The sequence below is a fragment of the Melioribacter sp. genome (assembly GCF_049325435.1).
Taxonomy (GTDB): domain Bacteria; phylum Bacteroidota; class Ignavibacteria; order Ignavibacteriales; family Melioribacteraceae; genus Melioribacter; species Melioribacter roseus.
Window position 1 is genome coordinate 1 of the sequence record NZ_JBMOLD010000013.1, and the last position, 57,671, is coordinate 57,671.

General features: G+C 41.0%; 54 protein-coding genes (1 of these 54 running past the window's edge). 46 read left to right on the forward strand and 8 right to left on the reverse strand.

The window, feature by feature from the left end; all coding sequences use genetic code 11:
- Nucleotides 1–386 precede the first annotated feature (386 nt).
- From ACOYVE_RS08905 to ACOYVE_RS08915, 3 genes are read left to right on the forward strand one after another with little or no spacing between them, the layout of a single operon-like run.
- Complete coding sequence (locus ACOYVE_RS08905) at nucleotides 387–1,571, forward strand: hypothetical protein (protein WP_422881590.1); 1,185 nt, start codon at nucleotides 387–389, stop codon at nucleotides 1,569–1,571.
- A 23-nt stretch (nucleotides 1,572–1,594) separates the two neighbouring features.
- Nucleotides 1,595–2,218, forward strand: coding sequence for a T9SS type A sorting domain-containing protein (locus ACOYVE_RS08910; RefSeq protein WP_422881592.1), 624 nt, complete (start codon nucleotides 1,595–1,597; stop codon nucleotides 2,216–2,218).
- A gap of 25 nt (nucleotides 2,219–2,243) precedes the next feature.
- On the forward strand, nucleotides 2,244–2,630 hold the full coding sequence (locus tag ACOYVE_RS08915; protein ID WP_422881593.1) for a hypothetical protein: 387 nt from the start codon (nucleotides 2,244–2,246) through the stop codon (nucleotides 2,628–2,630).
- A 91-nt stretch (nucleotides 2,631–2,721) separates the two neighbouring features.
- Here the strand turns inward: ACOYVE_RS08915 and ACOYVE_RS08920 are convergent, their stop codons facing one another.
- The 4 genes from ACOYVE_RS08920 to crcB are packed head-to-tail and all read right to left on the reverse strand — an operon-like array spanning nucleotide 2,722 to nucleotide 6,170.
- Nucleotides 2,722–4,647, reverse strand: coding sequence for a sialate O-acetylesterase (locus ACOYVE_RS08920; RefSeq protein ID WP_422881595.1), 1,926 nt, complete (start codon nucleotides 4,645–4,647; stop codon nucleotides 2,722–2,724).
- 15 nt (nucleotides 4,648–4,662) lie between these two features.
- Complete coding sequence (locus ACOYVE_RS08925) at nucleotides 4,663–5,454, reverse strand: phosphatase PAP2 family protein (protein WP_422881596.1); 792 nt, start codon at nucleotides 5,452–5,454, stop codon at nucleotides 4,663–4,665.
- On the reverse strand, nucleotides 5,451–5,798 hold the full coding sequence (locus ACOYVE_RS08930; protein ID WP_422881597.1) for a DUF190 domain-containing protein: 348 nt from the start codon (nucleotides 5,796–5,798) through the stop codon (nucleotides 5,451–5,453). The genes ACOYVE_RS08925 and ACOYVE_RS08930 overlap by 4 nt, the downstream gene beginning before the upstream one ends.
- A gap of 3 nt (nucleotides 5,799–5,801) precedes the next feature.
- Nucleotides 5,802–6,170: a fluoride efflux transporter CrcB gene (crcB, locus tag ACOYVE_RS08935; protein WP_422881599.1), complete on the reverse strand. Its 369-nt coding sequence runs from the start codon at nucleotides 6,168–6,170 to the stop codon at nucleotides 5,802–5,804.
- Nucleotides 6,171–6,258: 88 nt separating this feature from the next.
- Here crcB and ACOYVE_RS08940 point away from each other — a divergent pair, with 88 nt between their 5' ends.
- From ACOYVE_RS08940 to ACOYVE_RS08990, 11 genes are all read left to right on the forward strand, one after another.
- Entirely contained in the window at nucleotides 6,259–7,158 is a 900-nt protein-coding gene (locus tag ACOYVE_RS08940; RefSeq protein ID WP_422881601.1) for a DUF4097 family beta strand repeat-containing protein, read from the forward strand.
- 174 nt (nucleotides 7,159–7,332) lie between these two features.
- A complete protein-coding gene (locus tag ACOYVE_RS08945) occupies nucleotides 7,333–7,572 on the forward strand; it encodes a hypothetical protein (RefSeq protein ID WP_422881602.1) in 240 nt (79 codons plus the stop codon).
- Nucleotides 7,554–8,774, forward strand: coding sequence for a type IX secretion system plug protein domain-containing protein (locus ACOYVE_RS08950; RefSeq protein WP_422881603.1), 1,221 nt, complete (start codon nucleotides 7,554–7,556; stop codon nucleotides 8,772–8,774). The genes ACOYVE_RS08945 and ACOYVE_RS08950 overlap by 19 nt, the downstream gene beginning before the upstream one ends.
- Complete coding sequence (locus tag ACOYVE_RS08955) at nucleotides 8,767–9,774, forward strand: Gfo/Idh/MocA family protein (RefSeq protein ID WP_014857055.1); 1,008 nt, start codon at nucleotides 8,767–8,769, stop codon at nucleotides 9,772–9,774. Before ACOYVE_RS08950 ends, ACOYVE_RS08955 begins: the two co-directional genes overlap by 8 nt.
- An 18-nt stretch (nucleotides 9,775–9,792) precedes the next feature.
- Nucleotides 9,793–12,300 carry a putative LPS assembly protein LptD gene (locus ACOYVE_RS08960; RefSeq protein ID WP_422881605.1) on the forward strand — a complete coding sequence of 836 codons (2,508 nt, stop codon included), beginning with the start codon at nucleotides 9,793–9,795 and terminating at the stop codon, nucleotides 12,298–12,300.
- 157 nt (nucleotides 12,301–12,457) lie between these two features.
- Nucleotides 12,458–13,708 carry an ammonium transporter gene (locus tag ACOYVE_RS08965; protein WP_422881607.1) on the forward strand — a complete coding sequence of 417 codons (1,251 nt, stop codon included), beginning with the start codon at nucleotides 12,458–12,460 and terminating at the stop codon, nucleotides 13,706–13,708.
- A 13-nt stretch (nucleotides 13,709–13,721) separates the two neighbouring features.
- Nucleotides 13,722–14,060, forward strand: a complete 339-nt coding sequence (locus tag ACOYVE_RS08970) for a P-II family nitrogen regulator (protein ID WP_014857058.1) — start codon at nucleotides 13,722–13,724, stop codon at nucleotides 14,058–14,060.
- A gap of 23 nt (nucleotides 14,061–14,083) precedes the next feature.
- Nucleotides 14,084–14,800, forward strand: a complete 717-nt coding sequence (locus ACOYVE_RS08975) for a glutamine amidotransferase-related protein (protein ID WP_422881608.1) — start codon at nucleotides 14,084–14,086, stop codon at nucleotides 14,798–14,800.
- 188 nt (nucleotides 14,801–14,988) lie between these two features.
- Nucleotides 14,989–16,314: an ammonium transporter gene (locus ACOYVE_RS08980; RefSeq protein WP_014857060.1), complete on the forward strand. Its 1,326-nt coding sequence runs from the start codon at nucleotides 14,989–14,991 to the stop codon at nucleotides 16,312–16,314.
- A gap of 39 nt (nucleotides 16,315–16,353) precedes the next feature.
- Nucleotides 16,354–17,061 carry a TorF family putative porin gene (locus tag ACOYVE_RS08985; protein ID WP_422881610.1) on the forward strand — a complete coding sequence of 236 codons (708 nt, stop codon included), beginning with the start codon at nucleotides 16,354–16,356 and terminating at the stop codon, nucleotides 17,059–17,061.
- An 18-nt stretch (nucleotides 17,062–17,079) separates the two neighbouring features.
- Nucleotides 17,080–17,418, forward strand: a complete 339-nt coding sequence (locus tag ACOYVE_RS08990; RefSeq protein WP_422881611.1) for a P-II family nitrogen regulator — start codon at nucleotides 17,080–17,082, stop codon at nucleotides 17,416–17,418.
- Nucleotides 17,419–17,455: 37 nt separating this feature from the next.
- Here the strand turns inward: ACOYVE_RS08990 and ACOYVE_RS08995 are convergent, their stop codons facing one another.
- Nucleotides 17,456–18,214, reverse strand: a complete 759-nt coding sequence (locus ACOYVE_RS08995) for a nitrilase-related carbon-nitrogen hydrolase (protein ID WP_422881613.1) — start codon at nucleotides 18,212–18,214, stop codon at nucleotides 17,456–17,458.
- Nucleotides 18,215–18,304: 90 nt separating this feature from the next.
- Here ACOYVE_RS08995 and ACOYVE_RS09000 point away from each other — a divergent pair, with 90 nt between their 5' ends.
- The 11 genes from ACOYVE_RS09000 (at nucleotide 18,305) to accD (ending at nucleotide 35,289) form a co-directional block, all read left to right on the forward strand.
- Nucleotides 18,305–19,873, forward strand: a complete 1,569-nt coding sequence (locus ACOYVE_RS09000) for a nucleoside recognition domain-containing protein (protein ID WP_422881615.1) — start codon at nucleotides 18,305–18,307, stop codon at nucleotides 19,871–19,873.
- Nucleotides 19,874–19,876: 3 nt separating this feature from the next.
- Nucleotides 19,877–20,836 (forward strand): 2-hydroxyacid dehydrogenase, encoded by a 960-nt coding sequence (locus tag ACOYVE_RS09005; RefSeq protein WP_422881617.1) that lies wholly within the window; start codon nucleotides 19,877–19,879, stop codon nucleotides 20,834–20,836.
- A gap of 56 nt (nucleotides 20,837–20,892) precedes the next feature.
- Nucleotides 20,893–22,014 (forward strand): alanine dehydrogenase, encoded by a 1,122-nt coding sequence (gene ald / locus ACOYVE_RS09010; protein ID WP_014857066.1) that lies wholly within the window; start codon nucleotides 20,893–20,895, stop codon nucleotides 22,012–22,014.
- A gap of 12 nt (nucleotides 22,015–22,026) precedes the next feature.
- Nucleotides 22,027–23,379, forward strand: a complete 1,353-nt coding sequence (locus ACOYVE_RS09015; protein WP_014857067.1) for an acetyl-CoA hydrolase/transferase family protein — start codon at nucleotides 22,027–22,029, stop codon at nucleotides 23,377–23,379.
- A complete protein-coding gene (locus tag ACOYVE_RS09020) occupies nucleotides 23,376–24,065 on the forward strand; it encodes a metallophosphoesterase (RefSeq protein ID WP_014857068.1) in 690 nt (229 codons plus the stop codon). The genes ACOYVE_RS09015 and ACOYVE_RS09020 overlap by 4 nt, the downstream gene beginning before the upstream one ends.
- Nucleotides 24,066–24,238: 173 nt before the next feature.
- A complete protein-coding gene (gene sprA, locus ACOYVE_RS09025) occupies nucleotides 24,239–31,066 on the forward strand; it encodes a cell surface protein SprA (RefSeq protein WP_422881619.1) in 6,828 nt (2,275 codons plus the stop codon).
- A 15-nt stretch (nucleotides 31,067–31,081) separates the two neighbouring features.
- Nucleotides 31,082–32,644: a bifunctional response regulator/alkaline phosphatase family protein gene (locus ACOYVE_RS09030; protein ID WP_014857070.1), complete on the forward strand. Its 1,563-nt coding sequence runs from the start codon at nucleotides 31,082–31,084 to the stop codon at nucleotides 32,642–32,644.
- Between the two features lies 1 nt (nucleotide 32,645).
- Nucleotides 32,646–33,086: a tRNA (adenosine(37)-N6)-threonylcarbamoyltransferase complex ATPase subunit type 1 TsaE gene (tsaE, locus tag ACOYVE_RS09035; protein ID WP_014857071.1), complete on the forward strand. Its 441-nt coding sequence runs from the start codon at nucleotides 32,646–32,648 to the stop codon at nucleotides 33,084–33,086.
- Complete coding sequence (tsaB, locus tag ACOYVE_RS09040) at nucleotides 33,076–33,738, forward strand: tRNA (adenosine(37)-N6)-threonylcarbamoyltransferase complex dimerization subunit type 1 TsaB (RefSeq protein WP_422881621.1); 663 nt, start codon at nucleotides 33,076–33,078, stop codon at nucleotides 33,736–33,738. Before tsaE ends, tsaB begins: the two co-directional genes overlap by 11 nt.
- Nucleotides 33,722–34,450: a DUF1573 domain-containing protein gene (locus ACOYVE_RS09045; RefSeq protein ID WP_422881623.1), complete on the forward strand. Its 729-nt coding sequence runs from the start codon at nucleotides 33,722–33,724 to the stop codon at nucleotides 34,448–34,450. The genes tsaB and ACOYVE_RS09045 overlap by 17 nt, the downstream gene beginning before the upstream one ends.
- Nucleotides 34,450–35,289 (forward strand): acetyl-CoA carboxylase, carboxyltransferase subunit beta, encoded by an 840-nt coding sequence (gene accD / locus ACOYVE_RS09050; protein ID WP_014857074.1) that lies wholly within the window; start codon nucleotides 34,450–34,452, stop codon nucleotides 35,287–35,289. Before ACOYVE_RS09045 ends, accD begins: the two co-directional genes overlap by 1 nt.
- Here accD and ACOYVE_RS09055 read toward each other — a convergent pair whose 3' ends face one another.
- Together ACOYVE_RS09055 and ACOYVE_RS09060 are read right to left on the reverse strand one after the other, a co-directional pair.
- Nucleotides 35,290–36,444: a cysteine desulfurase family protein gene (locus ACOYVE_RS09055; protein ID WP_014857075.1), complete on the reverse strand. Its 1,155-nt coding sequence runs from the start codon at nucleotides 36,442–36,444 to the stop codon at nucleotides 35,290–35,292.
- 14 nt (nucleotides 36,445–36,458) lie between these two features.
- Nucleotides 36,459–37,226, reverse strand: a complete 768-nt coding sequence (locus ACOYVE_RS09060) for a biotin--[acetyl-CoA-carboxylase] ligase (RefSeq protein WP_014857076.1) — start codon at nucleotides 37,224–37,226, stop codon at nucleotides 36,459–36,461.
- Nucleotides 37,227–37,457: 231 nt separating this feature from the next.
- Between ACOYVE_RS09060 and ACOYVE_RS09065 the strand changes: the two genes are divergently transcribed.
- The 11 genes from ACOYVE_RS09065 (at nucleotide 37,458) to ACOYVE_RS09115 (ending at nucleotide 49,097) form a co-directional block, all read left to right on the forward strand.
- Entirely contained in the window at nucleotides 37,458–37,892 is a 435-nt protein-coding gene (locus ACOYVE_RS09065) for an Hsp20/alpha crystallin family protein (protein ID WP_014857077.1), read from the forward strand.
- A gap of 64 nt (nucleotides 37,893–37,956) precedes the next feature.
- Nucleotides 37,957–39,873: a molecular chaperone DnaK gene (gene dnaK / locus ACOYVE_RS09070; protein WP_014857078.1), complete on the forward strand. Its 1,917-nt coding sequence runs from the start codon at nucleotides 37,957–37,959 to the stop codon at nucleotides 39,871–39,873.
- A 42-nt stretch (nucleotides 39,874–39,915) separates the two neighbouring features.
- Nucleotides 39,916–40,314: an Hsp20/alpha crystallin family protein gene (locus tag ACOYVE_RS09075; protein WP_014857079.1), complete on the forward strand. Its 399-nt coding sequence runs from the start codon at nucleotides 39,916–39,918 to the stop codon at nucleotides 40,312–40,314.
- A 71-nt stretch (nucleotides 40,315–40,385) separates the two neighbouring features.
- A complete protein-coding gene (locus ACOYVE_RS09080; RefSeq protein ID WP_422881626.1) occupies nucleotides 40,386–42,362 on the forward strand; it encodes a M1 family metallopeptidase in 1,977 nt (658 codons plus the stop codon).
- Entirely contained in the window at nucleotides 42,359–43,246 is an 888-nt protein-coding gene (locus ACOYVE_RS09085) for a hypothetical protein (RefSeq protein ID WP_422881627.1), read from the forward strand. The genes ACOYVE_RS09080 and ACOYVE_RS09085 overlap by 4 nt, the downstream gene beginning before the upstream one ends.
- A 15-nt stretch (nucleotides 43,247–43,261) precedes the next feature.
- Nucleotides 43,262–43,804: a peptide deformylase gene (gene def / locus ACOYVE_RS09090; protein ID WP_422881629.1), complete on the forward strand. Its 543-nt coding sequence runs from the start codon at nucleotides 43,262–43,264 to the stop codon at nucleotides 43,802–43,804.
- A 17-nt stretch (nucleotides 43,805–43,821) separates the two neighbouring features.
- Nucleotides 43,822–44,724: a methionyl-tRNA formyltransferase gene (fmt, locus tag ACOYVE_RS09095; RefSeq protein ID WP_014857083.1), complete on the forward strand. Its 903-nt coding sequence runs from the start codon at nucleotides 43,822–43,824 to the stop codon at nucleotides 44,722–44,724.
- 10 nt (nucleotides 44,725–44,734) lie between these two features.
- Entirely contained in the window at nucleotides 44,735–45,712 is a 978-nt protein-coding gene (locus tag ACOYVE_RS09100; protein WP_422881631.1) for a PLP-dependent cysteine synthase family protein, read from the forward strand.
- A 5-nt stretch (nucleotides 45,713–45,717) separates the two neighbouring features.
- On the forward strand, nucleotides 45,718–46,554 hold the full coding sequence (locus ACOYVE_RS09105) for a hypothetical protein (protein WP_014857085.1): 837 nt from the start codon (nucleotides 45,718–45,720) through the stop codon (nucleotides 46,552–46,554).
- Nucleotides 46,555–46,640: 86 nt separating this feature from the next.
- Nucleotides 46,641–47,957, forward strand: coding sequence for a trans-sulfuration enzyme family protein (locus ACOYVE_RS09110; RefSeq protein ID WP_014857086.1), 1,317 nt, complete (start codon nucleotides 46,641–46,643; stop codon nucleotides 47,955–47,957).
- 6 nt (nucleotides 47,958–47,963) lie between these two features.
- Nucleotides 47,964–49,097, forward strand: coding sequence for a TonB family protein (locus tag ACOYVE_RS09115; protein ID WP_014857087.1), 1,134 nt, complete (start codon nucleotides 47,964–47,966; stop codon nucleotides 49,095–49,097).
- On the opposite strand, the gene ACOYVE_RS09120 is transcribed toward ACOYVE_RS09115, so the two are convergent.
- Nucleotides 49,085–49,696, reverse strand: a complete 612-nt coding sequence (locus ACOYVE_RS09120) for a thioredoxin family protein (protein ID WP_014857088.1) — start codon at nucleotides 49,694–49,696, stop codon at nucleotides 49,085–49,087. The two genes, ACOYVE_RS09115 and ACOYVE_RS09120, sit on opposite strands and share 13 nt — an antisense overlap.
- A 149-nt stretch (nucleotides 49,697–49,845) precedes the next feature.
- Between ACOYVE_RS09120 and ACOYVE_RS09125 the strand changes: the two genes are divergently transcribed.
- The 10 genes from ACOYVE_RS09125 to ACOYVE_RS09170 form a co-directional block, all read left to right on the forward strand.
- On the forward strand, nucleotides 49,846–50,601 hold the full coding sequence (locus tag ACOYVE_RS09125) for a DUF6600 domain-containing protein (protein ID WP_014857089.1): 756 nt from the start codon (nucleotides 49,846–49,848) through the stop codon (nucleotides 50,599–50,601).
- Between the two features lie 122 nt (nucleotides 50,602–50,723).
- Nucleotides 50,724–51,623 (forward strand): phosphoribosylaminoimidazolesuccinocarboxamide synthase, encoded by a 900-nt coding sequence (locus ACOYVE_RS09130; RefSeq protein WP_422881633.1) that lies wholly within the window; start codon nucleotides 50,724–50,726, stop codon nucleotides 51,621–51,623.
- The gene (locus ACOYVE_RS09135) at nucleotides 51,613–51,909 is read left to right on the forward strand and encodes a DUF971 domain-containing protein (RefSeq protein WP_014857091.1); all 297 of its coding nucleotides are present in this window, start codon (nucleotides 51,613–51,615) and stop codon (nucleotides 51,907–51,909) included. The genes ACOYVE_RS09130 and ACOYVE_RS09135 overlap by 11 nt, the downstream gene beginning before the upstream one ends.
- A gap of 1 nt (nucleotide 51,910) precedes the next feature.
- Nucleotides 51,911–52,507 (forward strand): CDP-diacylglycerol--glycerol-3-phosphate 3-phosphatidyltransferase, encoded by a 597-nt coding sequence (gene pgsA / locus ACOYVE_RS09140; RefSeq protein WP_014857092.1) that lies wholly within the window; start codon nucleotides 51,911–51,913, stop codon nucleotides 52,505–52,507.
- Entirely contained in the window at nucleotides 52,491–52,949 is a 459-nt protein-coding gene (locus ACOYVE_RS09145) for a phosphatidylglycerophosphatase A family protein (protein ID WP_014857093.1), read from the forward strand. The genes pgsA and ACOYVE_RS09145 overlap by 17 nt, the downstream gene beginning before the upstream one ends.
- Before the next feature lie 15 nt (nucleotides 52,950–52,964).
- Complete coding sequence (locus tag ACOYVE_RS09150) at nucleotides 52,965–54,221, forward strand: competence/damage-inducible protein A (RefSeq protein WP_014857094.1); 1,257 nt, start codon at nucleotides 52,965–52,967, stop codon at nucleotides 54,219–54,221.
- On the forward strand, nucleotides 54,211–54,786 hold the full coding sequence (gene thpR, locus ACOYVE_RS09155) for an RNA 2',3'-cyclic phosphodiesterase (RefSeq protein WP_014857095.1): 576 nt from the start codon (nucleotides 54,211–54,213) through the stop codon (nucleotides 54,784–54,786). Before ACOYVE_RS09150 ends, thpR begins: the two co-directional genes overlap by 11 nt.
- Nucleotides 54,776–55,825 carry a recombinase RecA gene (gene recA / locus ACOYVE_RS09160; protein ID WP_014857096.1) on the forward strand — a complete coding sequence of 350 codons (1,050 nt, stop codon included), beginning with the start codon at nucleotides 54,776–54,778 and terminating at the stop codon, nucleotides 55,823–55,825. Before thpR ends, recA begins: the two co-directional genes overlap by 11 nt.
- Nucleotides 55,822–56,451 (forward strand): regulatory protein RecX, encoded by a 630-nt coding sequence (locus tag ACOYVE_RS09165; protein ID WP_422881635.1) that lies wholly within the window; start codon nucleotides 55,822–55,824, stop codon nucleotides 56,449–56,451. Before recA ends, ACOYVE_RS09165 begins: the two co-directional genes overlap by 4 nt.
- Nucleotides 56,452–56,507: 56 nt before the next feature.
- Nucleotides 56,508–57,671 carry the 5' portion of an acyl-CoA dehydrogenase family protein gene (locus ACOYVE_RS09170; protein ID WP_014857098.1) on the forward strand. It continues 6 nt past the right edge of the window, so 1,164 of the gene's 1,170 nt are visible here — the first part of the coding sequence; its start codon is at nucleotides 56,508–56,510; its stop codon lies off the right edge, out of view.

Genomic DNA, 57,671 nt, shown 5'->3' on the forward strand with positions numbered 1-57,671 from the left:
TTTGTTCCTATTATTTGTATTTTGCATAAGAGACTCCTTTTAGTTTTTTTAGTTGCCTAAACCAAAAATTACTAATTTTTCAGGAGTCTCTCTTTTTTATTTTCAACTAAAAATGAATTTACACCTTGAGTTGTAAGGATATAAACGATATAAATGATGCCAAAATGAAAGGTAAAGGCTATTATAATAATTTAATCAAGGACTTAAGAAAAAATATAATTAATGCTTGGTATGAAAAGGCAGGTAAAAAAAATTCCCTTAAAAGAATCGATTATGAAAATGAAGTACATGATAAAATTAAAGAATTAGTTGTCTCGAAATATGTTGGGAACCTAAATCGAATACACACAGATGTTACTTGCAATTAATATTTCCGGGGTATTAATATGAAACAGAAATTAATATATGTATTATTCATTGTATCATTAATACAATTAAAAGCTCAGGGTTTAAGCGAGCAAGAGAAACAAGAAATAATAAATTCATTATCTATTGTTACAGACGATTCCATAGGGACAGATCATTACGCACCTTATGCAATAGAACGAATAATCGAAGATGAAATAAAGGAAGCAGAACAGGCAATAATAGAGAACATATGGAAACAAGACCCTTATACACAAACAAGATTTCTAGATGCATTACGTTTATTAGGTTCAGATAAAGCTGAAGAATTAACACTGGCATTTATAGATTCTGTAGACCACTATCCTGAGGATGAATATTTTACAAAACTTGAATTAAAAACATTGGTATTATATATATTATTTCAGAAAAGTAATTTTAGTCATTATCAGATAGTATATGATAGATTGGAGGAAGATTGGGAAGAAGCGTGCGGTGAAACAGTAGATTTGTTATATTATATAGCAAAGGGAATGCCATCGGAAAGAGAAAGAGCAAAACGAGAATTAATGAAAATAGCAGAAAAAGCAGGCGATTATGCTTTTAGAATTTATGCATTAAGTTTTCTGGATGAAATTTACGGAGAAGAAATGATCCCTTTTTTTATAGAGAGATTTAAAAATGATGAAAGTTCAGATGTAAGATTTGTGATAGCAAAATTTAGATTCAGTAATTACAAAAATACCGAAATTAAAAATGCATTAAGGGAACAAATATATAAAGAACAAGAAGGTATAGTACGAAGAAGAATAGCAGATGAATTAATTACGAGATATAATTCACCGGAAGTTAGTAAATTTTTAAAAGATTATTTACCATTAGAGCTTGATAGTAATTATCAATTTTTGATAAATGATTTATTAATTTCCAAGCCGCCAAAGCCCGACAGCTCCGAAACCCCTCAATCAATGATAGACAGTTTAATCAGTTACAACAATCAGTGTTACGAACTGGGGTGGTTGAGTTATGAATGGGTATGGAATATAAACAAGACACAATTGGAGAATGCCCGGCTGATGCTAAATACGGGCTATCCGTCGAGTACGGCAATAATATTGCAGGCGTATGAGAACTGGGTAAATACGGCAAAAGGGTACGGCTGGATAAACGAAGACGCATACCGGTTCCTCTATTATTATTCGGTTTATTTGAGGGAAAGACTTTGATATTAATATCAGGAGGCGACAAAATGTTACGGTATTTAATTATATTAATTCTCTTTTGCAGTACAGACTATTACTTTCAGACAATTCACGAAATACCTTTCGGAAGCCGTAACAATTTAATAGAACTGGAAATTGTAAACGGCACGGAAGTGAATTTGAGCGGCATATATCTTGAAATCAAAAGCAAACCCGACTGGCTGGAAATAGTGTCCGTTGATGACAAAATCGACGAAATCAAACGGGATGGACAAAAAACGGCGGTAATTATTTTTTCCGTTGACAAAAATGCCGAATTAGACAAAGAAGAATCGATGACTATCGAAATTCGTAATCAATACGGAGTGATTGAAGAAAAAGAGATAAAGATTAAAGCGGCGCCTCCGAAGGAATATCTGCTCGAGCAAAACTATCCCAACCCGTTTAATCCCGTAACTAAAATCGGATATCAGATTCCTTCGGAAGGAAAAATAACACTGATAATTTACGATATTCTCGGCAGAGCAGTAAAAGTCTTGTTCGAAGGCGTGCGTAAACCCGGCTATTACGTAGCCGAATTTAACGGCGCTAATTTATCCAGCGGCGTTTATATTTGCAGTTTGAAAGGAAACGGCGTCAGAATCGACAGAAAAATGCTCCTTCTGAAATAAGTTTTAATAATAAAAGGCGTTCAAAATGAAAAAGAACTTAGTTTTCATACTTATTTGCTTTTTAACGATTAATAATATTTACGGTAATCTTCAGGACAAAAATAAAATCCTGACCGATATTAATAGCCCGGTCGATTCCGTAAGAATTAAAGCGGTCGGTATTGTTATTGAACATAATATTAAAGAAGCGCTGCCCGTTCTGGAAAATGATTTCGAGAAACAGGACATTTCAATCATGCCGTTATATCTGGAAGCGCTGAAACGTCTCGGCTCCGCGCGCCTGGAAGAAAAACTCAATATATACATCGATAAAATCGGATCGCAATCGTCCGCCAAAGGGGAAATATTGGACGCTTCCGTAAGATCAAAAATTCAGTCCGGTTTTATTAATAAAATAGGGATTAGTAAATAGGGATTGGGGATTGGTGATTAGGGACCGGAAGCCGTAATGAATACTGAATATTACATTGAAAACATTTATTAATCGAAGCGCATGTTGCAGCTTACCAGTCGTCGGTTCTGAAAGGCGAGGCGGGAAGACCCTCTTTGTTGTAAAGATTAGCGCCTTCGGGATTATCCGCCCACGCATATCGAACGGCGACCGGATTCTTAATCTCATCGCTCCAAACAATTACTTTATTGTCTTTGATTTCCGCATTAGCCCATACGAATTTTTTGTCGGCGCCTGCAATGGCAAAATGTTTTAATTGATTTCCTTTGCAAACTAGACCTCCGCCCGTATGCGAAAAATCGATAATTATTTTGTTCCCTTCGATTCGCATCGATTTATATACCGGTCCGGAAAAAACCGGATCTTCGCCATAAGCAATTTTCATTGCCGCCAAAGCAAGTCTTTTGCCCGCGTCTTTTTTGTTTAGCGGATGTATATCGTTCCATTCGCCGATATCGATTGTTACAGCCATTCCTGTATTCGGCAAATCGAGAGCTTTTGTTTGAGCTTCCCTCAAAAGAGCCCAATTGCTGTTCGAAGGCGCCGAATCGGGTTCCATAAAATTTGCAAGTTGAACGAATAGGAACGGGAAATCACCCTGATGCCAATTGTTTCGCCAGTCCTTTATTAAAGCAGGGAAAAGACGCCTGTATTCAACCGGTCTGTCCGCATTCGATTCGCCCTGGTACCAAACGACGCCTTTGATTTTATAATTGAAAAGCGGGGCTAACATTGCGTTAAAAAGTCCGCCGGGCTTCCATCGGATAAAAGTTTGACTTTCGAGCGGAGGCATTACGGCTCCGGTTTTATATTTCCAGTATCCCTTCAGGTCGATTGTCGTGTCTTTTAAAACGAGTTCGTACTGTTTGTCGGGCACGAACCCTCCATCGCCGATATTGCTTATCACTCTAACAGTAATCAGGTTTCTGCCGGGCTTAAGAACGCCTTCGGGTAATCGGTATCTCCTCGGCGGATATTGGTAACTGACAGAGCCTGCGAATTTACCGTTTACGAAAACCGAATCGGCGTCCACAATTCTGCCGAGTATCAGAAGTCCCCAACTTTTATCGGCGGATTCAGGTATCTGTATTTCTTTTCGGAACCATACCGCACCGTTGGTACCCTCGAGCGGGGTATTTTTCCAATATCCCGGAATTGCAATCGTATCCCAGCCGCTAGTATTCAAAGCGGTCGAATACCATGGCGTATCGGGATTTTTATATCCCTCGTCTTTGCGCCTGAGCGTAGTATACCAATTATTAATTCTTACGCTGTCGCTTTTTCTGATTTTTTCGATTAAGCTATAATCCTTGAACTTTTGGAGTTCTTCGTAATAACGTGGAAATTCTTTTAAAGCTTCTTCGCTCATCCAGGCTTCGGCAGGCGAGCCGCCCAAACTCGTATTTATCAGTCCGATCGGAATTTTATATTTATCGTATAACTCTCTTGCAAAAAAGTAACCGACGGCGGTAAAGTCGAGAACGGTTTGAGGATTCGCTTCTGTCCATTTACCGTCCGAAAAATCTTCCTTCCTTTCGGTAAAACAATATTCGCGCGGTACGTAAAACTGTCGTATGAATTTATTGCTCGAGTTTGCAATTATATCCTTATAAACGGGTTCGACCCTGCGCATCGGCAGTTCCATGTTCGACTGACCCGAGCAGACCCAAACGTCGCCGATTAAAATATCGTTTATTGTAATTTTATTGGAAGCCGAGATTTCCATTTTATAGGGTCCGCCGGCATTTTGAGGAGGAATCATTATCTGCCATTTGCCTTTATCGGAAGCCGCGACGCTATAAGCGGAATCGATAAATTTGATTTCGACTTTTTCGCCTGGCGAAGCCCATCCCCATATTTTAAGCGGAACTTCCCGTTGCAATACCATTCCGTCGCTTATCAATTTGGGAAGACGAACCTGCGCATAGAGAATACTTGCAAGCAAAAGGAGAATTATTATCGATTGAAACTTTTTCATAATTTTCCCCCCGACTTAAAAATTAATTTTTACATATATCCAGTTGAACTCTCCGCCCTGCATAAAACCGATTTGTTCGCTTGAATCGTTTCGAGCGTGTTTACCGTAGACCCACCTGGCAGTTAAATAACCGATTGCCGCCCCGAGCAGTACATCGGAAGTCCAGTGATTGTCGTGATAGACTCGCGAAACTGCCGTCAAAACAGCCGGAAGATAGAAAAGAGCTTTCAGATAATCGGAATCCGTATTGTTTGCAAGAACGGTCGATAAACCGAAAGCAAGCGTGGCATGACCGGACGGCAAAGAATGATAGTCGTCGTCAAAAAATGTAAAAGGTTTATAGAAAGAAGAACCTTTGTCCGTAAAAGGGCGAGCGCGTCCGGCGGCTGCTTTAATAAAACCCGTAACCATGCCCGAATAGAGCATCGTTTGCATAATTTCGAACCCGATTTTAGAATAAGTTTTATTGCCGGACAGATTTCCGTACAAACCCGTCAAAAGGGCAATAGCCGGAGCGGTATAAAGGTCGCCCCAGGCTTTCCCGAATTTCATCGGAAAAGAAGAATAGTACCGCCGGTCTTTCATTACGGCGTCTCTTACGGGTTGGTCCGCTTGCATGGCAAGCAAGGCTCCGGCGCTTATTATGCCGAGCGTCATAAAATCATTCCTGTCGGCTTCGAGCGGTATCTTAACAAATTCGATTGTTTCTTTTCCGAATTGATTGAGGTTATAACGGTTTTCGGTCTGAGCAAAAAGAAGATTGAAAGAAAAAAATAGAAAGAAGGACGACTGAAAGATTAACTTCATTTGTTTGCCGTGTATTTAATTATTTCAGCGCGTTCGAGCGTAATCAATCCGCCCGAATTCGATTCTTCGAAGATTTTTTCGACCGTGGGAATAAACTTTTCGATTTTTTCGGCTTCGTCCACAATTTCGATAACCAACGGCAAGTCCTCCGAGAGGCGCAAAAATTTTGCGGTGTGAATCCTGCTCTTTCCGCCGAAACCCATTATTCCTTTATATACCGTTGCGCCGGCTAAATTCGATTTGCGGGCTTCCAGAACAATCTTTTCGTAAACATTGACTGTCCCGCTTTTGTCGGACTCACCCACAAAAATTCTGAGCAATTTTGCTTCGCCTGATATCCTCATGATTTACCTCGTTAAAATATATGCGGTGTATACTCCGATGAGCGATACAGCAACGTTAAGGAATATATTCAGTCCGGCAAGAAGGAATTGCGATTCCTTCAGAAGATTGAGCGTTTCGAGAGAAAATGTTGAAAACGTAGTGAATCCGCCGCAGAATCCTACTCCGAGCAATAACTTCATATTCGAAGAAATTAATTCGCGTTCGTCAAATCCGTAAATCAATAATCCGAGAAGGAAACTGCCCAGAAAATTTACCGCCAGAGTTCCGACGGGAAATAAAACGGGAAATATTCTGTAAAATAGCGCCGATACGTAATAGCGGAGACTTCCTCCGAAACCGGCTCCGATAAATACTATAAAAAATTTTGCCATCGTCTAACTTTTTGTGTCTGTTACGAGTCTAAAGCCGTGTAATTCAGAAATACTTCCAAAAAATATAAAATAATAGGGAGATGCAAAAATGAGACTGATTACGAAAACAATTACAATCCTGGGTTTGCTGCTCGTATCGTTCGGTTATTTAAATGCTCAGAGTATAATTGCCGAAAAAACATTCGATGTATCAGCCGGAGAAAGCCTTTACGTGGAAGCTTCCGGCAGCGACGTAAAAGTTTCCTCATGGGATAAAAACAGCGTGGAAGTAAAAGTCAAAGGGAGCAAAAAAACGGCTTCGAAAGTTAAAGTCGATATCGACAGAATGGAAGACGGTGTAAGAGTGACGGTAAAGAAAAAACGGAGCGGATTTTTCGACTGGTTCGGCGGCGTGGGAGGCTCTTTGGTCGAAGTTAAAGTTCCATCCGATTTCAAACTGGAAATCGAAACTTCCGGCGGCGACATAGCTCTCTATTCGATTAACGGAGAAAAAAGGCTCGAAACATCGGGCGGCGACATTAAACTTTCGAATACAAAAGGCGCTCTTACCGCTGAAACATCAGGCGGAGATATTGTAATCGATAGTCATTACGGCGACGTATCGGCTTCCACATCCGGCGGCGACATAACGGTAAAATCAGTTAAAGGCAATGTGGAAGTATCTACTTCAGGAGGCAATATCAGAGTTCGTTCGAACGACGGCTACGTCAATGCCGAAACTTCCGGTGGAGATATTATGGTCGACCTTGACGGAAAATTCAAAGGGATTAACGCCTCGACTTCGGGCGGAGACATTATAATAAATCTGCCTTCCGATATCGACGCGGACGTTCTGCTGGAAACATGGGGAGGCGATATCGACTGCGACTATCCGAACGCAAAGGAGATGTCCGTTAAAAGAGGAAAATACGAAGCGCGTTTTAATAACGGCGGCGTCAAATTGTACGCCTCGACTTCCGGCGGCGATATAGTTGTAAAAGAAAGATAATTTTTTCATAAGTCGAACTCAAAAGATTAATCGATCCCGCTTCCATGCGGGATTTTTTTTATTCTGAAATAAAATCCGTTTGATTAAGGAAGAGTAATAGGCTTGTCGATTGTAAAAGTTTGCATTTTTATATAGTTTTAATTTCGTATAAAAAAATATTCGGGAAAAAATAAAATGAAACTCAACTGGTCTGATTTTACGGGCAAAGTTCTCAATATCACTATGAACGAAAATTACGGAGTCGTCTACGGCAAAGAGAACTCCGACCATCCGGCATTTTACGAAATAGTTTTTAAGACAGGAAAACTTGTAGGAGCATACGACGACGGACTTTTGCTCGAAGCAAAAAGAGAAGATAAAACATTCAATATTTTCGTACCATTCAGCTCGATAAAATGCGTCGAAATATTCTGATATTTTTTTTCCTGCTCTATGGCGTAATTAATGCAGCCGATATCGAGATTAAAAGTCTCAAAGTCTATTCTACGGGAGACGAAACTTCTTTTCCTCTAATCGACGCGAAAGCCGAACCGAAGCAGACTGTTACTATAGAATTCGACGTTAATTCGAATTCTCCTCCGAATTTCAATATTGTCTTCCGTTTTTGCGATAAGAACTGGAAGCCATACGAAGACGCATTCTTTTTGAATCAGAGGTACAATACCGAATATTATCTCAATTTTCAGAGACTGCCGCTTCACATCGAAGGGGCGCGATATCATTATACGGGAGCTTTCCCGAATAAGAACGTTACTTTTCCGTTTTCTGGCAAGTGGAAATTCTATATTGTCGATTCCTACGATCCAACGATCGTGTTTGCCGAGGGGAGCTTTTATGTGGTCTATCCGGAAATTAAGCCGATAACGGTTTTGCATAAAGAACGGTTTCAGGGCAACGAACCCGATATTCCCGCGCTCGCCAGAACCATTTCGATTAATACGGAATTCAGAATTCCCGATTCGCTCTACCCGTCGGAAATATTGGGAGTCGAAATAATCGAAAACAGGAAGATCGACTATCCCGTTATAATCGATCCGACGCATACGGACTACGAGCGTTTTTACGAATGGAACGGCAATAACAAATTCAAATTTATTGCAAGAAATATTCGTCCGGGAAACGAATACCGTCAAACGGATTTGAGGGATTATAACATTTATAACGCTAAAGAAGTCTATGCTCAATACGACGGTATAGAGACTTCCGATTTTTTCCATAAAAGGAAAAAGGATTTAAATGGCGGTTCGATACTTACAAATTATAAAAGCGATTACGCGGAGTATCTCTATGTTACTTTCAGAATCCGACCGCCGGAAGATATTCAAGCGCCCGTTTATCTCACAGGAGCGTTCAACAATTGGCGCATTCTCCCCGAATACGAAATGTTTGACGATAACGGACTCCTCTATTTGACTCTGGAGCTCAAACGCGGAATTTACGATTACCAGTACGTAATTGCGTACGACATAACTCAACCCGACTGGTATATTCTAGAAGGAAACTTTTGGGAAACTGTCAACGAATATCATATCTTCATTTATTATAAAAGTCCGGAATACGGATCTTATCACAAAATAATCGGTTATAACAAAATAATTTCGGTGAATTATGAATAAACTAAAAATAGGCGTAATCGGCACGGGACATCTCGGAAGAATTCACGTTAAATTGCTAAAAGAACTTGATAACGTGGAATTGTGCGGAGTTTACGACAAAGATTTTGAAAAATCGAAAAACGTTTCGGAAGAATTCGGCGTAAAGCAATATCAGGATATGGACAAATTGATTAACGATTCGGAAGCGGTGGTAATCGTTGCAACGACCAGCGCTCATTATGAATTGGTAAAAAAAGCTTTCGGATACGGCAAGCACGTTTTTGTTGAAAAACCGATTACCGCTCACATTTCCGAGGCGGAAGAACTGGTGGCTATTTCAGAAGAGAAAAATCTCAAATTGCAGGTGGGCCATATCGAGCGTTTCAATCCCGCGCTCGTCTCGCTCGAAAAATACGAACTCAATCCGATGTTCATTCAGTCCGATCGTCTGGCGCAGTTCAATCCTCGCGGAACCGACGTGGCGGTTATTCTGGATCTGATGATTCACGATATCGACATTATATTAAGTTTGGTTAAAAGCGAAATTAAGGATATTCGCGCAAGCGGTATTTCGGTTGTATCGAATAATATCGACATTGCAAACGCCAGAATCGAATTCGAAAATTTTGCAGTCGCCAATGTTACAGCCAGCAGAATATCTCAAAAGCGGATGCGTAAAATGAGAATGTTCCAGCAGGACACCTATTTCTCGGTCGATTTTATCGAAGGCTCTTCCGAAATTATCCGTTTAATGCCGCAAGGCGTTTTGCCGGAATCGGGCGCTTTCCCGATCGGTCAAATAGGAATCGAAGATAAAAAAAGAACCGTTGTTATAGAACGCCCGGACAGCGTTAATATTAATCCTCTGCAGTACGAACTGAAATTGTTCGCCGAATCCGTATTGAACGATACGGTTCCTCCTGTTACCGGTTACGACGGCTTAAAAGCGCTGCGAGTTGCCGAACAGATTATTCGAAAAATTGAAGAGTCGATTTCAAGAGCAAGATTCAATAATTTATGATACGTAATTGAAAACGGGATGAAATATTTTCTTATTGCAATATCATTATTTTTTTCGACGCTGCAAGCTCAAACGGAAACGCCTCGGGATACTACTACCGGAAAAAAGGGCGGCGAAATTGACGACGTGGTCTACGCTTCCGCGTCGGATTCTCTTATTTTTGACGTCTCTTCGAAAAAGATGTATCTCTTCGGTCAAGCCGATCTTAAATATAAAGACATTGAACTCAACAGCGGTTTGATAAATCTCGATTACAATACGAACGACCTCGAGGCTTTCGGAATCGAAGACACTTCCGATACGGCTAAGGTCAGATGGAAAGAAACGCCCGTCCTCAAAGAAGGATTCGAAGTTTACGAAGGCTCTTCATTGAAATATAATTTCAAAACGCAGCGCGGCTTTATTTCGATGGCAAAAAACAGAGAAAAAGATTCGAGATACGAAGGAGAGAAAGTCAAAAAAGTAGAAAAGAATATCTACTTTATCGAGCATGGAATGTTTACAACCTGCGAGCTCGATACGCCTCACACCTATTTTACCGCAGATCAGATGAAAGTAATACAAAAGGACAGGATAATAGCGCGGTGGATTTTTATGAATATTGCCGGAGTGCCTTTCCCTCTGCCATTGCCATTCGGAATATTTCCGTCGGAAGGCGGCAGAAAATCCGGATTGATAATACCGACGTACGGACAGGACGCCAGGCGCGGTCAATATTTCAATAATTTCGGCTACTTCTGGGCGATCAGCGATTATATGGATTTGTCTTTGACGGGCGATTATTACTCTAAAGGCGGTTACGGACTACACAGCCGTTTTCGATATTCGAAAAGATATTCTTTCGACGGTACCTTCACAGCAGATTTTTCTAAAATAAGCATAGGCGAGTCGACCGACCCGCTTTCGAAAAGGAGCGAAGCCGACGACTGGAATTTATCGTGGACGCACAGTCAGACTATCAATCCGACGACGCAGCTGAACGCAAATTTGCGTTTTTCGTCCTCGTCATATTTGCAAAACAACAGCATTAATTATAACGATATTCTATCGCAGAACATAATATCGAACGCTACGTTTACAAAACGCTGGGACGAATCGGGAACGAGTCTTACGATTAATTATAGCCGCACTCAAAAATTGCAGTCGGGCGACGTCACCGAGTCGCTGCCTTCCTTAAGTTTCACAAAAAATCTTTTCTATCCGCTCAGAGGCGAAAGCTCCGACCCGAGAACTCAAAAATGGTACGAACAAATCGGAGTCTCGTACAATGCGAATCTGTTGAACAGGAGGACTAAAACAGGCGATAAAATTGACAATAGAGCCGGAGCGCAGCACAGGCTTCAAATTAACGCTTCGCCCAAAATCGGATATTTCAATATTTCGCCTTCAATTAACTACAACGAAAAGTGGTATAATAAGAGAATTAAGATTGAAAATGTGAAGATTACTAAATACGACCCGGAAACGGATACCGAATACGAAAAAGACACTTTAATTACGCGAGACATAAACGAATATAATTTCGTAAGAACTTTCGAAATGAGCCTGTCGGCGTCGACAAAATTATACGGCATTTTCCAGCCCGACATGCTGGGAATCGAAGCCTTCAGGCATACGCTCCGACCTGCAATTTCGTACGTCTACCAACCCGATTTTTCCGACGACACATGGGGCTATTACGATTATTACACCGATTCGGAAGGAAAAATTGTTAAATACGATAAATTCCGAAACGAGGTCTACGGCGGCGCGGGCTCGGGCAAAAGACAAGCGATTAATTTCTCGATCGGCAATGTTTTCGAAATGAAAACTCAAAAAGATCCTTCGGATACTTCGGAATCGGGCGGCAATAAAATCCAATTGCTCAACCTCGACGCTTCGGTGGGATATAATTTTGCTTCTGAAGAATATAAACTATCCGATCTGAGACTTTCATACAGAACGCAGATCGGGCAGTATCTTAGTTTTAACGGCTCTTCTGCTTATACTTTTTATGATTACGAAGGCGATACAAAAGTAAACAGATTCCTCGTATCGGCTGGCAAAGGTCTTTTTCGACTGACAAGCTTTAATTTTTCCGTAACCACAAATTTAAGCTCGGATAAATTATACGGTAAAAAAGAGGAAAGTTCAGAGGACAGTCTGAACACGACTCCTGAAAAAGAAAAATTGAAAAAGCCCGTCTATACGATACCGTGGGATCTCAGTTTGAGCTACAGCTACAGCCTTAATAAACTCAATCCATCAGAATCCAATATATACTCGAATTTAAATGCCAATTTATCGTTCAGTCTGACGGAAAACTGGCGGTTCATTGTAAGAGGGAGTTACGATTTCGACCGCAAACAGTTTACCGCTCCTCAAATTTCAATCTACCGCGATTTACACTGTTGGGAATTTAATCTAATCTGGAATCCGATAGGAACCTACCGAGGTTTCCGCTTTGAGCTGAGAATGAAAGCTCCGGAATTCAGGGATATTAAAGTTACCCGCTCACACGGCGTATTTTCCGGCAGAGGTTATTAAAAAAATCCATGCCTTAATATTTTCTTTCCTACGATTTGGATAAATAACAGATTTTTGTATATTTGCAGCTAAGCCTTAATAAATAAGGTAATATTATATTTTTGACATATATAATAAGGTTAGTATTTTCTCTTTATTTAAAAAAGGAGGTTGTTAAATGGAAAAAGAACTATCCGTAGCGGTATACGATAATCTGTTTACCATAAATAATTTATGGATACTGATATCAACGGCGCTCGTCTTTATAATGCATTTGGGGTTTGCATCTTTAGAGGCGGGATTAACGCAGTCCAAAAATACAATTAATATTCTTTTTAAAAATTCAATAATACCCGCAATCGGGCTGCTGACGTACGCGTTTATCGGATTCAATTTAATGTATCCGGGTTCCGATTACGCAGGCGGTTTTCTCGGATTTTCGGGTTTATGGATTCATACCGACGTTTCGGGACTGACAAAAGATTATAACATGGGCTATACATACTGGACTGAATTTTTATTCCAGGGAATGTTCGCCGCTACAGCCGCTACAATTGTATCGGGGGCGGTGGCTGAAAGAATTAAACTCTCGTCTTTTTTAATTTTCTCGACAGTTTTCGTTGCAATTTCATATCCGATAACAGGAATGTGGAAATGGGGCGGAGGCTTTTTAGACCAGCTCGGATTTTACGATTTTGCGGGTTCTACTTTAGTCCATTCCGTCGGAGGATGGGGCGCGCTGACAGGAATTATTTTACTTGGCGCAAGGAAAGGAAAGTATGTAGGAAATAAAATCAATCCGATTCCGGGTCACAGTATGCCTCTGGCTACAATCGGAGTTTTTCTGCTCTGGCTCGGATGGTTCGGTTTTAACGGGGGATCCGTTCTTAGCGCCGATCCGGCGGCGGTTTCTCTTGTGCTGGTTACAACTTCAATTGCCGCTGCGGCAGGGGGAATAGCCGCTGCATTTACATCGTGGCTTTATCTTAAAAAGCCCGACCTGACAATGTTATTAAACGGTATTCTCGCAGGTCTGGTCGGAATAACCGCAGGAGCCGACGTAATGAGTCCTTTCGAAGCTTTGATTGTCGGCGGAATTGCCGGCGTTATCGTGGTATTTTCAGTAATTATATTTGACAGGCTTAAACTTGACGACCCCGTCGGCGCTCTTTCTGTGCATCTTGTCTGCGGAATCTGGGGCACTCTGGCTGTCGGTATATTCGGGCAACTTGCCGGTTTCGACCAACTGATAAATCAATTTATCGGAATTGTTTCGGTTGGAGTTTTTACTCTGGTCTTTACTTATATTCTCTGGCGCTTACTCAAGAAAACAATCGGAATTCGCGTTTCCGAATCGGAAGAATACGAAGGGCTCGATCTGGGCGAACACGGTATGGAAGCTTATCCTGATTTTGAAAAATTAGTATAAAAAGGGAGGAAATATGAAAAAAATCGAAGCAATTATACGTCCCCATAAACTCGACGAAGTTCAGGAAGCCCTAAGCGACGCCGGCTTCCAGGGACTGTCGGTATCCGAAGTGAGAGGTTACGGCAGACAAAAAGGTCACAAAGAAGTCTATAGAGGCACTGAATACAACATTAATTTTGTGCCAAAAGTAAAAATCGAAATGATTTGCACGGACGATCGCCTCGAAAAAGCAGTTGATATTATTATAAAAACTGCTAAAACCGGCGAAGTCGGCGACGGTAAAATTTTCATTTACGACTTAAAGGACGCCATAAGAATACGCACCGGAGAATCGGGCGAAGCGGCTCTTTAATTAAAAAAAGGACTCCGTTTCTAATGAAAAAATTATGCATTTTGAAATTAGGTTCAACCTACGAAACTTTAAAAATCCAATCGGGCGACTTCGAAGACTGGATTGTGTCGGTACTGGATATCTCGCGCGATGAAATTGAAATTGTCGATCCAAGAAACGGAGTCCCGATTGATATCGAAAAATACGGCGCTTTTATTTCCACGGGATCTCATTCGATGTTAAGCGAAGAAGGCGAATATGCCGAATATCTTTCGGGAATAGTTTCCAGAATCCTGGATTCCAACATTCCTTATTTCGGCATCTGTTACGGGCATCAACTCCTGGCAAAAGCGGCGGGATGTCAAATCGGTTTTAATCCGAATGGACTTGAAGCCGGAATAATTGATATTATTACGACGCCTGAAGCTAAGAACGACAAAATTTTCGGTCTTCTGCCAGGGGTTTTTCAAGCCTTCGCTATACATTCGCAAACGATTCTAAAACCGTCGCCCAAAATAACGCGACTGGCTTATAACGAATTTGAAAATCACCATGCCATACGCGTCGGCGAAAACGCATGGGGCGTGCAATTTCATCCCGAATTCACTCCTTATATCATGAGCGAATATCTCAGACAAGAAAATGCTCCCGCAAAACTTTCTCAGATTTATGAAAATAATTCTACCGAAATCTCCTCATTGACGCTAAAATTATTTGTTAAAAACATTATAAAACCTTATAATCTAAGTAAAATATGCTAATAAGCATAAATATTTAACAATTTTTACTTGACATTTTAGGAGAGAAGATTATATTTGCAAATAGAATTTAATAAATAAGGAAAATTTCTTAATTAGTATTAATTACTAATATATAAGGGCATATATAACTAAATTATTAAATCCATCAAGCAATTTATTTCTTATTTCAAACTAAACGAGGAGGGTTTATGAAAAACTCCAAAAAAGTAATCTTATTTCTGTTTGCCTTGCCTGTATTGCTGACGGCGCAAAGTTCAACGCCGACGCTTGAAAGCAATGCCGAGAAGATTGCAGAAGTTCAGACGCATGCCGACTACGTCTGGACTATGGTTGCCGCTTTTCTTGTATTCTTTATGCAGGCCGGTTTTGCGATGGTAGAAGCCGGTTTGACCAGGGCTAAGAATACGGTTAACATTCTTATGAAGAATCTGATGGATTTTTCCGTCGGCTCGTTAATTTTTTGGGCAATCGGATTCGGAATTATGTTCGGAACGACTACAACCGGGTTTTTTGGAACCGACGGATTTTTCCTGTCCGATTTTACAAAAGACGGCGACCCCTGGCTCTTTGCGTTCTGGCTCTTCCAGGTGGTCTTTGCTACTACGGCTGCCACAATAGTTTCGGGAGCCATGGCAGAGAGAACAAAATTTATCGGATATATTGCTTACTCGGCGGTGATTACTGCTATTATCTATCCTGTTTTCGGATCGTGGGCATGGGGAAGTCTTTACCATGGCAGCGGATGGTTAGAAGGGTTGGGTTTTATCGATTTTGCAGGTTCTACAGTAGTTCACTCGGTAGGAGGATGGGCGGCTCTTGCCGGCGCGATTGTACTCGGACCGAGAATCGGTAAATTCGACAGAAACGGAAGGGCAAAGGCAATACCGGGTCATAATATAACTTTGGCGGCGCTGGGCACATTTATATTGTGGTTCGGGTGGTTCGGATTTAATCCCGGCAGCACTACGGCAGCGATTACGGACATTGCTTCGATAGCTGTAAATACAAATCTGGCGGCGGCTGGCGGCGCTGTAGCTGCTATGTTGACTGCGTGGGCTGTTATCAAAAAACCTGAGGCTACTATGGCATTCAACGGAGCGCTTGCAGGATTGGTTGGAATTACTGCCGGTTGCGCTAATGTTAGCGCGCTCAGTTCCGTTATTATTGGTCTTACATCCGGCGTTATAGTAGTGCTCAGCGTTATTTTTGTCGAAAGAACTTTGAAAATTGACGACCCGGTCGGAGCAATTTCCGTTCACGGCGTTTGCGGCGCATGGGGCACCTTAATGGCAGGCGTTCTCGATATAAACGGATTCTCGCTTTCGGTTGTCGGCGTGCAGCTTCTGGGTATAGTATCCGCATTTGTATGGACGTTTACTACCGCATTCATTCTCTTCAAACTGATTCAAAAGACTATCGGATTACGGGTTTCGCCGGAAGAAGAACTCGAAGGTCTCGACGTCGGCGAACACGGTCTTGAATGTTACCCCGAATTTGAAAAAGTATCCAAATAGTATATACAATAACATCATTCAATTACACGGAGGAATAAAATGAAAGCTTTTTATAAAATTTTTGCGATTTTGATTTTATCTTACGGTTTTATTGCCGCACAGGAATTATCCGTCGGCGCCGACGTAGTAAGCCGTTATATATGGAGAGGAGCTGATCTGGGCAATAATAATCCGAGTATACAGCCTACAATAGAACTTTCTTCCGGCGGATTTGCAGCCGGATTCTGGGGAGCTTATCCGATGTCCGATCCGGCAGGATTAAACGAAATTGATTTCTACGCTTCTTATTCATTTTCATTGGGCAAAGCGGGCGATTTGAGTATCGGATTTACCGATTATATGAATCCGAACAGCGGTACGAAAATCGGTAATTTCAATAATTACGACGATGCCGAAGGTCCGGGCGCTCATTTTATCGAGTTAAATGTAGGCTACGGCGGCTCGGAAAGTTTCCCCGTTTCGATCAGCTTCAACTACTTTTTGTACAACGTAGAAAACAATCCTGTTTATGTGGAACTCGGCTATTCGACTTCGGTTAAAGACGTCAGTCTCGACCTGTTTCTCGGCGCCACTCCGGGCGAAGACGCTTTGTATTACGGAACGGACAGCTTTAACATAATATATCTCGGAATTACCGCCGGTAAATCAATAAAAATAAGCGAAAGCTTTGAACTGCCCGTTTTCGGTTCCGTCATTCTCAATCCTGCAACGGAAGACCTGTTTTATGTAATCGGAATCAGTTTATAAAAAATAATAGAGGTAATTATGAAAAAAATAGAAGCCATTATACGTCCGCATAAACTCGACGAAGTTCAGGAAGCTTTGAGCGAAGCCGGATTTGCAGGTTTAACGGTATCCGAAGTAAGAGGCTACGGCAGACAAAAAGGACACAAAGAAGTTTATCGCGGCACTGAATACAACTTAAACTTCGTACCGAAAGTAAAAATCGAATTGATTTGCGTTGACGACCGGGTCGAAACGGCGGTAGAAACTATAATTAAAATTGCCAAAACCGGTCAGGTAGGAGACGGAAAGATATTTATCTACGACGTGAAAGATGCAATCAGAATAAGAACCGGCGAATCGGGCGAAAGTTCGCTTTAATTCCAAAGGCTGCCTTATGCGGGCAGCCTTATTTTTATTAAATCAAACAGATATCTTCTCCGAATTTGAACTTATCGCGCGTCTTTCGCATATCGTCAATATCCAGATCCGCAATTAAAACCTTTTCTTCGTCCTTTGCTTCCGTTATTAAATTTCCCATCGGGTCGTAAACAGACGAGAATCCGTTGTATTTATAAAAAGGATCATTGCCGGTGCGGTTGACTCCGATTACATAAGATTGATTTTCAATTGCCCGGGCTCTCAAAAGAACGCGCCAGTGTTCAATTCTGTCGACAGGCCAATTTGCTATGTCAATCAGGATCTCAGAGCCTTCTTTTCTTAGCAGTCTGTATAACTCGGGAAAACGTAAATCGTAACAGACGCTCAATCCTGTCTTTATTCCGCCGACTTTTGTTACAACCGGGTCTTTTCCCTTAGCGTAGTAATTATTTTCCTTTGAATGGCTGAAGAGATGAATTTTTCTATATACTGCGGCGATTAATCCTTTGCTGAAGTGAACAGCCGAATTGTAATAATTAGAGCCTTCTTTTTCAATTATTCCGCAAATTACGTCAGTCTTCAGTCGATTCGATAAATCCATAAAATATCGAAAAGAAGCGCCGTCTATATCTTCGCCGAAATCTTTTTGATTCATCGTAAAGCCTGTTAATGTCATTTCGGGAAAAACGATTAAATCGAGAGGCAAATTTATACCGGACAAAAGTCTTTCGATTTTATCGATGTTTTTTTCGATGTTTTCCCACTCGGGCGAATACTGAACCAGAGCCGTTTTCATAGATTTTTCCTCCGGGTAAAAAAAATCCCTTTTTTGTCTATTAATTTATAATTTTGTCAAAAAAGAAATCAAATAAAAGAATAAAACCGTATGCTCAATTACATCTGGCTGGCTCTCCTTTCAATCGGAATCGCTTCGGCTGTTATCTACGACTTATCTGATTATCATGAAAACAAATATATGAACGGGAAAAATTTGCCCGCTTATTTTGTCCGAAGCGGGGAAAGCGAAGGCAAAGGCGAGTTGATAATTCCGAAAGACACATATTCGAAATTTTACCGCGCTGAAATTGAAAAAGACATAAAAAATAAAATCGACTATAAACCTGCGAAGGGAAAAAACAATTACAACATTAAAATTACAATCGACGAGGACGATCCGGAACTATGGAAAGAAATAGCCGCCGCCAACGGGGATAAAATTGACATTACCGGAAAACTTGTTTTTAATAATGTCAAAGTGTCCGACACAGCCGAAGTTTATATTCGGCTTGAAGAAGTAAGTTTCTTAAAACTAAAGAACGTTACAAACGCGGCAATCGATTACGCTTCGACCGCGGTTAATATTTCTTTGGGATTGATCGGGATAATGGCTATGTGGCTCGGCTTGATGAAAATAGCGGAAGAAGCCGGTCTAATTCGTAAAATAGCGATATTGATTAAGCCTCTTACAAAATTTCTTTTTCCGGAAGTGCCGCCAGACCATCCCGCAATCGGCTCGATTATTATGAATATATCCGCAAATATGCTGGGATTGGGAAACGCAGCCACTCCGTTCGGTTTGAAAGCGATGGAAGAACTCGACGCTCTCAACGATAAAAAAGGAACCGCTACGAACGCAATGTGTATGTTTCTGGCAATCAACACCGCCGGATTGACATTGATACCTGCTACGGCAATTGCCGTTAGAGCGGCAGCCGGCAGCAATGAACCCGCAATTATTATCGGCACTTCTTTTTTCGGAGCTCTATGCGCCACTATTGCTGGCATTACTACGGCAAAAGTTTTCGAGTACGTATCAAAAGGCAATGCGGATTTAAAATCGTTTATTAAACCGCTCTTCTTCTTTTTGCTTTTGATCGGGATGACGGTAATTCTATTTTTAAACGGACTTTCGCCAGTAGCAATAAAAAATACCGTAACGATTATCTCGACAGCTGCAATCCCGTTGCTAATATTGACGTTTGTCGGCTACGGCATTTTCAAAAAGGTAAAAATTTACGAAGTATTTGTAGAAGGAGCTAAAGAAGGATTTAAAATCGCTGTTAAGATTATTCCGTACCTCGTTGCAATGCTGGTTGCAATCGGAATTTTCCGAGCGGGCGGCGCTCTCGACCTTTTTGTAAAAATTCTTTCGCCGGTGACGGATTTAATCGGTTTTCCGGCCGAGGCTCTGCCGATGGCATTAATGCGTCCTCTTTCGGGAAGCGGCTCGCTCGGCATTATGTCGGAAATTATTACGGTTCACGGCCCCGATTCGTTTATCGGTATTTTGGTCTCGACAATTATGGGAAGCACCGAGACCACATTTTATGTCCTGGCTCTCTATTTCGGCTCCGTAAATATTAAAAGAGCCCGTCACGCGGTTATTGCCGGCATAGCCGCCGATATTGCAGGAATTCTCGGAGCGCTTTTTATAGTAAAACTTTTATTCGGATAAAAAATGGCTAAAAAAGTATTTATAACAAGCAAACTCCCCGGTAAAATCGACAGGTATTTGAGGTCAAAAGGTTTTACGGTTTCGGTTTACACCGGAAAAGAACCTCTATCAAAAAATGAATTGATTAAAAAAGCTTCAAAAGCCGACGGTATTATAACGCTGCTGTCAAATAAAGTCGACCGGGAAGTTTTAGACGAATTGTCAAATTGTAAAGTAATTGCAAATTACGCCGTCGGTTACAATAATATCGATATTCAATACGCAAAAAAGAAAGGGATTGTAGTTACAAATACGCCCGGAGTTTTGAGCGACGCAACCACCGAACTAACAATCGCTTTAATTCTGGCATGCACGCGACGTTTGATCGATGCAGAAAAATTTATGCGCGAAGGCAAATTCAAAGGCTGGATGCCCGACTTGTTTTTGGGAACAGAACTGAAAGGTAAAACCGTAGGGATAGTCGGCGCGGGTGAGATAGGAACGGAAGTAGCCCGGAGAATTAAAGCTTTCAAAACAAAAATTATCTATTTCAACCGATCGAAAAATTCGATTATCGAAAATGAATTGAAAGGGAAAAAAGTTAGTCTCGATTTCCTGATGAAAAATTCGGATATAATTACCGTCCACCTCCCTTTGACGGCAGATACTTATCATATAATCGACCGGGAAAAACTCAAACTGATGAAAAAAAGCGCGATTATCGTAAACGTCGCGCGCGGCGAAGTAATCGATGAAAAGTATTTGATAGAATTATTGAAGAAGAAAAGAATAAAAGCGGCCGGGTTCGACGTCTATGAAAACGAACCCGATATCAATCCGGAATTGACTAAACTAAAAAACGTCGTTCTATTGCCGCATATCGGGAGCGCGACTACGGAAACAAGAGAAGCCATGGCTCTGCTGGCTGCTCGAAATGTTGAAGCGGCGCTGAAAGGCAAAAAGCCGATTACTCCGGTTAATTGATTTGTGGAATGAATCGTAAATAACTATTTTTACTTAAAATAAAAAAAAGTGTGCCTATGAGAATCGGAATACCGAAAGAAAAGCATTATGAAGAAAAGAGGGTAGCTCTGGCTCCGGCAGGAGTCAATACTCTGGTTAAATCCGGTCATACCGTTTTTATCGAAACCGGCGCCGGACTGGATAGTCATTTTACCGACGAAGAATACAGACAGGTGGGCGCAAATATTGTTTATTCCCCCGAAGAAGTTTATCAACGCTCCGATATGATTGTAAAGATTGCGCCTTTGACTGACGACGAAGCCGATTTGTTAAAAGACGAACAAATAATTTTTTCATTCTTGTATCTGGCGGTTAATAAAAAGAGCATTATCGAAAAACTGCTGAAAAAGAAAATAGTTGCAATAGCTTACGAATTAATCGAAAAGGGAGATCACCTGCCGGTGCTTCAATCGATGAGCGAAATAGCGGGACAGCTGGCAGTTCAAGCCGGCGAGCGATATCTCGGCAGCGACCATCCGATTGGAAGGGGAATATTATTGGGAGGCATTCCCGGAGTGGCTCCGGCGGCGGTAGTTATTTTAGGCGCCGGCGTTGTCGGATTTAACGCCGCCAGAACTGCATACTCGAGAGGCGCTCATGTTATAGTTCTCGACAAAGATTTGAGAAGGCTTCAAAGAATTAACGACCTGATTTCCAAAAGCATTACCACCGTCGCTGCCAATGAATATACAATTGCAAGAGGTGTTAAATTTGCCGATCTGCTCATCGGCGCCGTCCAGATGAAAGCCGAAAAAACTCCGCATTTGATTTCGGAAGAGATGGTAAAAACGATGAAAAAAGGTTCCGTAATCGTGGACGTATCGATCGATCAGGGCGGCTGTGTCGAAACCAGTCGACCGACTTCAATCTCCGACCCTATTTACGTAATGCACGATGTAATTCATTATTGCGTGCCTAATATGCCCGCTTTTGTTTCGAGATCGGCTTCGTACGGTCTTACGAATGCGGCAATCGAATATATACTCGAAATTGCCGACAACGGACTTTCGAGAGCTTTATTGAGCGATACCGGGCTTTCAAAAGGAGTTTGCACTTTTAACGGCTTTTGTTCGAATGAAAACATTGCGGACGTTTACGGACTCGAATTCAGAAGATTACACATTTTCCCAACTAATTAAATTGGGTGTCTTATGACATTAGAACAAACAAGCATAAATAAAACTTCCGGCGCTCCGTGGATCAGTAAATACACTTCAAAGCTTGTAAGCGCCGACGAAGCCGTCAAGGTGATCAAGAGCGGAGATAAGATTATTATTCAGCCGGGATGCGCGGCGCCTTTGAACTTAATTAATGCAATGGTTAAAAGAAAAGATGAATTGTTCGGCGTTGAAATTTATCATATTCTCGTTGTAGGAAATCTGCCTTATACTGAACCGGGAATGGAAAAACATTTCAAGCACAAAGCCTTTTTTATCGGTCATAATACAAGAAGAGCCGTAAACGAAGGACGCGCGGAATTTATTCCTATTTTTCTTTCCGAAGTAACGCTTCTTTTCAAGAGGGGAGTATTGCAGGCGGACGTGGCTATGATTCACGTTTCTCCGCCCGACGAACACGGTTTTTGCAGTTATGGTATCGATGTCGGCAATATTAAAACTCCCGCCGAAAAAGCTAAAATTGTTATTGCCCAGGTTAACAAACAAATGCCGAGAGGTTTGGGCAACAGTTTTATTCACATCAATAAAATCGATTATATCGTTGAAGTCGACGAGCCGTTGCAGGAACTGCCTCAGGTAGACCCGAACGCTTCTAAGGAAGAACTCGAAATTTACGATAAAATTGGCCGCAACGTTGCGAGCCTTATTGAGGACGGCTCGACTATTCAAATGGGGATCGGTTCGATTCCCGACGCTGTGCTCAGATACCTGCACGAAAAAAATGATTTGGGCGTTCACACGGAAATGTTTTCCGACGGACTTATAGAACTGATTGAAGAAGGAGTGGTAAACGGAGAAAAGAAAACTCTTCATCCCGGAAAAATTATTGCGGGATTTGTTCTCGGTACGAAAAAGTCGTATCGTTTTATCGATAACAATCCGATTTTCGAATTTCATCCGCAGGAATACGTAAACGACCCGTTTTTAATAGCCAAGAACAATAAAATGGTGGCAATCAATTCGGCAATCGAAATTGACCTTACGGGACAGATATGCGCCGACAGTATCGGGACAAAATTATACAGCGGTATTGGCGGACAGGTCGATTTTGTGCGAGGAGCAGCCAGGTCAGAAGGCGGTAAACCGATTATTGCGCTTCCGGCAGCGACGTCAAATATGAAGTTTTCTAAAATTGTGCCGACCCTTAAAGAAGGAGCCGGAGTTGTAACCTCGCGTGGCGACGTCCATTATGTGGTTACCGAATACGGAATTGCCGACCTCTTCGGTAAAACAATTCAGGAAAGGGCTCGCGCGTTAATTGAAATTGCTCATCCCGCTTTTAGGGACGAATTAACAGAATTTGCCAAAAAAACTTATCACATATGATTGCTGTTATCGGCGACATTCACGGCTGTTTCTTTACACTGAAAGCGCTGTACGAAAAAATTACAGAAAAATATCCGGGTATTGAAATTTATACCGTCGGCGATCTGGTTGACAGAGGCAATTTCAGTTACGACGTAATTAAATACGTTATTAAAAACAACATTAAAATTACTCCCGGTAATCACGACTACATGTTCTATCATTTCTTCAAAGATCCTTCGAGCGTATTTGCACGCTCGTGGTTTTTTAACGGCAACGAACCGACGCTTCTTTCTTATGAAGACCATCAGAAAGAAATGTTCGAACATATCGATTTTATAAAACAAGCGCCCCTCTATTATAATCTGGACGACTGTTTTATATCGCATGCCGGCATTTCGAGTAATTACGAAAAATATCTGCCGGAAAATTTCAGAGATAATCTCGAACTTCTGGCGCCGTTTATCAAAGCCGATATAAATACCGATAGGGGAGTAATGTGGACGCGCGATCCTCTCCTTAATTTGGGCAAACTCCAAATAGTCGGTCATACCAAACAACCGGACGTAACTTTTGTTGAAGATTCTAATGCGGTTTATATCGATACGGGCGCTTGCGTAGGAAACAAATTGAGCGCAGTTATTGTCGAAAAAAGTAACATTATCGATACTCTCGATGTTAAAACGGAATTGAAGGATATTATTTAGGGATTAGGTATTTGGATTGGGGAATAGGGGATTGATTGACTGTTGGAGGAAAATTGCCGGAAAAATTATTTAGCAGACGGATTGTAAAGTCAAAAAAAATTGCTAAATTTTGAACGAAAAAAAGGGGAGGTATATAGGTTATTATTCTACTATTCTCGTAACTAATATGCAGGTTGAATATCTATTCCGGTAAAAAAAATATTCTGATTCGGGTAATAATCTTTATAGCCTTAAGCGGACTTGTTTCAACGGGATTCAAAATAGCCTCCCCGAAAGGCAATCAGACCAATCCGTATAGTACGTCAAATATTTTAAATTATGGGCATTCCGGATTAAAATTCCTTTCAATACCCGATTCCACCGAAAAAGGCGAAGAAGAACTGAGACGCGACACCTCCGTCGTCGAATTGTCCCGTAAGGATTCTCTGATTCTTAAAGCAAGGCAGGATTCGATCCGTCGAATTGATTCGCTCGCCGCAGATTCGACTGCGCGTATTAAATATTTCAGCGCCAAAAGAGACGATTATTACGTTGTTCCGTTCAGACCTAAAAGGAGGTATCCTTTATTTATAGAACCGTCGTCTTCCGTAGTTAAGAGGGTAGTGGAACTCGATTCCACCGGATCCAAAGTTATTATCAAAGAATTAATTGGAAATTATGAATACAGAATTTTACTCGAAATGTCGCTCGAGGATTACATAAATCTGCGGCTTGCCTCAATAACAAAAGACGAATGGGAAAAGCTGGCCTACAAGTACGAACTAAAAGATCAGAATAAAGATTTGAGTCAGCTTATAACCGACATTACCAATATCGAAATTCCGCTGCCGAGCAAATCGCTGTTCAGCATTTTCGGGCCCCCTAAAATAAACATTAAAATAGCCGGGGCGGTTGATATTCACGGCGCATGGCGCAACGAAACAACCGAAGGAATTACTACTTCGGCTCTGGGTAATACGCGAAACGAACCCGATTTCAGACAGCAGGTGCAAATAAATCTCAGCGGAACAATCGGAGACAAATTAAATATTGCTGCCGACTGGAACACGGAACGTACGTTTCAATACGAAAACCAACTGAAATTAAAATACACAGGTTACGAAGACGAAATAATTCAGAGTATCGAAGCGGGAAACGTATCGCTTCAAACTTCGCCGTTGATTGGCGGAAGCGAAGCACTTTTCGGTATCAAGGCTAATTTTCAATTGGGACCCTTGAAACTAACCGCTCTGGCTTCGCAGAAGAAAGGCGAAACTCAGGAAGTATCTGTCAGCGGCGGTTCGAAGTCGCAAGAATTCCAAATTCATGCTTACGATTATTCGCCTAATCACTTCTTTGTTCACGAAATTTATACCGACCCGAATTTAAAAGTCTTTAATCGTTATTTCAGTAAATTTATTCCCGAGGTAATCGATTCTCTCAGAATAAAAGAAATCGAAGTCTGGAAAACTTACACCGGTTTGTATAATCCGAACGAAAGAAAAGGACATGCTTTTATTGACTTGCGTCCGAGAAAAGCTAACGAGAAGTATGACGACTTGAGAAATACCCAAGAACAGACAATCAGCGGCGTGCAGGAAATAGGCGTCCGCTGGATAAAATTACAGGAAAATGTCGACTACGAAGTTCATCCTGAAACGGGCTTTATTAGTTTCAAAACTCAAATACAACAACAGGAAGCAGTGGCGGTAGCTTTCCGAAGAGAAGGTCCTTCCGCTTCTCCGAACGACGATATCTATTACGGCGAATTTCTTAAAGACGTAGCCGCCGATAGTTCGGCAAATATTGTGTTGCTCTTAGTCAAACCCCCTAACCTTCAGCCTCAATTTAAAAAAGCCTGGAAACTTCAACTAAAAAATATTTACGCTATCGGCGGAAGAGAAATTAACAAGGAAGGTTTCAAACTCGATATAAAATATCAGTTCGAAGGAGGAGAGGCTCAGAGCGATTACAACGGAATTAAATTAATACAGGCGTTCGGATTCGATAAAACCGACGAAAGCGGAACCGGAGGACCGGACGGAGCATTTGATTTTATTCCGAGTAAAACAATTATAAAATCGACCGGCGAAATAATCTTTCCTGTTCTCGAACCGTTCGGGGAAGATTTACCGTCGGATTTGCCTTCGGAGTTGCGTTACGACGCAGTCTACGATACTACCGTCAATTTTGCCCGACAGGACAGAGCCAAAGATAAATTTTTGATTACGGGCGAATATACCGCTTCGGTAACTTCTTCATACAACATCGGTTTTAATGTTGTCGAAAATTCGGTAAAAGTACTTTTGAACGGCAATGCGCTTACCGAAGGAGTCGATTATACGGTCGATTATAATATCGGGCAGGTAATCATCAGAAAACCGGAAGCTCTTGTGCCGGGAGCCGACTTGAAAATTACATATGAGCAAAACGATTTGTTTCAGATGGCGTCTAAAACGCTCGTCGGTTTGAGAGGCTTGTACGAAATCGACCGCAATACTACGCTCGGATTTTCTTTCCTCAATTTGAATCAACAAACTCTGAGCGACAAAGTGAGAATCGGAGAGGAGCCGTTGAACAACTCGATATTCGGACTCGATTTCAAAACAAGCCTCGACATGCCGTTCCTCACAAAAGCAATCGACTACGTTATACCTACAAGCACGATGTCCAAACTTATCTTAAATGCGGAATATGCTTATATGAGTCCCGACCCGAATACTAAAAAAAGCGCTATTACGAGCGACGAAGGAAAAAGTATCGCATACATCGACGACTTCGAAGGCGCTAAGAGAATTATTCCGCTCGGAATGCAGTACGGAGCCTGGAAAGATATAAGCGTACCGAACGGACTTCCCTTTATCGATGCATTGCCCGAAATGGAAAGAATGAATCATAAGGCTAAAGCTTACTGGTTCAACAGAACGCCTTCCGATGTGACCATATACGATTTGTACGCAGGAAGAAAAAATGCGGCACCGGATCAAAGTCTTATTACTGCGCTCGATTTTGTTTACATCCCCGATAAACCCGGATTTTACAACTGGAATCCCGACTTAAGCGATAAAAAGAAAAATTGGGCGGGTATGATGAAACTCTTGTCGACTACGGCTAACAATTTAATTGAAGAGAACATAGAATTTATCGAATTCTGGGTGAAGGTTGAAGACGCTCCGCCGGATTTGAAATTGAACATCGATTTGGGGCAGATAAGCGAAGATATTATTCCAAACGGAAAATTGGACACGGAGGATAAAAATTTCAACGATTTAATTGACGAAGGAGAAGACACGGGTATCGACGGCTGGATCGACGAGCAGGAGCCGAATTACGACCCTGTATCAAATCCGGATCCCAGCAACGATAACTATTTCTTCCAATTGACGCAGAATCCGGATTATACGCAAATTAACGGCACGCAGGGCAATGCGGTTTCGATTGATATCGGAAGACTGCCAGATTCGGAAGATTTAAACCATAATTTTACATTGGATCGCGTTAACAGCTATTTTCGATATGAAGTGCCGATCGATACAAACAGATCCAATCCGTTTATTCAGGGAGGCGGGGATAACGCCGGATGGTATCTTTTCAGAATCCCGTTAAAAGATTACGTGGAGAAATACGGCGACCCGAGTTTTTCCGTTGTCGAAACTATCAGATTCTGGGTCTCGGGCACAGACAGACCTGTCCATTTACGATTTGCCGAAATGAATCTCGTGGGCAATCAATGGCAAAAAGTTCTGGAACCGCCGCGCGTAACTAACGACGACACCGTATTGACCGTTTCGGTAGTTAACGTAGAAGACAATCCAGAATATCATTCGCCTCCGGGAGTTCAACGCGAAAGGGACAGAAGTCAACCTGACTACGATATTTATAAAAACGAACAGTCGCTGGAACTTTTGATAAAGAATCTTGAAGATGGCGATAAACGAGAAGTCGTAAAATATCTCTATAAACCGCTCGATTTGTTTAATTACAAACAAATGAAATTGTTTGTCCACGCAGACGAAAACGATATGCCGGGCAGCGTTACGTATTACGAAAGTCCCGATAATTATTCCTCCGAAGTCTATATCCGTTTCGGGTCGGACTCGTTGAACTTCTACGAGTACCGTCAACCGCTCAAAAGCGATAATAAGAATAGAAACTGGAACGAGGTAAAAATAATTTTCTCCGAATTGACAGCCATTAAACAAAGACGCGACAGTTCGAATATTAATACAATTTACAGAGTTCCCGTCGAAGGGGAAGAGGGACATACATACGGAATTCGGGGCAATCCCACACTTACGAGAATTTCTTTCTTTACGATTGGTATAATCAATCCGGCCGACAAAGGAACGCCCGGCGAAAAGATTTCCGGAAGCGTATGGATAAACGAATTGAGAGTGCTCGAAGCCGACGACACTCCGGGATGGGCTTACAGTCTTTCGGGCTCTTTCGGTCTGGCTGACGTTATGAGAGTAAGCTTCAACGCCAGTCAAACCAATCCGTATTTTCACAGATTGACCGATCGTTTCGGATCGCGCAACGAAGCCATATCATGGGGCGTTTCTGTCGATCTGGACTTGTTAAAACTTATTCCTCTTAATCTGGCCGGAAGCAATTTCAGGATTGTTTATTCTCGTAATGAAAGAAGGCAAAATCCGCTGTTCAAACCAGGTACGGATATAAAAGTATCCGAAGCTCAAACGCAGCTAAGACAGGCTCTTACCGAACAGAACTGGGATTCGCAGGCAATCGAAGATTCCATTAGCGAATTTATTAATTCGACAAGAACCTACAGTCTCTCGGAATCGTGGGCGTTATCGAATGTCAGATTCAAAGTGCCGACGGATCTCTGGTATATTCGCGATTTAATCAATAATCTTACATTTAGTTTTAATTACAACAGGACGACAAATACGTCTCCGACGATTTTGACCAGCAGCAGTTGGCAGTGGAACGGAAGTATCGCATATTCGGTAAATCTGAGCAGAGAACTTTTCTTCAGACCCGCAGATATTCCGATAATCGGGAGCATATTCGATTTGTTGACGGATTATAAAGAGATGAAAGTCTATTTTGCGCCGCAGACAATCAGCGCCGGTATTAATACTTCGCGAAAAAGGAACTATTCCGTCAACAGAACGCTTGCAAACAAACCGAATATTCAACGCGACTTTACGGCTTCGCGCAACGCGGGATTTACCTGGGCAATTACGGAAGGCGGACTGCTCAATTTGAGTATGGCTTACAGTTTCGACGTTCAGTCTTCATTGGCTTATCTCCTTTTGAAAGACAGTTTATATGAACGTTCCGAAAGCGAAATATGGAGAGATATTTTTAACGGAGAATATTTCGGAAGAGATTTCAATTACAGGCAGAGTTTCGATATCAGAACTAATCCCAAGATACCGACTTTCTGGGATTTGAACAGATATGTCAATGTAAACGCATCTTACGGCGTAACGTATAATTGGGTTTATAATTTCAATCAGGAAGAATTGGGACGTTCGGCTGGTTATTCGAACAGAATTTCGGCGGGAATGACTGTAAGATTAAAATCGATTTTTGCCCCTCTGTTCCAGGAAAGCAGTCCTTCGCAATCGCAGACACAAAGAAGTCAACCTACTCGAGGAGACGGCAGAGGACGCGGAGCCAGAAGGACAGATCAACAGCGCGGAGTCGACGTCGACAGACAAATAGCGCAGGATAACGCACTAAAAGATTCTGCCGCTGTGAAAGACTCTTTGATTTCCGATTTAATGAACGAAGCTGAGTTAAGCGAAGGTCCCGGAACCGTTACAGTTATACTTGAATATTTGAAACTGGGAATTAAATGGCTTCTGATCGATTACGATCAAATCTCATTTAATTTTTCGCAATCGAGCAGTTATACCGGCGGAGGTCTAAAGGGCGAAGGCACCGGATTCAACAATTTCTGGGGTTTCAAACAATCGCCTGCCAACGGTCCGTCTCGTTTATTCATGCTCGGATTTTCGAATGACGTCGGTCAGCGCTCGCCGTTCGGAAATTTGACGGACAATTACACGCATAAAAACGATATCGATATGCGAACTTCGCGCCCTCTTTGGGAAGGAGCTCAACTCGATATAAGCTGGAAAGTGGGCTGGGGCATCAATAAATCGATAAACTTCAAAACCGACGAAAACGGATTGGCGTACGCCGAGGTTTATAACACAACGGGAACGTTAAACCGGTCGTTCTTGTTTTTCCCGTTCGGTTTTGGAAACGGAATTTCAAAAGTCCACGAACTCTATAATAAAAATTCTGAAAATCCAACCCAGAGTTTGTCGGATGCATTTGTAAGGGGATTCGAGACGACTTCGATATTGGGGAAAATACCGGTTCTCTCCAAGTTATTCAAATACGTACCTCGTCCGAATTGGAGTTTCTCGTGGACGGGACTTGAAAAATACGAGTTGTTGTCGTTTGCAAAAAGAATAACAATCAATCACGCTTATTCTTCGAATTACAGCGAAGGGTGGTTGATCAATCCCGACGGCATTCAGGAAATTCAAACGCAGAAAGTCGATTATTCTTTTACGCCGCTCTTGGGAATTACATTCCAATTTGATAACTTATGGGGCGGTTCGTTACAGAGCACAATTAGATATACAACACGAAATTCGTATTCTCTCGGTTCTTCCACAAGAAATATTACGGAATCGTTATCGCGCGATATAAACGTATCTTTGAGTTATTCGAAGAGCGGTTTCGACTTGCCTTTGTTTGGAATTTCGCTAAAGAACGACCTGGAAATCTCGATATCATATACTAACGGTAAGAACTCAACGGTAGTTTATAATATGGATAGTTTCAAAGAGGAAGGCACGCCGCAGGACGGTAAAATAAATACCGTCCTGGAACCGAAGATTAAATATGTTATGAGTTCCAGAGTCACATTGTCTATATTCTACAGAAGGTCGACGATCGAACCGCAGGGAGCTTCGCGCGTGCCCCCGACTACTACTAACGAAGCCGGCGTGGACGTAAGAATTGCCATTCAATAATCAAGAGGATTTGAAATGAGACCGAGTCGAATTTTATGGATCGACGACGAAATAGAACTTTTAAGATCGCACATTATTTTTCTTAATGAAAAAGGCTATGAAGTAGACACTGCGACAAACGGAAACGACGCAATCAATCAGGTTAAATCTAAAAACTACGACCTGATTTTCCTCGACGAGATGATGCCGGGAATGGGCGGACTCGAAACGCTTGCCGGAATAAAAGAGATCAATCCGAATATTCCCGTCGTTATGGTTACGAAAAGCGAGGAAGAATCTCTTATGAACGAAGCCATCGGAAGCAAAATATCGGATTATTTAATCAAGCCGGTTGTGCCTTCGCAAGTTCTAATGGTTTGCAAAAAAATGCTCGAAAAGAAAAAAATATCTGGTCAATTCGTAGCCAAAGATTATCTGGAAGATTTCAATTCGATTACTCGCATTTTGATGAACGAACCGAATTACGACGATTGGATCGAAATTAACAATAAACTTATTTATTGGGATATGGAATTGGACGTTCATCCTGAAATCGATCTGCGTCAGACATTAAACGAACAAAAGAAAGAATGCAATCAGATCTTTTCCAAATACATAGAAAAAAATTACAGGCATTGGCTGGAAGATGAGGGAAGCGGACCCGTTTTAACAAATAACATCCTTGAAAAATATCTTCTGCCTCATCTCGATAACGAAAGCAATCCGGTATTTCTGTTTGTAATCGACTGCCTGAGGATGGACCAGTGGCTTGTAATGGAAAAACATTTAACTGATTATTTCAGCATCAAAAAAGATTACTATTTATCGATTTTGCCTACCGCCACGCCGTACGCGCGTAATTCCTTATTCGCGGGGTTATTTCCTTCGGAAATAGAAAAATTTTATCCCCAGCTCTGGACGTCGGGCAACGACGACGAAAGAAGCATGAATAAATATGAAAAAGAATTGCTCGAGAGGCTGCTCGACAGGAAAAGAATAAAACTTAAAAACGATTTGCAGTATATTAAAATTATCGACCCTGAAGTCGGAAGAACATTCGAACAAAACGTCCTCTCATATAAAAACACGCATTTAACGGCTGTGGTAGTAAACTTTCTCGACATGATTGCCCACGGCAGGTCGGATTCTCAAATATTAAAAGAAATTGCGCCCGACGAATCCGCATACAGGTCCTTAACGGAAAGCTGGTTTAAGTATTCTTATCTGTTCAACGCATTGAAAGCTATTTCGAGCATTCCGAAAGTAAAAGTAATCATTACAACCGACCACGGCAGCATAAGAACAATGCGCGGAGCAAAAGTTCTGGGCGACAGGGAAGCTTCTACGAATTTAAGATTCAAATTCGGCAGAAATCTGAAAGTGGACGACAAACACGCCGTCTATATTAAAAATCCTTCCGACTATCGACTGCCCAAACGGGGAGTGACTATCAGTTATATCATTGCCAAAGAAGATTACTACTTTGTTTACCCGACAGAATATCATAAATATCTGAGTTATTATAAAGACAGCTTTCAGCACGGAGGCATCTCGATGGAAGAAATGATTTTGCCCCTCGTAACTTTAGAGAACAAATGAAATGAAACTTCCGTATGAAAAAATAGTCGACTCCGAAACGGAAACGTGCGCGGTTGCGAAAGAATTTATCGAATTCCTCGCGCCAGGTTCGATCGTGGCGTTAAAAGGCAATCTGGGCGCGGGTAAGACATTTTTCGTAAATTGTATTTGTAATCATTTAGGGATAGATAGAACTTCGAGCCCGAGTTTTTCTCTGGTAAATATTTATGAAGGCAAACATCGCGTCTATCATTTTGATTTTTACAGAATTAAAAAGTTGGAAGAACTTTACGATATCGGTTTCGAAGACTATTTGAACGACGGCAATGCGATTGTCTTTATTGAATGGGCAGACCTTTGGAGCGAAATATTTCCTGAAAATTATCTTGTTGTTGAATTAGATTACATTGCAGAAAAAGAAAACGGCAAAAGGATAATCAAAATCTACAAAAATGAAAAATAGCAATCCGATATTGTCAATCGAAACTTCAGGCGAGGTTTGCAGCGTTGCTTTTTATAAAAATGAAAACGACCTGTTCGAGTTAAACTTTGTACGAAAAAATATTCATTCGGAAAAGATATTCGATATGATTGAATTCGGAAGGTCGAACTTTGGAATTCAAATTTCGGATATCGATTCTGTGGCGGTTTCTATCGGACCGGGTTCCTTTACCGGACTCAGAATCGGAATGACCGTTGCCAAGTCGATTGCGATGGGATTGAATAAACCGATAATTCCCGTTCCCACTTTCGATGCGGCGGCATTACATTTAATTATGGAGTTGCCGCAAAATACAAAATTCGGCATTCTCAAAAAGGCCAGCATAAACGATTTTTATTACGCAAAATATTTGTCTGGCGTAAAATCCTATACTATTGTAGATGAGTTGCAATTGATATTAAAAGAAGAGGTTGAAAAAAAGGCGGCGGATGCGGATATTGTATACGCCGATAATTATAATTTACCGGAAACGCGAAAAATAACGGCTCCGACTGCATTGCATATTGCCGTTTGGGCGAGTGAATTCGGGGAAAAAGTTACGGATTATGATTACCTCGAACCTTTTTATTTAAAAAAATTTATAGCCAGGGTAAAAAATGAAAAGAACGATTAATCTATTCGTCTTACTTTTGTTAGCGACAGGAATTTCTAAAGCGCAGGAAAAAGCTCCAAAAATATTTTCTCCCGAACCGGAATATGACTTCGGCGAAATAGTCGAAGGCGAAACGGTGAATCATGAATTTGTAATAATGAATAAAGGCGAAGGAAAACTTGTAATTGAAAGAGTGCGCGCTTCATGCGGATGCACTGCGGCAATGCCGTCCAAAAAAGAACTTGAGCCCGGAGAGAGCGCTAAGATAAGAGTGAAATTCGATTCGAAAGGGAGATACGGACAGCAATTCAAACATGTATATGTTTTTTCCAACGACCCCGAAAATTCCTACCTCAAACTTACATTTCGCGCTAATGTAGTGGCTAAATTGTCGAATCAAAATCCGGAAACGGCTCCGAATATCGAACTTGAAAAGAATAAAATTGATTTCGGTGAAATTGAAGAAGGCGCCGTAAAAGAAGCTGCAATAAAGATAAAGAATTCCGGCAAATCGAAGCTCGAAATTAGAGATATTAAAAGCGCTTGCGGTTGTACTGCGGCTTTAATGTCGAGTACGGTTATCGAGCCCGGTAAAGAGACCGAACTGAAGGTTAAACTCGATACCAAGGGAAGAGAAGGGGATTTGGTAAGAACAATTACTATATTCAGTAACGACCCCGACAACCCGAAACAAGTAATAACTGTTTCCGCCAACATAATTAGGAAAAAATAATGCCCTGGTTCAGAAGAAAAAAAGAAAACATATCGCCCGAGAGTAAAAAGACCGATATTCCCGACGGACAATGGTCGAAGTGCGACGACTGCGGCGAAATAATACATAACAGGCAATTGGAATCGAATCTGTGGGTCTGTCCCAAATGCAACTATCATTTCAGAATCGGCAGCGACCAATACATTGCGATAATTTTCGATAAGGGCACGTTCAAGGAATACGACAAGAAGATGAAATCCGGCGATCCCCTCCGTTTCGAAGACACAAAGAAATATACCGACAGAATTAACGATACGATTAAGAAGACAGGACTTTACGACGCGGTAAGAACCGGTACGGGCAAGATAAACGGAAAGAAATCCGCAATGGCGGTAATGGATTTTCGTTTTATCGGCGGAAGTATGGGTTCGGTGGTGGGCGAAAAGATTGCGCGTATAACGGACGTGGCTTATCAAAATAAAATTCCTCTCATAATCATCAGTCAAAGCGGCGGAGCCAGAATGATGGAAGGCGCTTTCTCTTTAATGCAGATGGCAAAAACGAGCGCCCGTCTGGCAAGATTGGCCGAAGCGGGAATTCCATACATCTCCGTATTAACGGACCCCACTACCGGCGGAGTTACAGCAAGTTTTGCAATGCTGGGCGACGTTATCATTGCAGAGCCGAAAGCGTTGATCGGGTTTGCCGGACCAAGAGTAATTAAACAAACAATTGGAAAAGATTTGCCTGAAGGTTTTCAACGTTCCGAATTTCTTTTGGAAAACGGTTTTCTCGATTTCATCGTAAACAGGAAAGAACTCAAAGACAAACTGAGCTTGATGATCGATTATTTGACCTGATTATTTACGGAACTTGTGAAGTAATTTTTTAATTATCTCGAGAGTATAATCGATTTCTTCGGGAGTATTTTGTGTGCCGAACGAAAATCTGATCGTGCCGGCCGCATCTTCATATTTCAATCCTGCGTTCAGCAAAACATGTGAAGGTTTGAGTGTACCGGAAGTACAGGCAGCGCCGCTGGAAACTGCCACTCCGTTAATATCAAGAAACATAAGCACAGCCTCGATATCGTTATTGTAATATTCCGACAATAAAGTAACGCTTACTATATAAGGGAAATAAAGCGGTTCGCCGTTTATAATAAAACTTTTGTCATTCAAGGAATTCAAACCGTCGAGAAATCGTTTTTGCAATGATTTTACATATTCATAATTGCTTTGCATTTCATCGGAAGCAATTTTTACAGCCTCTGCAAAACCAACTATCGCCGGGACATTTTCCGTACCGCCTCTGCGGTTCCTTTCCTGAGCGCCTCCGAATATCAAGGGCGATATCGGAGTCCCGGATTTAACAAAAGCAAAACCGACTCCTTTCGGACCTCTTATTTTATGTGCCGATGCAGTGAAAGCGTCAACTCCCAGCTCTTTTACGTCCGTTTTTATTTTCCCGAAGCTCTGTACTCCGTCTGTATGCAAAAAAATATTTTCGGGTTTTTGCGAGGATAATTCTTCAATATTATTTATGATTCCCGTTTCGTTATTAACATGAATTATCGAAATTAAAGACGTGTCGTCATCGATTAAACCTGTTATGTTTCCGACAGGAACAGATGTATTCTTGTCAATTGTCGATTTACGGACTGTAAAACCTTCCGTTGATAATTTGTCGCAGGTCTCAAGCACCGAATGATGTTCGGATAAAGATGTAATTATGCTTTTTCTGCCGGATTCGATGAATTCAGTTTTGCTAATTCCAGAGAGCGCAAAATTATTGGCTTCGGTGCCGGAACTTGTAAAATAAATTTCGCCCGGTTTGCAATTGATAAATTCTGCAATAACTTCGCGGGCTTCTTCAATCGCAACGCGAGCTTTTCTGCCGTATGAATGAATCGAGGAAGGATTTCCGAAATATTCATTCAAATACGGCAGCATTTTTTCGACCACTCGCGGGTCTACGGGTGTGGTTGCCGCATTGTCCAGATATATATTTTTCACACAGTCGCCTTAAATTATCTTAAACTTACATCGCCGTAATGAATTTTTTCGACCTTGTCGGCGGTTTTCAGGATTAAATATCCGTCGTCGTCAATATCGTCAAAAACTCCAATAAGAGTTTGCTTATCCTGAATTATCTTAACTTTTTCGCCTATCATCTTGCAGCGTTCGCGCCAATCGTTCAGAATTTTATCCGGCTTTTCCAAGGCTGTATCGAGCAGGTATTCGAACAGATTCAAAAACTCGCTTAATAGTCGTTCACGGCTCACTATCGATTTGAATTCTTTCCTGATAGAGGTGGGTTGAATTTCGAATTTGCCCGGAAAATTCGGCTGATTAACATTAATTCCGACGCCCACTACGAGTTTTTCGATTTTTTTCCCTTTGGATGTCGATTCAAGCAGTATTCCTGCAATTTTCTTCTTATTTACCAAAACGTCGTTAGGCCATTTCAGTTCTACGTTTAATTGGTATAAATTTTCCAGCGCCTGAGCAACCGCGAGAGAAGAAAGCAAATTTATGAGATTAATTTTTTTCTCGGGATAATTCTGTTTGAGTAATATAGAAAAAGTTAGATTTTGTCCCGAATTGCTAATCCATTCCCGATTTTTTCTGCCTTTGCCGTGCGTTTGGTATTCAGCCAGTAAGACGGCTCCGTGCTGATTGAAATCCTTGGATTTAAGAAGAAGGTCGTTTGTCGACTCAACCTCGTCGCAATAGACAAAATTTCGTCCTATAATTTCAGTGTCGAGCTTAATATCGAATTCTTCAATATTAAACACTTTTTTACCTCCGTAATTTCTTATGAATTTTTGTCCGTCAACTTTGTCATAATTAAAGAATAAATATAATTATGACAGAGATGTGTCATAATTGCAGAAATTTTCAAAATCAACAAATCGTGCCTTAACTCATTTATTTACAATAAGTTATAGAGAATTTACTGCATTGGCACGCATGTTGTTTTATATATAGGCGAAAACATGTAAAACCAAAAAAAGGAGGTGATGGCTATGACACTCGTAAAATTTGAACCCTTAAAAGAACTCGAAACCTTACATGACAGAATCCAGAGATATTTCGAAGATTTCACCAACTTTGGTTTTACATTCGCCGACAATTTCAATCCTCGCATCGACATTTCCGAGGATAACGATTCGATCAATGTAGTTGCCGAAATTCCCGGCGTAAAAAAAGAAAATGTAAAAATTACACTGCAAGATAACATTTTAACCATAGAAGGCGAAAAGAAAAAAGAAGAAGAAAAGAAAGAAAAGAATTATTATCGCTCCGAGCGTGTTTTCGGCAGCTTCAAGAGGTCGTTCACGCTACCGACAGAAGTGGATGCAGACAATGTAGAAGCCAAATTCGAAAACGGCATGCTCAACATCAGACTCAAAAAATTGAATCCGAAACCAAAGAAAGAAAAAGTAATAGAGTTGAAGTAATATACTTCAACTCTATTCTTTCTTATTTTTTACTAACAAAACTATAGAAAAAAAAGGAGAGAAAATGGGAAAAATAATTGGAATTGACTTGGGTACTACTAATTCGTGTGTCGCTGTAATGGAAGGCAACGAACCGGTAGTTATTCCTAATTCTGAAGGCGGACGAACTACTCCGTCCGTAGTGGCATTTACAAAAAACGGTGAAATTCTAGTAGGACAACCTGCAAAAAGACAGGCTATAACAAATCCGAAAAATACCGTCTTTTCGATTAAACGTTTCATGGGAAGACGTATCGACGAAGTTCAACAGGAAATAAAAGAAGTTCCTTATGAAGTCGTAGGATCGGATAACGGTTCGGCACGCGTCAAGATTGGAGACAGACTCTATTCTCCGCCTGAAATTTCGGCAATGATTCTGCAAAAGATGAAAAAAACCGCCGAAGATTATCTCGGTCAGGAAGTTACAGAAGCTGTTATTACGGTGCCTGCATATTTCAACGACGCTCAAAGACAGGCTACTAAAGACGCGGGCGAAATTGCGGGATTGAAAGTAAGAAGAATTATAAACGAGCCCACAGCCGCAGCTCTGGCTTACGGTCTCGATAAAAAACATAAAGACCAGTTGGTTGCCGTTTATGACTTGGGCGGTGGTACGTTCGATATCTCGATTCTTCAGATTGGCGAAGGCGTTTTCGAAGTTAAATCGACAAACGGCGACACTCATTTAGGCGGCGACGATTTCGATCAACGATTGATTAATTATCTCGCCGACGAATTCCAGAAACAGGAAGGAATTGATCTGAGAAAAGATCCGATGGCGCTGCAGAGACTGAAAGAAGCAGCTGAAAAAGCTAAAATTGAACTTTCTTCGTCTGCTCAAACCGACGTTAATTTACCGTTTATCACTGCTACTCAAGACGGTCCCAAACACCTTAACATAACTATTACAAGAGCAAAATTCGAACAATTGATAGACGACCTGATCCAAAAGACGGTCGAGCCGTGTGAAAAAGCGATGAAAGACGCAGGCGTAACTCCGTCTCAAATTGACGAAGTAATCCTGGTCGGCGGTTCTACTCGTATTCCCAAGGTTCAGGAAGTCGTTAAGAAAATTTTCGGCAAAGAGCCTCATAAAGGCGTTAATCCTGATGAAGTTGTCGCTATCGGAGCTGCAATTCAAGGCGGCGTGCTTGCAGGCGACGTAAAAGACGTTCTCTTGCTCGACGTTACTCCGCTTTCGCTTGGCATCGAAACTTTAGGCGGCGTTATGACTGTATTGATTCCCGCTAATACTACAATACCTACGCGCAAGAGTGAAATATTCTCGACAGCTGCGGATAATCAACCTTCTGTAGAGATACACGTACTGCAAGGCGAGCGTCCGATGGCTGCAGATAACAGAACTCTCGGTCGATTCCATCTCGATGGAATACCGCCAGCTCCAAGAGGCGTGCCCCAGATAGAAGTAACTTTCGATATCGACGCTAACGGTATTCTGCACGTATCGGCTAAAGACAAAGCCACAAATAAAGAACAAAGCATTAGAATTACCTCTTCGAGCGGTCTGTCGAAAGAAGAAATCGAAAAGATGAAGCAGGAAGCCAAAGCTCACGCTGCCGAGGACAAGAAAAAGAAAGAAGCTGTTGAAATCAGAAACAACGCGGATAATCTGGTATTCCAGACGAAAAAACAGATTAACGAATTGGGCGATAAACTGCCCGCTGACAAGAAGAGCAGACTCGAAAGCGAAATTCAGAAAGTCGAAGACGCTCTGAAATCGAACGACGTCGATCAAATTAAATCCGCCGCTGACAGTCTGACAAAAGTCTGGAACGAAGTTGCTCAGACTCTCTATCAGCAACAAGGTCAGCCGGGAGCTCAACAAACTCCGGGCGACGGAAGCGCCAAAGCAGAATCCGAACCGAAAACTGAAGGCGATGTTGAAGACGCTTCCTACGAAGTTGTAGACGACGATAAATAACAAAAAAGTTTAATGTAAAAAAAATAAAAGGAGGTGATTACTATGGCAGAAACAAAAGATGTAATGGAAGTTCAGAGCCAGACCCGGAAAAGCTGGGAAGAAGCTCTCGAAAGAGAATCCTGGGTTGCTCCTTTGGTAGATATTTACGAAACGGATAACGATTATTATCTCAACGCTTATCTGCCCGGCGTTACAAAAGATAATCTTAAAATAAAACTCGAAGACGAGCATCTGATTATAATGGGCAGAATCAATTTCGACGATGTAGTCAACAGAAAATATGTTCTGAAAGAGACAGAAACTGGAAACTTTTACCGCAGCTTCAAAATCGGCGATTCAATTGACGAGTCGAATATCGAAGCTCATCTCGAAAACGGCATACTCGAAATAAGACTGCCGAAACACGAAAGGGTAAAACCCAGAACTATTGAGATAAAATAAGATTAAAAAAGGCTGCTTGAGGCAGCCTTTTTTATTGAATTAATCCTTCCTCATTTATATGTTTAACTCCTATGAAAATCCGTTATATTATTCTGTCTGTCCTTTTTATCGGAGTCATTATACAGTATTCCGAAGAAAAAACTATATCCAATTTTTATTATAAATTTAAAAATAGTGGATACGAAAAAGGTCTTATAAAATCCGAAGCAAATACATTTAATCCGGCAGCCAACTATAACTTCTTTATCAATTATGACCCGATAAACGATATAGCCGACGTCCGTGAAGAAATCCGGTGGATTAATAATACTGAATTCCCGACTGAAGAAATATATCTACATTTGTATCCTAACGCTTACAGCAATAACAATACTTTTTTTGCGCAGGCATACCGTCTTGAAGAAGAAAATATGACTCGCGTTAATATTGAATATGTTGATGCCGAAGGCGAAAGGAAAGATTTAATTTACGTAAATCCGGAAATCGTCAATCCGTACGACAGCACGGTTGCTAAATTTATTCTCAGAAAAAAAGCTAATCCCGGAGATACGGTTAAAATCGATATTAAATATTCTCTTAAAATTCCGGTGTCGGTTAAAAGGTTTGGAACGGCACGAGGACGAAATTTCGACTTTATTTCTCAATGGTATCCGAAAATCGGCGTTTTTGAGGACGGCAAGTGGATATGCAGCTCATATTACCCCTATTTGAATTATTATTCCGATTTCGGAGAATACAGATTGACGATTAAAATACCAAAGAATTTTACATTGATTCCGGGCGGCGAAATTACTGATGTTCAAGAGGAAGGAGCCGTTAAAACTTACACCGTGGTTCAATCGGGAATTCACGACTTTGTCTGGGCTGTCACGGATAATATCGTATACGAAAAAACGCATTATAAAAGGAAAGACGGCGCAACAGTAAATGTAAATCTTTTCATTCAACCGGAACGAATCAAATATCGGGAGAGATACAAAAAAGCGGTTGTTAATTGTCTCGCTTACTTCGAAGAGAAGGTTGGAATTTATCCTTACAGCAATTTAACTATGGTGGATGTGCCGCGTACATCGGCTTCGGGCGGAATGGAATATCCCACTTTATTTACCGTAAGCGCGGAATTATTCTCGCCCGAAAAAACCGGCTGGCCGGAATATCTGGTAGCGCATGAATTTGCGCATCAATATTTCCAGGGTATTATAGCCAACAACGAAGTCTACGAAGCCTGGCTCGACGAAGGTTTTGCCTCTTATTTTGCTACAAAATTTATGTACGAATTTTATCCCGATATCCTCGCTTATTTCCGTATCGCCAAATTCGTTCCCGTTTTCGGATTGAATTTTCTCTCTTACAATGAAATACCCATTATTTATACAATCGCGGATATACCGGTCAATCTGGGGGCGCAAAGCGCCGCCAGTTATTACAGAAATCTTGCAATCGGTTCCATTTCCGACCTTTCTTACTTGCAGCCGAGCAGGCTTGCTTATGTGGTTAATTCGTATTCAAAACCGGAACTTATGCTGCATACTCTCGAAAGGTATCTCGGATCCGACAAAATGGATCGAATAGTCAAAGAATATTATAACGCATTTAAATTCAGACACGTAAAAGCTAATGATTTTATAAATCTGGTCAAACGTTTCGCGGGCGAAGATATTGATTGGTTCTTTAAAGAATTTTATGCCGATTCGAAAATTTTCGATTACTCAATTACATCGGTAAACAAAGCGGGCAATAATCTGTACGCCGTAACTGCGGAACGAAAAGGCGACGGTTTTTTCAAAAACGATATTGCGTTATACACCGAGACCGACACTTTATACGCCAAATGGGAAGACGACGCGAGGTGGAAAATATTTTATTTCGAAACTGAAGATAAGGTATACGGCGCAGAAATCGACCCTCACAGAAAAAATCTTCTCGATATCGACTTTGCAAACAATTCCTACATGATTGAAAAAAGATATTGGGCTTCGTTATCGATTTCAGCCCGCTGGTTTTTCTGGGTGCAAAACGCTTTGATAATTCTCGGGAGTATCGGATGAAATTAACTATTAAGGATACTCTCATTCAGTCTTCGCGACTTGTGTTCTATAATGCAAAATTTGTCGTTCTGCTCTGGATTACGAATTCCGCATTCGCTCTTTTGACAAGCGTGGTTATTTATACTCTGCTTGAAAACAGTTTGAGCCATTCCATAATAAGCGACCAGTTAAACAAACAATTCGATTACTTCTGGTATGTTCAATTTCAGAACTTAAATAAAATCCAGTTCGAGCAAATTCCCTTGCTCATTTACATTGTAGTAGTAATATATACATTGATTCAGACTTTTTATCTCGGGGGATTGATTTCCGTATTCAATAATTATGAAAAAAATCACATGGTCGATTTCTTTTACGGAGGAGTAAAATATTTCTTCCGTTTTTTCAAAGTGGTTCTCGTATCGACCTTATTATACGGGCTCGGTTTTATACTCAACGATAATCTCGGAAATATGATTTCGTATTTCTTTCGGAATTCCGAAAACGTTCTGGCTGAATTTGTTATCCGTAGTTTGCGTTATTCGTTCCTTATTTTTTTAATAGGCATTATATCAATTGTTTCCGATTATACGAAAGTCGCTCTTGCAATTGACGATAAACACAATATATTAAACTATATATCGAAATCCGCGCGTTTTATATACGATAATTTCAGGGTAATATTCTCCACATTCTTTATAATTGCCCTGATTGGAGCGGGAGGAGCGATCCTTTATAATGCAATCGTCTATTTTTTACCGAGAACCCCGTATTACTTTTTAGCGATTGCCTTTATTCTTCAACAAATCTTAGTTATTTTTCGGTTGTTGATTCGAATGTATTTCTATTCTAGCGAAGTTATGTTATATAAGGACTTGAGCGCCGAAATCATTAACAAACAATAATCATACGGAGTCTAAATGGCGGTTTTACCAATTAAAATATACGGCAGTAAAATACTCAGACAGAAAGCAAAGAAAATCGAACAGATAGACGATACCGTTATCGACTATATTCGAAATATGTTCGAAACCATGCGTAAAGCATACGGAGTAGGACTGGCTGCTAATCAGGTGGGCGTCGACAAATCCATCTTTGTTATCGATTTGAAAGATGTGGAAGGATATGAAAAATTCAAACCGCTGGTAATGATTAATCCGGAAATTATCGAAGAATCGGATGAATTTGTATCGATGGAAGAAGGGTGCCTCAGTTTGCCCACATTACGCGCCGACGTCGAAAGACCGAAAGAAATTAAGGTTAGATATCTCGACACGGACGAAAATATTCAGGAAATGGAAGCTTCCGACTTCTTAGCCCGTGTTATACTGCATGAGTACGATCACTTGATCGGGAAAATGATACCCGACAGAGTTGCCGACGAAGTTAAAAAGCAACTTAAAGAACAACTCGAAAAGATTCGCAAAAAAGAAGTTGAAATCGACTATCCGGTATCGGACTAATCTCACGGAGGAAAGAATTGAATTTGGTTTTTATGGGTACGCCCGACTTTGCCGTCCCTTCTCTGGAACGCCTGATCGATAGCCGTCATAATGTTAAGCTTGTAGTAACCGCTCCCGATAAAGAAAGAGGACGAGGTCGTAAAGTTACGCCTACTCCGATAAAAGAAGTAGCGCTCAGCAATAATATTGAAGTCGTTACTCCTTCGGATTTAACAGATGATTCTTTTCTTAACCTACTGAAAGAAATAAATGCCGATTTGTTTGTGGTAGTAGCATTCAGAATACTTCCCGCAAAAGTATTTACAATTCCAGCTGCCGGAACGATTAACCTGCACGGTTCGCTTCTTCCGAAGTACCGCGGCGCGGCGCCCATTCAATGGGCTTTAATTAACGGAGATACAGAAACTGGATTGACCACTTTTTTTATAGATGAGAAAGTAGACACAGGCAATATTATTATGCAGCAAAAAGTAAGAATTGAAGAAAACGACGATTACGGCTCTCTGTACAATAAAATGAAGATAGAAGGGGCTGAATTGCTCCTTAAAACGGTTGATTTGATTGAATCCGGAAATTATACTTTGCAAAAGCAAGATCCTGAACATGTTACTATGGCTCCGAAAATTACTAAAGAATTATGCCGTATCGATTGGAATTTGCCTGCGAAGAAAATTCATAATTTAATCAGAGGGCTTTCGCCTCAGCCGGGAGCCTTTTTTGTACTCAATGATAAAGCATATAAAGTATATAAATCAGCGGTTGTCAAAGAACCGATTCTCAAGCCGGCCGAAATTCTTCAGACAAAAAATGAAATTTTTATCGGAACGGGAGAGGGTACGCTGCAAATTATTCGAATTAAACCCGAAGGGAGAAAAACTATGACTTCGGAAGAATTCCTGCGCGGGTATTCACTAATTTAACGGAAATACGATGAGAAATTTTTGCTATCAAAATATTCTGGATGCAATTGGCAGAACGCCAATAGTCAAATTAAACAATATATCCAAAGATCTCAAAGCCGACATTTATGCCAAGCTTGAATTTATGAATCCAGGCGGCAGTATTAAGGACAGAATTGCCAAGTATATGATTGAGAAAGCCGAAAGGGAGGGGAAAATTAAACCCGGAGATACAATTATCGAAAATTCTTCGGGAAATACGGCTCTCGGATTGGCTATCGTTTGCCGTCAAAAGGGTTATAATTTGAAAATCGTAATCAGGAATACTACCAGCAAGGAAAAGATTAAAATGCTCGAAATTTTAGGAGTCGATGTAATTAAAGTAGATGCGAATCTGCCCCCCGAAGACCCGAACTCGTACAACAATTATGCGCTTAATTATGCGAAATCAAATCCATCTGTTTATTATATCGACCAGCATAATAATCTTGATAATAACGAAGCTCATTATATGACCACCGGACCAGAAATATGGGAACAGATGAACGGCAAAATCGACTATTTGATAGGAGCTTTCGGCACGGGAGGAACAATTTCGGGTACGGGCAGATTTCTAAAAGAAAAAAATCCGGAAGTTAAAGTTATAGGCGTCGACCCTGTCGGTTCGGTATTCTATGAATATTTTAAAAATAAAAAGTTGATAAAACCTTCGCGATATTTGATCGAAGGCATGGGCGACGAGTTTCTTATTAAAACAGCTCAATTCGAGTATCTCGACGATATGTATCAGGTCGACGACAGGAAAGCTATCGGCTGGACAAAAAAATTGGCCTACGAAGAAGGCATAATAGCGGGAGGTTCGAGCGGCGCAAATATTTGGGCTGCCGTTAAATTAGCAAAAGAAATCGACAAGCCTGCAAATATCGTTACAGTCATTTGCGACAGCGGATATAAATATTTTTCCACTATCTATAACGACGATTGGCTCGCCGAGCACAATCTGATCTAAATTAAATGCAAGATTTAATTTCAGAAAATATAATCATTCATAAAAATAATTCCGCTCTTTCGGTTTCTCCTCGATACGGAGGCAGAATAGTCTCTTTTAGCTACAAGGACGTCGAACTGATTCGTAACAATTCGGACAATTTACTTTCGGTCGGATCTACGTTTTGGACCTCGCCTCAATCTGTTTGGAACTGGCCGCCTCCGGCAACAATCGATTCTTCTCCTTATACCTTTAAAAGAGGCGATAATTCCATCCGACTTACAAGCGGTATCGACAAATTAACCAACTTCATAGTAACTAAAGAAATTGCTCCTCACGATTACGGCGATTCGTTCGTTATAAAATACAAGATAATCAATTGTAACGCCTTGCCAGTTTTTACGGCTCCCTGGGAAATTACAAGAGTTAACAAAGGGGGAGAATTTTTCTTTCCGTCTGAGGACGAAAAACTTATTTCCAAAACATTCGAACTGTCGAATACTGAGAAGCAAGGAGAAATTTTCAGATATAAAAGCAGCGTAGGCGAATTGCTAAATAAGCCGCAGCTTACTACATCGCAAACATCGTACGGATGGACGGCATATCTGCGCAACGATTTAATTTTCATCAAATTATTCGAAAGGATTAATAAGGGAGAAGCCGCGCCCGGCGAAGGCGCCGTTTTGTTTTATGCGAGCCACGACGACGATTTTCTGGAACTGGAAAATCAGGGGAAATTCAAAAAAATTTTGCCCGACGAAGAGTACGAATACAAAGTAATATGGACTGTCGTAGAAACCGACCCAACCGCGTCTTTCGAGGAAATTATATCCGTTGTCAAAAACCACGTCTCTAAATTCTGAACTTACTTATCAAATTATTCCGAATCCGTTTTTTTAGTATGTCGGGATTGCATAATTTAAGGGTAAGAAAAAAATAGGAGTGTGTCATGTCCAAAGAAAAAAAGAACAATCAGATAATCGATGAATCGAAATATTCGATGGGCACTCATCTGATATACGGGAAATACAAAACCGATAAATGGGACTATGCTCATCACGTAACGGCTCCGATTTCATCTTCCACTACATTCAGACTCGATTCGGTTGAAAGGGGGGCGCAGGGTTTTTCGCAATTTGCAAACACAAAGATTTTCGGAGAAGGTCAGCCGATTTTCATCTATGACCGTCTCGGAGAGCCGAATAAGGATATGCTCGAAGAAAATATAGCCTATGTCGAAAAAGGCGAAATGGCGGTCAGTTTTGCCAGCGGTATGGGAGCAATTTCTGCAATCCTCGGAATCCTTACGAAATCGGGCGACGAAATTATTACGCACAATACTTTGTACGGTTGTACTCTGTCTTTGTTGAGTAACTGGTATCCGAGGTATAACATCAAATGGAATCCCGTCGACTTGAATAATCCAGATAATATCTACTCAATGCTAACGGAGAATACTAAAGTTATTTATTTTGAGACCCCGGCTAATCCCAACCTTGAAATTATCGACATAGCCAAAGTTCGCGAGATTGTCGATAAAATAAATTCTCAAAGGAACCCTGAAAGCAGGATTAATATAGTAATCGACAATACATTTGCCACGCCTTACTGTCAAAGACCGATAGAACTGGGAGCCGATTTTGTCGTTCACTCGCTTACAAAAGGGATAGGCGGTTTTGGCACCGATATGGGCGGAATTGTAATCGGCAGGAAGGAATATCAGGATATGCTGCAATTGTACAGAAAAGATTTCGGCGCCGTGCTCAATCCAAAGAGCGCATGGTCTATTTTAACATACGGGCTGCCCACGCTTCCAATCCGAATGAAAAAACAAATTGAAACTGCTGCGAAAATAGCAGAATTTCTGAATACTCATCCTAAAGTCGAGTTTGTAAATTATCCGGGTTTGAAAAACTTTAAACATTATGAATTGGCAAAAAAACAGATGGTCGATTTCGAAGGAAATTTTGCCCCCGGCAGTTTGATTTATTTCGTAGTCAAAGGCGCTTCTCCGCTCGAAAGTAAGAATAACGGCATTAAACTAATGGATTATGCAGCGGAACATGCTTACACGATGACGCTTGCTGTTAGTTTGGGACATACGAGAACATTGATTGAACACCCAGCTTCGATGACTCATTCGGTAGTGCCTCCGGAACAACTTGCAGACAGGGGAATTGACGCCGGCGGAATCAGAATAGCCGTAGGACTCGAGAATGCCGACGATATTATTCAAGACCTGGAAAATTCGCTAAAAGTAATTTGATAAAAGATGATTAAGTATTTCCTGCTATTGTTTTTTATAAACATCTGCATTTTTGCTCAAAACGGTATCAGCCGCAGCTATTATCCAGACGGCAGCATCCGGTCCGAAATCTCTTATGTAAATGATGTTTTGGACGGAGCTGCCGTTGAATATTATCCGAACGGCAATTTAAAATCCTTCAAAGAATTCAGTAACGGCATTCTGCATGGCAAGGTTATATTTTATTATCCGGACGGTTTGATCGAACGGGAATACGACGTCAAGAACGGACGGAAAGACGGAACGGAACGCATATATTATTCTAACGGTTCGCTTAAGGTAATTACAGTTTATGAAAGCGGTAAATTAATAAGGCGAAACCGCTTCGATGTCGATCCACAATATAAGCCATTGCCGGAGCAATACCTGGCAGGCAACAAACAGAGGGAATTGATAAAAAGAAAAAAACAGGAACTAATCTGCGACGCCGAAATTTGTCCTGTGCCAATCGACGGCATCGAATCAATCCAGAAAAATCTGGTTTATCCCGAGCATGCTCTGCTCTACGGACTCGAAGGCGAAGTGATACTAATTGCCACTGTCGACAAAGAAGGTAATGTAAGAGACGTTGAAGTTGTAAAAAGTCTCGGACTCGGTTGCGACGAGGCGGCGCAGGAAGCTGTCAAAAAAACTAAGTTTATTCCGGGGCAAACCGCAGGCAAACCTGTCGAAAGCCGCGTTACGCTCTATGTCCAGTTTAAAATATTCGACAGAACTCTCGCGGCAAAGAATCCTGATGTGTTAAACGACGAAAAAAATATTGAAATTCAAGCTCCGACCGGTAATTTAACTAAGACCGAGATCCTGTGCGATAATGAAGAATGTCCTTATCCGAAAGGAGGAGTAAAAAGTATAAACGACAATCTGGAAATTCCTCAGATTGCAAAAAGACTTAAGCTGAAAGGCGAAATTATTATCGAGGCGGAAATTAACGAATTCGGAATAGTTGTCGACACAAAGATTTTAAAAGGAATCGGTTACGGCTGCGACGAAGCCGTCGAATCGGCTCTTTATAGAACGCCTTTCAATCCTGCAAGAGATAACGGGAGGGAAGTAAAATCCCGCGTAAAAATAATTTTCCCGTTCAGCTACGAAGGCTGAATTAGGTTGCCGATAATAGCCTTAAATTCTTCCTCGATAGCTTTTCCCCGGTTCCTGCCGTACCAAAGATGCAATTCCTTCATAAATTCTTCTTTCGACTTGCCCGCTTCCTTGGCTCGAATTATTAAATCCTGAGCTTCTTGGGGACGCGGGCCCCACTGGAACAATTCATTCCCTTCGTAATCGAAGGCGACTAATTTAGGTATGCTTCTAGAACCGTTTGTCAAATAAAGATCCATTATATCCAGGTTCTTATCTCTTTCCAATATCTTTAATTCTATTATCGGATTACATTTGGCAATTTTATTTATATAAGGCAGCGTCTGAGCGGAATCGCCGCACCAATTTTCAGTCAATACCATCCAGAGCTGGGGCGTATCTATTTTTTTTGCCATTTGACAAAGTTCGTCATTTACAACGTAGCTCTTTTCAATCCGCTGCGATCTTTGAAAATTCATCATCATATAATCAAGATTCGGATCGTCTATTTCGTCCAAATTGCTTTTTATCATTTCGACTGTATTTCGAAAATTGTCCATATATTCTTCGTAAGTCATTCCGTTGTGAGGACGTTTTTCGAGGAAAAACTTCTTTGGCATCGATATCTCCATTTTCTAATTGTACTAACAGGATTCAAGAATGTACTTTTTAGTGTACATCCTACTGTCTAATATATAAAAAAAACCGTATTAAGAACTTCCATTTACGGCATATTTATTGCCACAAAAATAAGAAAAAGGAGGTTGTCATGAAAAAGACGATTTTTATCTTAATCCTTTGGACATTGGCAACGATAAATTTGGACGCTACATATCGAAACCGTCCCGATTTTTACAGAGCATTGAAACCTTACGGCGAATGGATTATGCTCGGACATAATATAACTGTTTGGAGACCGACTTTTGTGCATACGGACTGGAAACCATATATGATAGGTCGCTGGAGATGGACTTCAATCGGCTGGTACTGGGTATCTTACGAACCGTTCGGGGAAATAGTTTTTCATTATGGCAGGTGGGAATATCATCCGAGATACGGTTGGATTTGGTTTCCTGACGACGAATGGGGACCGGCGTGGGTCGAATGGAGATACGACGACGACTATATCGGATGGGCGCCGATGCCCTATACTTCGCAGTTCAGACTCGATATCGGCTTGAGAATCTCTTTTAAATGGATTACCATTCCGGATTATTGGTGCTTTGTGCACTATAAACATTTCTACTCGAGAAATATCCGTGATTATTTAATTCACGAAAGACATAAAAGAGATATTTTCTACAGACCCCATTTCAAAAAACGCCATTTTGATCCGCCGCGAAAGTATTATATCGATAAAAGAATGAAGGATTATGAATTACGCGAGAATAATAAAAGAAGGGAATCAAAATCCGAGATTCGTCATTACGGAAAAGACGTCGGAAGAGATAACGAAGATTTCGATCGAAACAACGGAGATAACTCCCGACGTAAAAGGGACGGAAAAATTATCAGAAGAAGATAATTAAACGCGGCTGCCGGATATAAATCCTTTATATAATTCTTATCCGGCAGCTTCAATTTGCATAATGCCCGTTTCTATTTTTATATTGCCTACCTAAAATAACCCGCTTATTAGGGATTAAAATGAAAAACGAAGCCTTACTACATACTGATTTCGACAATTTGCAATTATTTAAAAGAGGAAAAGTCAGAGATATATACGACCTCGGGGAATATTATCTGATTGTCTCGACAGACAGGATATCTGCTTTCGACGTAATTATGAACGAGGGTATTCCAAATAAAGGGAAAGTATTGAATCTGATCTCTGCCTTCTGGTTCGATTTTACTAGAGATATTGTGGATAATCATAAGATAACTATAAATACTGACGAATATCCTGAAGAATGCCGGCAATACAAAGACGTGTTGAACGGCAGGTCGATGCTGGTAAAAAAAGCCGAATTAATACCTCTCGAATGCATCGTAAGAGGATATATAACCGGATCGGGCTGGAGCGATTACAAGAAAACGGGTAAAATATGCGGAATAGAACTTCCCGCCGGTTTGGTCGAATCTGAAAAATTACCGGAACCGATTTTTACTCCTTCCACAAAAGCCGAAATCGGTCTGCACGACGAAAATATAACGGAAGACGAAGCGGTTAATATTGTAGGCAAAGAAGCTTTTGAATTTATGAAAAATACTTCTCTGAAATTATACAAAAAAGCAGCCGAATATGCGCTTTCCAAAGGAATTATTATCGCAGATACAAAAGTTGAATTCGGGTATTACGACGGTAAAATAATATTGATTGACGAATTGCTCACGCCGGATTCGTCCCGATTTTGGCCGCTCGAAAACTATGAAAAAGGGAAAACACAAAACAGTTTCGACAAACAATACGTCAGGAATTATTTACTGTCGATTAATTTTGCCAAAAAGCCGCCTGCTCCTCCTTTGCCTGAAGATGTCATTTTGAATACTAGTAAAAAATATTTGGAAGCGCTTAACAGGTTGACCGGTATAACTCATGTTCCCTGAAAAAATAACCGCAGGCAAAAATAATTTTGTTATAAGCTGGTCGGACGGAGCGATATCGGAAATTAAATACGCTAACTTACGAGCTTTATGTCCGTGCGCTTCATGCCGAGCGGAAGCCGAAAACAACGGAAAGAATTATATTCCGATTTATTCCGAAGCGGAGATTACCGTGGATCGGATTGAGCCGGTCGGAAATTATGCCTTGAAGATTATCTGGAAAGACGGTCACGACACCGGTATTTATGAATTTAACTATTTGACAAAAATCGCTGGTCTGAAAACCTGATATGCTACTTCCAAATCAATTAACGGTATTAAGAATCATACTTACTCCCGTCTTTTTCTTCCTTTTCCTTTCGGGCGAACCTTTGTTGATTCAAATTTCTGCCTTAGTTTACATTATCGCTGCAATAACCGACTGGTACGACGGATGGCTGGCCAGAAAATTCAATTACATCACCGAATGGGGTAAATTCCTCGACCCTTTGGCCGACAAAATTCTTACGTCGGCAGCTTTCCTCGCTCTTGTCCTCGTCGGAATTCTCGAACTCTGGATGGTGTCGCTTATTATTTTCAGGGATATTCTGATTACGGGATTAAGAATCTGGGCAGACTACAAGAGAGTATCGTTTTCCACGAGTAAAACGGCAAAGTGGAAAACTTTTTTTCAAATGGCGTTCCAATATTACTTGTTGTTGATTTATACATTGAAAAGTTTCGATTCGCTTAACAGAGAATATACCCGTTTATTTGAAATATTATTCGATAAGGATTTTATTTACTATACAATGCTCGCAATTACGATTTTCACTGTTTATACTGGTATAACTTATTTTATTTCAAACTGGTCACTAATCAAAAAAATAATTGGCTACAAAAATTAATAATCTGGAAAAATTAATCGGGTCGGGAATCTACAGCGGTTATTTCCCGTATTTCAGCGGCACTGCGGGCAGCATGGTCGCATTAGCCATTTATCTGATACCCGGTTTCGAAAATCCTGTTGTAATGCTCTTATTAATTTCCTTTTTTATTTTGACGGGACAAAAATTAGCCCTTAAATTCGAGAAGCGTTACGGAATCGATCCGAAAGAATTTACGCTCGACGAATTTATAGGAACCTGGATTTCATTACTTTTTATACCCAAAATTATTTGGTATATTTTACCTGCGTTTATTTTATGGAGATTGTTCGATATATTGAAACCATACCCTATCAAAAAACTCGAAAAAGTCGGCAACGGCTGGGGCGTTTTGTTGGACGATATTGCGGCGGGCTTTTATACTTTTTTCTTAGTCCATATATTATTTTATTTTTTCAATTAAATCAGGTCTTTTATCATGAATGCATTTCTTATCACTATCGGTGATGAAATTCTTATCGGCCAGGTAGTCAACACAAATGCCGCCTACATCGGAGAAAAGCTTTCCGAATTGGGTGTCGACGTAATCGGTTCGTCCGTATTGCCGGACGATGAAAATGCTATCAGGAACGAATTCGAAAGAGCGTTTAATAATTCCGACCTTGTTCTTGTAACAGGAGGTCTCGGGCCTACTCACGACGACGTTACTCGTAAAGTTATTGTCGATTTTTTTGATACCGAACTTGTAATGAATCAGGACGTTTTGAACGACATCAAAAAATTATTTGAAAGCAGAGGCAGACAATTAACAAAAATAAACGAAGAACAGGCGTTGGTTCCTAAAATAGCCGTTCCTATTCGTAACAGCCGAGGAACCGCTCCCGGCATCTGGATTGAAAAAGAAAATAAGATATTTATAGCAATGCCGGGCGTACCTTACGAAATGCATCTTATGATGGAAAGTTTTGTAATCCCGAAATTAAAAGATTTGATGGGCGACAGCAAAAAGATTGTATTGAGAAAAAATTTGCTGACTACCGGATTACCCGAATCGCACCTTTACGAACGCCTCGGCGACTTGAAAGAATTATTGGGCGAAGTTAAAATGGCTTTTTTACCAAATCAGTTTGGAGTACGACTCAGAATTACGGTTGAAGATGATAACGAAGAGTCGGCAAAATCGCGCATCGAAGCCATTGAACAAAAAATAAGGACAAAAATCGGCAAATATATTTACGGCAAAGACGACGAGACCCTGGAATCGGTAGTCGCCAAACTTCTTACCGATAGGGGCTTAACGTTAGCAGTGGCGGAGTCGTGCACCGGCGGATACGTCGCTCATCGTTTGACTAATATTAGCGGCAGCAGTAAATTTCTGGAAAGAGGTGTCGTAGCATACAGCAATGCGGCTAAAGTGGAATTGCTCAAAGTGGACGAAGATGTAATTTCCAAATACGGCGCTGTAAGCATCGAAGTGGCGCGGCAAATGGCCGAAGGAGTAAAATCGATTAGCGGAACCGATATAGGCCTGTCTGTTACCGGTATTATGGGACCTACCGGCGCCACTCCCGATAAACCGGTAGGATTGGTTTATATCGGAATTTGCGACGATACAATTTGTACGGCGAAGGAATTTCGCTTTGGCGACGACAGACATCTTAATAAAGACCGCGCTTCACAGGCCGCTCTCGATATGATAAGAAGAAATTTACTCGGTATTCCGTATGACGATTAGAACGTTTATTGCGCTCGATTTGCCTGAATTTGTTTTAAACAGGATTATCGAACTTCGCGATTCTTTCTTTGAAAATGTATCCGACTTGAAATGGGAAAGCAGAAATAAGCTTCACATTACGCTGAAATTCCTGGGCGATACGGATGAAAATCTGATACCGGATATTTCACGTTCGCTGGCCGATCTGGCAGATAGATATTCGCCGTTTTCTTTGAAAATATCGAAGGCAGGGCTTTTTTACAGAAACGGAAAACCCGCCATTCTCTATCTCGATTTTTTGGAAAATGAATACCTTCTTCGATTCCACGAGGAAATTGAAAATATAATGGAAAATTTTGGCTTCAAAAAAGAAAACAGAAAATTCAAAACTCACCTGACGTTGCTGAGAATAAAAAACGACAGGCATTTGAATCGGATTAAAAATTTTACAAAATTAGGTATTGATTTACCCGAATTCATTTCAGATGAAATTACTTTGTACAGAAGCATACTTAAACCGGCGGGTTCGGTTTATCAACCGATTGAAAGTTTTAAATTGAATAACAGGAGGAATAATGGCGCTTGAAAAAGACGCAAGACTGAAAATTCTTGACGATACAATAGCAAATCTCGAAAAAACATATGGCAAAGGAACCATAATGAAACTTGGAGATGGCGTGATTAACAAAGTGGAAGCCATCTCGACCGGTTCGTTATCGCTCGACTATGCGCTCGGAATAGGAGGCGTACCCAGAGGCAGAATCATCGAAATTTACGGTCCCGAATCTTCAGGTAAAACGACTCTCTGTCTCCATATAATTGCGGAAGCGCAAAAAAAGGGAGGCATCGCTGCATTCGTAGATGCCGAACATGCGCTCGACGTTAATTATGCGAAACGACTCGGCGTAGACGTAAGCAATTTGTTGATCTCTCAACCTGATTTCGGCGAACAGGCTCTCGAAATCGTAGATACTCTAATCAGAAGCAACGCTCTCGACGTTATAGTCGTGGATTCCGTGGCTGCGCTTGTGCCGCGCTCTGAAATCGAAGGGGATATGGGCGATCCCCAAATGGCATTGCAGGCTCGTTTGATGTCGCAGGCTCTAAGGAAAATTACTGGAGCAATCAGCAAATCTAAAACGTGCGTAATATTTACAAATCAGCTCAGGAGCAAAATCGGAGTTATGTTCGGCAATCCGGAAACCACCACTGGCGGCAACGCTCTAAAGTTCTATGCTTCGGTACGACTCGATATCAGAAGAATTGCCGCTATCAAAGATTCGAACAATATCGTGGGAAACAGAACAAAAGTTAAAATCGTTAAAAGCAAGGTGGCGCCTCCGTTCAAAGAAGTTGAATTCGACATACTTTACAACGAAGGAATCAGCAAAGCCGGCGACTTGATTGATTTGGCTACAGAAGCCGGGATACTCAAAAAAAGCGGCGCCTGGTTTACTTATAAAGAAGAAAGATACCAGGGACGGGAACAGATGCGACAAAAATTACTCGAAGACCCCGAACTCTTTGCCGAAATGGAAAAAGAAGTTAAAACTGCTCTCGGAATGATCGAAGCTCCGCCTGAAGAAGAAAATAAGGAAGAAGCCCAGAAGAAAAAATCGAAATGATAATTAATTCTTTATTACGAAAAAACAACAAAGTAAAAATTACGTTCGACGATTCTTCTTCGTTATACGTTAATTATAATGTGGCAGTCCAATTTGCCCTGCGCAAAGGGGACAACGTGGACGAAAAGTTATTGAATCGGCTTCTTAAAGCGGACGAACTTTTCGATATAAAAGCGGCGGCATATAGATTAATCGGCAGGAGAGATCACTCTTCTGCCGAACTCAAAAGAAAATTGTTAAAAAAAGGTTTCGATATCAATCTGATTAATGAATTGATAACCGAACTTTCGGAAAAGCATTATCTGAACGATTACAACTTTGCCCGCAAATACTCCGAAGAAGCGGTTGATAAAAAGAAATCGGGAATCAATAAAGTCAGAAATGATTTAATTAAAAAGGGAGTAAGCAAAGAAATTATCGAAAATGTTTTGAATGATATTAATGAGAATACACTGCTTGAAAACGCCCGGGATTTACTAAATAAAAAAATAAAAACCTCCGCTTTCATTAAAACCGAATCTCGCAAAAAGAAACAAAAATTATTTTCCTACTTGAAATCTAAAGGTTACTCTTCCGATCTTATTATGAAATTGTTGAGCGAATACGATTTTTCCGACTACGAATAATTTTGCTTATAATTCCAAACTGTTTATTTTTAAGTTCATATTTAAAGGTGGCTTATATGTCGGCATATCGCGGTGTTGATTATCTGGAACTCGATTCTCTCCTTTCTGAGGAGGAAATTTTAGTTAGAAATAATATTTATGAATTCGTTCGTCGGGAGATAATCCCGCTTATCGAAAAACATTACGAAGAAGGAACATTCCCGCGCAATTTGATACCCAAGATGGCAGAACTCGGAATCTTCGGTATTACGCTTCCGGAGAAATACGGTTGCGCGAATTTAAATAATGTCGCCTACGGTTTGGCAATGCAGGAGTTGGAAAGGGGAGACAGCGGAATAAGAAGTTTTGCTTCGGTTCAATCTGCGCTCGTAATGTATCCGATTTATACTTTCGGCTCGGAAAAACAAAAAGACTATTGGTTGCCGAAACTGGCAAGAGGCGAAGCCGTCGGATGCTTTGGTCTTACCGAGCCGGATTTCGGTTCGAATCCCGCCGGCATGTTGACCAAAGCCGATAAAACAAAGGACGGTTATCTGTTAAACGGCGCAAAAATGTGGATTACCAACGGTTCAATCGCGGATGTTGCAATTGTATGGGCGAAACTCGAAGGCAATGTAAGAGGTTTTATTGTCGAAAAAGACCGCAAAGGTTTTTCGACAGTCGAAATGAAAGGAAAACATTCATTGCGCGCTTCCGTTACGTCGGAATTGATTCTGGATAATGTGGAAATTCCGGAGGAAAATTTACTGCCACAAACAACGGGATTAAAATCCGCTCTTATGTGTCTTAACCAGGCGCGATACGGAATCGCATGGGGAGTTACGGGCGCAATGATTGAATGTTATTTAAGCGCTGTCGATTATTCAAAGTCGCGAATCCAATTCGACAAACCGATTGCCGCATACCAGATGACTCAGGAAAAGCTTGTTTATATGCTTACTGAAATAACCAAAGCGCAGTTATTAAATCTTCAGATAGGCAGGTTGAAGGACATTGGAAAAGCAAAACACACGCACATTTCGATGGCTAAGAGAAATAATTGCGAAAAAGCTCTCGAAATAGCTCAAATTGCCCGCGAAATTCTGGGAGCAAACGGTATCTTAAATGAATATCCGGTTATGAGACATGCCGCGAATCTTCATTCTGTAAAAACTTATGAAGGCACTCACGAAATGCATACATTAATTATCGGGGAAGATATTACAGGTTTCCCAGCTTTT

What these genes read in the sequence shown, in the direction of transcription:
- ACOYVE_RS08955 (WP_014857055.1), top strand. Translation starts at nt 8,767, where the DNA reads ATGAATAAACTAAAAATAGGCGTAATCGGCACGGGACATCTCGGAAGA.
- ACOYVE_RS09020 (WP_014857068.1), top strand. Translation starts at nt 23,376, where the DNA reads ATGATTGCTGTTATCGGCGACATTCACGGCTGTTTCTTTACACTGAAA.
- accD (WP_014857074.1), top strand. Translation starts at nt 34,450, where the DNA reads ATGCCCTGGTTCAGAAGAAAAAAAGAAAACATATCGCCCGAGAGTAAA.
- ACOYVE_RS09120 (WP_014857088.1), bottom strand. Translation starts at nt 49,696, where the DNA reads ATGCCAAAGAAGTTTTTCCTCGAAAAACGTCCTCACAACGGAATGACT.
- ACOYVE_RS09030 (WP_014857070.1), top strand. Translation starts at nt 31,082, where the DNA reads ATGAGACCGAGTCGAATTTTATGGATCGACGACGAAATAGAACTTTTA.
- ACOYVE_RS08980 (WP_014857060.1), top strand. Translation starts at nt 14,989, where the DNA reads ATGAAAAACTCCAAAAAAGTAATCTTATTTCTGTTTGCCTTGCCTGTA.
- ACOYVE_RS08965 (WP_422881607.1), top strand. Translation starts at nt 12,458, where the DNA reads ATGGAAAAAGAACTATCCGTAGCGGTATACGATAATCTGTTTACCATA.
- ACOYVE_RS09015 (WP_014857067.1), top strand. Translation starts at nt 22,027, where the DNA reads ATGACATTAGAACAAACAAGCATAAATAAAACTTCCGGCGCTCCGTGG.
- def (WP_422881629.1), top strand. Translation starts at nt 43,262, where the DNA reads ATGGCGGTTTTACCAATTAAAATATACGGCAGTAAAATACTCAGACAG.
- thpR (WP_014857095.1), top strand. Translation starts at nt 54,211, where the DNA reads ATGACGATTAGAACGTTTATTGCGCTCGATTTGCCTGAATTTGTTTTA.
- ACOYVE_RS09075 (WP_014857079.1), top strand. Translation starts at nt 39,916, where the DNA reads ATGGCAGAAACAAAAGATGTAATGGAAGTTCAGAGCCAGACCCGGAAA.
- ACOYVE_RS09130 (WP_422881633.1), top strand. Translation starts at nt 50,724, where the DNA reads ATGAAAAACGAAGCCTTACTACATACTGATTTCGACAATTTGCAATTA.
- ACOYVE_RS08945 (WP_422881602.1), top strand. Translation starts at nt 7,333, where the DNA reads ATGAAACTCAACTGGTCTGATTTTACGGGCAAAGTTCTCAATATCACT.
- ACOYVE_RS09110 (WP_014857086.1), top strand. Translation starts at nt 46,641, where the DNA reads ATGTCCAAAGAAAAAAAGAACAATCAGATAATCGATGAATCGAAATAT.
- ACOYVE_RS08970 (WP_014857058.1), top strand. Translation starts at nt 13,722, where the DNA reads ATGAAAAAAATCGAAGCAATTATACGTCCCCATAAACTCGACGAAGTT.
- ACOYVE_RS09105 (WP_014857085.1), top strand. Translation starts at nt 45,718, where the DNA reads ATGCAAGATTTAATTTCAGAAAATATAATCATTCATAAAAATAATTCC.
- ACOYVE_RS08905 (WP_422881590.1), top strand. Translation starts at nt 387, where the DNA reads ATGAAACAGAAATTAATATATGTATTATTCATTGTATCATTAATACAA.
- ACOYVE_RS08915 (WP_422881593.1), top strand. Translation starts at nt 2,244, where the DNA reads ATGAAAAAGAACTTAGTTTTCATACTTATTTGCTTTTTAACGATTAAT.
- ACOYVE_RS09005 (WP_422881617.1), top strand. Translation starts at nt 19,877, where the DNA reads ATGGCTAAAAAAGTATTTATAACAAGCAAACTCCCCGGTAAAATCGAC.
- ald (WP_014857066.1), top strand. Translation starts at nt 20,893, where the DNA reads ATGAGAATCGGAATACCGAAAGAAAAGCATTATGAAGAAAAGAGGGTA.
- ACOYVE_RS09065 (WP_014857077.1), top strand. Translation starts at nt 37,458, where the DNA reads ATGACACTCGTAAAATTTGAACCCTTAAAAGAACTCGAAACCTTACAT.
- tsaB (WP_422881621.1), top strand. Translation starts at nt 33,076, where the DNA reads ATGAAAAATAGCAATCCGATATTGTCAATCGAAACTTCAGGCGAGGTT.
- ACOYVE_RS09135 (WP_014857091.1), top strand. Translation starts at nt 51,613, where the DNA reads ATGTTCCCTGAAAAAATAACCGCAGGCAAAAATAATTTTGTTATAAGC.
- ACOYVE_RS09150 (WP_014857094.1), top strand. Translation starts at nt 52,965, where the DNA reads ATGAATGCATTTCTTATCACTATCGGTGATGAAATTCTTATCGGCCAG.
- ACOYVE_RS09080 (WP_422881626.1), top strand. Translation starts at nt 40,386, where the DNA reads ATGAAAATCCGTTATATTATTCTGTCTGTCCTTTTTATCGGAGTCATT.
- ACOYVE_RS08910 (WP_422881592.1), top strand. Translation starts at nt 1,595, where the DNA reads ATGTTACGGTATTTAATTATATTAATTCTCTTTTGCAGTACAGACTAT.
- ACOYVE_RS08930 (WP_422881597.1), bottom strand. Translation starts at nt 5,798, where the DNA reads ATGAGGATATCAGGCGAAGCAAAATTGCTCAGAATTTTTGTGGGTGAG.
- ACOYVE_RS09045 (WP_422881623.1), top strand. Translation starts at nt 33,722, where the DNA reads ATGAAAAGAACGATTAATCTATTCGTCTTACTTTTGTTAGCGACAGGA.
- crcB (WP_422881599.1), bottom strand. Translation starts at nt 6,170, where the DNA reads ATGGCAAAATTTTTTATAGTATTTATCGGAGCCGGTTTCGGAGGAAGT.
- ACOYVE_RS08985 (WP_422881610.1), top strand. Translation starts at nt 16,354, where the DNA reads ATGAAAGCTTTTTATAAAATTTTTGCGATTTTGATTTTATCTTACGGT.
- ACOYVE_RS09085 (WP_422881627.1), top strand. Translation starts at nt 42,359, where the DNA reads ATGAAATTAACTATTAAGGATACTCTCATTCAGTCTTCGCGACTTGTG.
- ACOYVE_RS09000 (WP_422881615.1), top strand. Translation starts at nt 18,305, where the DNA reads ATGCTCAATTACATCTGGCTGGCTCTCCTTTCAATCGGAATCGCTTCG.
- tsaE (WP_014857071.1), top strand. Translation starts at nt 32,646, where the DNA reads ATGAAACTTCCGTATGAAAAAATAGTCGACTCCGAAACGGAAACGTGC.
- ACOYVE_RS08940 (WP_422881601.1), top strand. Translation starts at nt 6,259, where the DNA reads ATGAGACTGATTACGAAAACAATTACAATCCTGGGTTTGCTGCTCGTA.
- ACOYVE_RS08925 (WP_422881596.1), bottom strand. Translation starts at nt 5,454, where the DNA reads ATGAAGTTAATCTTTCAGTCGTCCTTCTTTCTATTTTTTTCTTTCAAT.
- ACOYVE_RS09165 (WP_422881635.1), top strand. Translation starts at nt 55,822, where the DNA reads ATGATAATTAATTCTTTATTACGAAAAAACAACAAAGTAAAAATTACG.
- ACOYVE_RS09125 (WP_014857089.1), top strand. Translation starts at nt 49,846, where the DNA reads ATGAAAAAGACGATTTTTATCTTAATCCTTTGGACATTGGCAACGATA.
- ACOYVE_RS09115 (WP_014857087.1), top strand. Translation starts at nt 47,964, where the DNA reads ATGATTAAGTATTTCCTGCTATTGTTTTTTATAAACATCTGCATTTTT.
- ACOYVE_RS09100 (WP_422881631.1), top strand. Translation starts at nt 44,735, where the DNA reads ATGAGAAATTTTTGCTATCAAAATATTCTGGATGCAATTGGCAGAACG.
- ACOYVE_RS08995 (WP_422881613.1), bottom strand. Translation starts at nt 18,214, where the DNA reads ATGAAAACGGCTCTGGTTCAGTATTCGCCCGAGTGGGAAAACATCGAA.
- recA (WP_014857096.1), top strand. Translation starts at nt 54,776, where the DNA reads ATGGCGCTTGAAAAAGACGCAAGACTGAAAATTCTTGACGATACAATA.
- pgsA (WP_014857092.1), top strand. Translation starts at nt 51,911, where the DNA reads ATGCTACTTCCAAATCAATTAACGGTATTAAGAATCATACTTACTCCC.
- ACOYVE_RS08990 (WP_422881611.1), top strand. Translation starts at nt 17,080, where the DNA reads ATGAAAAAAATAGAAGCCATTATACGTCCGCATAAACTCGACGAAGTT.
- ACOYVE_RS08920 (WP_422881595.1), bottom strand. Translation starts at nt 4,647, where the DNA reads ATGAAAAAGTTTCAATCGATAATAATTCTCCTTTTGCTTGCAAGTATT.
- dnaK (WP_014857078.1), top strand. Translation starts at nt 37,957, where the DNA reads ATGGGAAAAATAATTGGAATTGACTTGGGTACTACTAATTCGTGTGTC.
- ACOYVE_RS08950 (WP_422881603.1), top strand. Translation starts at nt 7,554, where the DNA reads ATGCGTCGAAATATTCTGATATTTTTTTTCCTGCTCTATGGCGTAATT.
- ACOYVE_RS08975 (WP_422881608.1), top strand. Translation starts at nt 14,084, where the DNA reads ATGAAAAAATTATGCATTTTGAAATTAGGTTCAACCTACGAAACTTTA.
- ACOYVE_RS08960 (WP_422881605.1), top strand. Translation starts at nt 9,793, where the DNA reads ATGAAATATTTTCTTATTGCAATATCATTATTTTTTTCGACGCTGCAA.